50 protein-coding genes and 2 pseudogenes (2 of these 52 cut by a window edge) are annotated in these 57,671 nt (G+C 60.3%); 21 read left to right on the top strand and 31 right to left on the bottom strand.

Annotated elements, in window-relative coordinates; translation table 11 throughout:
* On the bottom strand, window positions 1-348 hold the 5' end (the start) of the coding sequence (locus ACTAQJ_RS05000; RefSeq protein ID WP_498701156.1) for an AraC family transcriptional regulator. It extends 624 nt beyond the left edge of the window; the window shows 348 of its 972 coding nt (coding positions 1-348); the start codon lies at window positions 346-348; the stop codon falls past the left edge of the window.
* A gap of 331 nt (window positions 349-679) precedes the next feature.
* On the opposite strand from ACTAQJ_RS05000, the gene ACTAQJ_RS04995 reads away from it, so the two are divergent.
* The 7 genes from ACTAQJ_RS04995 to ACTAQJ_RS04965 all read left to right on the top strand — a co-directional run bounded on the left by ACTAQJ_RS04995 (window position 680) and on the right by ACTAQJ_RS04965 (window position 8,862).
* Window positions 680-2,023 carry an extracellular solute-binding protein gene (locus tag ACTAQJ_RS04995; RefSeq protein ID WP_498701153.1) on the top strand — a complete coding sequence of 448 codons (1,344 nt, stop codon included), beginning with the start codon at window positions 680-682 and terminating at the stop codon, window positions 2,021-2,023.
* A 1-nt stretch (window position 2,024) separates the two neighbouring features.
* Complete coding sequence (locus ACTAQJ_RS04990; protein WP_431114998.1) at window positions 2,025-2,987, top strand: carbohydrate ABC transporter permease; 963 nt, start codon at window positions 2,025-2,027, stop codon at window positions 2,985-2,987.
* On the top strand, window positions 2,988-3,902 hold the full coding sequence (locus ACTAQJ_RS04985) for a carbohydrate ABC transporter permease (RefSeq protein WP_498701150.1): 915 nt from the start codon (window positions 2,988-2,990) through the stop codon (window positions 3,900-3,902).
* 67 nt (window positions 3,903-3,969) lie between these two features.
* Window positions 3,970-4,737, top strand: a complete 768-nt coding sequence (locus ACTAQJ_RS04980; protein ID WP_498701148.1) for a LacI family DNA-binding transcriptional regulator — start codon at window positions 3,970-3,972, stop codon at window positions 4,735-4,737.
* Window positions 4,716-4,931 (top strand): substrate-binding domain-containing protein, encoded by a 216-nt coding sequence (locus ACTAQJ_RS04975; protein WP_498701146.1) that lies wholly within the window; start codon window positions 4,716-4,718, stop codon window positions 4,929-4,931. The genes ACTAQJ_RS04980 and ACTAQJ_RS04975 overlap by 22 nt, the downstream gene beginning before the upstream one ends.
* Window positions 4,932-4,961: 30 nt before the next feature.
* Entirely contained in the window at window positions 4,962-6,560 is a 1,599-nt protein-coding gene (locus ACTAQJ_RS04970; RefSeq protein WP_498701144.1) for an alpha-N-arabinofuranosidase, read from the top strand.
* A 1-nt stretch (window position 6,561) separates the two neighbouring features.
* Window positions 6,562-8,862, top strand: coding sequence for a beta-L-arabinofuranosidase domain-containing protein (locus ACTAQJ_RS04965; RefSeq protein WP_498701142.1), 2,301 nt, complete (start codon window positions 6,562-6,564; stop codon window positions 8,860-8,862).
* 52 nt (window positions 8,863-8,914) lie between these two features.
* Here ACTAQJ_RS04965 and ACTAQJ_RS04960 read toward each other — a convergent pair whose 3' ends face one another.
* The 13 genes from ACTAQJ_RS04960 to ACTAQJ_RS04900 form a co-directional block, all read right to left on the bottom strand.
* Complete coding sequence (locus ACTAQJ_RS04960) at window positions 8,915-9,940, bottom strand: SDR family NAD(P)-dependent oxidoreductase (RefSeq protein ID WP_498701139.1); 1,026 nt, start codon at window positions 9,938-9,940, stop codon at window positions 8,915-8,917.
* Entirely contained in the window at window positions 9,937-11,793 is a 1,857-nt protein-coding gene (uidA, locus tag ACTAQJ_RS04955; RefSeq protein WP_498701137.1) for a beta-glucuronidase, read from the bottom strand. The genes ACTAQJ_RS04960 and uidA overlap by 4 nt, the downstream gene beginning before the upstream one ends.
* 22 nt (window positions 11,794-11,815) lie before the next feature.
* Entirely contained in the window at window positions 11,816-12,826 is a 1,011-nt protein-coding gene (locus ACTAQJ_RS04950) for a Gfo/Idh/MocA family protein (protein WP_498701135.1), read from the bottom strand.
* Window positions 12,823-13,686, bottom strand: coding sequence for an ATP-binding cassette domain-containing protein (locus tag ACTAQJ_RS04945; protein WP_498701133.1), 864 nt, complete (start codon window positions 13,684-13,686; stop codon window positions 12,823-12,825). Before ACTAQJ_RS04945 ends, ACTAQJ_RS04950 begins: the two co-directional genes overlap by 4 nt.
* Entirely contained in the window at window positions 13,686-15,482 is a 1,797-nt protein-coding gene (locus tag ACTAQJ_RS04940; RefSeq protein WP_498701131.1) for a dipeptide/oligopeptide/nickel ABC transporter permease/ATP-binding protein, read from the bottom strand. The genes ACTAQJ_RS04945 and ACTAQJ_RS04940 overlap by 1 nt, the downstream gene beginning before the upstream one ends.
* Window positions 15,479-16,420: an ABC transporter permease gene (locus tag ACTAQJ_RS04935; RefSeq protein ID WP_442015683.1), complete on the bottom strand. Its 942-nt coding sequence runs from the start codon at window positions 16,418-16,420 to the stop codon at window positions 15,479-15,481. The genes ACTAQJ_RS04940 and ACTAQJ_RS04935 overlap by 4 nt, the downstream gene beginning before the upstream one ends.
* 11 nt (window positions 16,421-16,431) lie before the next feature.
* The gene (locus tag ACTAQJ_RS04930; RefSeq protein WP_498701128.1) at window positions 16,432-17,988 is read right to left on the bottom strand and encodes an ABC transporter substrate-binding protein; all 1,557 of its coding nucleotides are present in this window, start codon (window positions 17,986-17,988) and stop codon (window positions 16,432-16,434) included.
* 280 nt (window positions 17,989-18,268) lie between these two features.
* Window positions 18,269-18,919, bottom strand: coding sequence for a TetR/AcrR family transcriptional regulator (locus ACTAQJ_RS04925; protein WP_442005532.1), 651 nt, complete (start codon window positions 18,917-18,919; stop codon window positions 18,269-18,271).
* 111 nt (window positions 18,920-19,030) lie between these two features.
* Complete coding sequence (locus ACTAQJ_RS04920) at window positions 19,031-20,035, bottom strand: LacI family DNA-binding transcriptional regulator (protein WP_498701126.1); 1,005 nt, start codon at window positions 20,033-20,035, stop codon at window positions 19,031-19,033.
* Window positions 20,036-20,149: 114 nt separating this feature from the next.
* Complete coding sequence (locus ACTAQJ_RS04915) at window positions 20,150-20,968, bottom strand: SDR family NAD(P)-dependent oxidoreductase (protein ID WP_442005530.1); 819 nt, start codon at window positions 20,966-20,968, stop codon at window positions 20,150-20,152.
* Window positions 20,965-22,197 carry a glycoside hydrolase family 1 protein gene (locus tag ACTAQJ_RS04910; protein ID WP_442005529.1) on the bottom strand — a complete coding sequence of 411 codons (1,233 nt, stop codon included), beginning with the start codon at window positions 22,195-22,197 and terminating at the stop codon, window positions 20,965-20,967. Before ACTAQJ_RS04910 ends, ACTAQJ_RS04915 begins: the two co-directional genes overlap by 4 nt.
* 54 nt (window positions 22,198-22,251) lie before the next feature.
* The gene (locus ACTAQJ_RS04905) at window positions 22,252-24,918 is read right to left on the bottom strand and encodes a family 78 glycoside hydrolase catalytic domain (protein ID WP_442005528.1); all 2,667 of its coding nucleotides are present in this window, start codon (window positions 24,916-24,918) and stop codon (window positions 22,252-22,254) included.
* Between the two features lie 29 nt (window positions 24,919-24,947).
* Window positions 24,948-26,300, bottom strand: coding sequence for an MFS transporter (locus ACTAQJ_RS04900; RefSeq protein WP_442005527.1), 1,353 nt, complete (start codon window positions 26,298-26,300; stop codon window positions 24,948-24,950).
* Window positions 26,301-26,485: 185 nt separating this feature from the next.
* Here ACTAQJ_RS04900 and ACTAQJ_RS04895 point away from each other — a divergent pair, with 185 nt between their 5' ends.
* Window positions 26,486-27,112, top strand: coding sequence for a TetR/AcrR family transcriptional regulator (locus ACTAQJ_RS04895; protein WP_442005526.1), 627 nt, complete (start codon window positions 26,486-26,488; stop codon window positions 27,110-27,112).
* A gap of 117 nt (window positions 27,113-27,229) precedes the next feature.
* On the opposite strand, the gene ACTAQJ_RS04890 is transcribed toward ACTAQJ_RS04895, so the two are convergent.
* Complete coding sequence (locus tag ACTAQJ_RS04890; RefSeq protein WP_442005525.1) at window positions 27,230-27,970, bottom strand: glucose 1-dehydrogenase; 741 nt, start codon at window positions 27,968-27,970, stop codon at window positions 27,230-27,232.
* Window positions 27,971-28,467: 497 nt separating this feature from the next.
* Here ACTAQJ_RS04890 and ACTAQJ_RS04885 point away from each other — a divergent pair, with 497 nt between their 5' ends.
* Together ACTAQJ_RS04885 and ACTAQJ_RS04880 are read left to right on the top strand one after the other, a co-directional pair.
* Window positions 28,468-29,853 carry an HAD-IC family P-type ATPase gene (locus tag ACTAQJ_RS04885; protein ID WP_498701123.1) on the top strand — a complete coding sequence of 462 codons (1,386 nt, stop codon included), beginning with the start codon at window positions 28,468-28,470 and terminating at the stop codon, window positions 29,851-29,853.
* A 413-nt stretch (window positions 29,854-30,266) separates the two neighbouring features.
* A complete protein-coding gene (locus ACTAQJ_RS04880) occupies window positions 30,267-31,139 on the top strand; it encodes a cation transporting ATPase C-terminal domain-containing protein (RefSeq protein WP_498701122.1) in 873 nt (290 codons plus the stop codon).
* A gap of 68 nt (window positions 31,140-31,207) precedes the next feature.
* Here ACTAQJ_RS04880 and ACTAQJ_RS04875 read toward each other — a convergent pair.
* From ACTAQJ_RS04875 to ACTAQJ_RS04830, 10 genes and pseudogenes are all read right to left on the bottom strand, one after another.
* Window positions 31,208-31,679, bottom strand: a pseudogene (locus ACTAQJ_RS04875) (pyridoxamine 5'-phosphate oxidase family protein).
* Window positions 31,654-32,187, bottom strand: coding sequence for a hypothetical protein (locus tag ACTAQJ_RS04870; protein WP_442005522.1), 534 nt, complete (start codon window positions 32,185-32,187; stop codon window positions 31,654-31,656). Before ACTAQJ_RS04870 ends, ACTAQJ_RS04875 begins: the two are co-directional and overlap by 26 nt.
* A gap of 167 nt (window positions 32,188-32,354) precedes the next feature.
* On the bottom strand, window positions 32,355-33,233 hold the full coding sequence (locus tag ACTAQJ_RS04865; protein WP_498701119.1) for a polysaccharide deacetylase family protein: 879 nt from the start codon (window positions 33,231-33,233) through the stop codon (window positions 32,355-32,357).
* Window positions 33,230-33,556 carry a DUF4389 domain-containing protein gene (locus ACTAQJ_RS04860; protein ID WP_498701117.1) on the bottom strand — a complete coding sequence of 109 codons (327 nt, stop codon included), beginning with the start codon at window positions 33,554-33,556 and terminating at the stop codon, window positions 33,230-33,232. Before ACTAQJ_RS04860 ends, ACTAQJ_RS04865 begins: the two co-directional genes overlap by 4 nt.
* Window positions 33,557-33,581: 25 nt before the next feature.
* Entirely contained in the window at window positions 33,582-34,070 is a 489-nt protein-coding gene (locus ACTAQJ_RS04855) for a DUF4389 domain-containing protein (protein WP_498701115.1), read from the bottom strand.
* Window positions 34,071-34,685: 615 nt separating this feature from the next.
* A complete protein-coding gene (locus tag ACTAQJ_RS04850; RefSeq protein ID WP_442015670.1) occupies window positions 34,686-35,450 on the bottom strand; it encodes an ABC transporter permease in 765 nt (254 codons plus the stop codon).
* On the bottom strand, window positions 35,447-36,439 hold the full coding sequence (locus ACTAQJ_RS04845; protein ID WP_498701110.1) for an ABC transporter ATP-binding protein: 993 nt from the start codon (window positions 36,437-36,439) through the stop codon (window positions 35,447-35,449). Before ACTAQJ_RS04845 ends, ACTAQJ_RS04850 begins: the two co-directional genes overlap by 4 nt.
* Window position 36,440: 1 nt before the next feature.
* Window positions 36,441-36,887: a universal stress protein gene (locus ACTAQJ_RS04840; protein WP_442005552.1), complete on the bottom strand. Its 447-nt coding sequence runs from the start codon at window positions 36,885-36,887 to the stop codon at window positions 36,441-36,443.
* On the bottom strand, window positions 36,887-37,354 hold the full coding sequence (locus ACTAQJ_RS04835) for a flavodoxin family protein (RefSeq protein ID WP_442005517.1): 468 nt from the start codon (window positions 37,352-37,354) through the stop codon (window positions 36,887-36,889). Before ACTAQJ_RS04835 ends, ACTAQJ_RS04840 begins: the two co-directional genes overlap by 1 nt.
* Complete coding sequence (locus ACTAQJ_RS04830) at window positions 37,351-37,680, bottom strand: DUF3040 domain-containing protein (RefSeq protein ID WP_442005516.1); 330 nt, start codon at window positions 37,678-37,680, stop codon at window positions 37,351-37,353. Before ACTAQJ_RS04830 ends, ACTAQJ_RS04835 begins: the two co-directional genes overlap by 4 nt.
* 127 nt (window positions 37,681-37,807) lie before the next feature.
* Between ACTAQJ_RS04830 and ppsA the strand changes: the two genes are divergently transcribed.
* From ppsA to ACTAQJ_RS04810, 4 genes and pseudogenes are all read left to right on the top strand, one after another.
* Complete coding sequence (gene ppsA / locus ACTAQJ_RS04825; protein ID WP_498702151.1) at window positions 37,808-40,228, top strand: phosphoenolpyruvate synthase; 2,421 nt, start codon at window positions 37,808-37,810, stop codon at window positions 40,226-40,228.
* Entirely contained in the window at window positions 40,225-40,944 is a 720-nt protein-coding gene (locus ACTAQJ_RS04820; protein ID WP_498701104.1) for an HAD family hydrolase, read from the top strand. Before ppsA ends, ACTAQJ_RS04820 begins: the two co-directional genes overlap by 4 nt.
* Window positions 40,945-40,982: 38 nt before the next feature.
* Window positions 40,983-43,058, top strand: a pseudogene (locus tag ACTAQJ_RS04815) (glycoside hydrolase family 65 protein); the annotation flags it as partial.
* Between the two features lie 127 nt (window positions 43,059-43,185).
* Window positions 43,186-43,398, top strand: coding sequence for a glycosyl hydrolase family 65 domain-containing protein (locus ACTAQJ_RS04810; RefSeq protein WP_498701101.1), 213 nt, complete (start codon window positions 43,186-43,188; stop codon window positions 43,396-43,398).
* Between the two features lie 43 nt (window positions 43,399-43,441).
* Here the strand turns inward: ACTAQJ_RS04810 and ACTAQJ_RS04805 are convergent, their stop codons facing one another.
* Together ACTAQJ_RS04805 and ACTAQJ_RS04800 are read right to left on the bottom strand one after the other, a co-directional pair.
* Window positions 43,442-44,443 carry a zinc-dependent alcohol dehydrogenase family protein gene (locus tag ACTAQJ_RS04805; RefSeq protein ID WP_442005514.1) on the bottom strand — a complete coding sequence of 334 codons (1,002 nt, stop codon included), beginning with the start codon at window positions 44,441-44,443 and terminating at the stop codon, window positions 43,442-43,444.
* Between the two features lie 71 nt (window positions 44,444-44,514).
* Complete coding sequence (locus ACTAQJ_RS04800; protein WP_442005513.1) at window positions 44,515-46,920, bottom strand: HAD-IC family P-type ATPase; 2,406 nt, start codon at window positions 46,918-46,920, stop codon at window positions 44,515-44,517.
* A 227-nt stretch (window positions 46,921-47,147) separates the two neighbouring features.
* Between ACTAQJ_RS04800 and ACTAQJ_RS04795 the strand changes: the two genes are divergently transcribed.
* The 4 genes from ACTAQJ_RS04795 to ACTAQJ_RS04780 all read left to right on the top strand — a co-directional run bounded on the left by ACTAQJ_RS04795 (window position 47,148) and on the right by ACTAQJ_RS04780 (window position 50,507).
* The gene (locus ACTAQJ_RS04795) at window positions 47,148-48,461 is read left to right on the top strand and encodes a GAF domain-containing protein (protein ID WP_442005512.1); all 1,314 of its coding nucleotides are present in this window, start codon (window positions 47,148-47,150) and stop codon (window positions 48,459-48,461) included.
* 88 nt (window positions 48,462-48,549) lie between these two features.
* Window positions 48,550-49,020 (top strand): universal stress protein, encoded by a 471-nt coding sequence (locus ACTAQJ_RS04790; RefSeq protein WP_442005511.1) that lies wholly within the window; start codon window positions 48,550-48,552, stop codon window positions 49,018-49,020.
* The gene (locus tag ACTAQJ_RS04785) at window positions 49,017-49,550 is read left to right on the top strand and encodes a flavodoxin family protein (protein ID WP_442005510.1); all 534 of its coding nucleotides are present in this window, start codon (window positions 49,017-49,019) and stop codon (window positions 49,548-49,550) included. Before ACTAQJ_RS04790 ends, ACTAQJ_RS04785 begins: the two co-directional genes overlap by 4 nt.
* A gap of 105 nt (window positions 49,551-49,655) precedes the next feature.
* Window positions 49,656-50,507: a universal stress protein gene (locus tag ACTAQJ_RS04780; RefSeq protein WP_442005509.1), complete on the top strand. Its 852-nt coding sequence runs from the start codon at window positions 49,656-49,658 to the stop codon at window positions 50,505-50,507.
* Between the two features lie 51 nt (window positions 50,508-50,558).
* Here ACTAQJ_RS04780 and ACTAQJ_RS04775 read toward each other — a convergent pair whose 3' ends face one another.
* The 3 genes from ACTAQJ_RS04775 to ACTAQJ_RS04765 form a co-directional block, all read right to left on the bottom strand.
* The gene (locus ACTAQJ_RS04775) at window positions 50,559-51,422 is read right to left on the bottom strand and encodes a universal stress protein (RefSeq protein WP_442005508.1); all 864 of its coding nucleotides are present in this window, start codon (window positions 51,420-51,422) and stop codon (window positions 50,559-50,561) included.
* Between the two features lie 140 nt (window positions 51,423-51,562).
* Entirely contained in the window at window positions 51,563-52,948 is a 1,386-nt protein-coding gene (locus ACTAQJ_RS04770) for an MBL fold metallo-hydrolase RNA specificity domain-containing protein (protein WP_498701098.1), read from the bottom strand.
* Window positions 52,949-53,060: 112 nt separating this feature from the next.
* Window positions 53,061-53,423: an SPW repeat domain-containing protein gene (locus ACTAQJ_RS04765; RefSeq protein ID WP_442005506.1), complete on the bottom strand. Its 363-nt coding sequence runs from the start codon at window positions 53,421-53,423 to the stop codon at window positions 53,061-53,063.
* A 229-nt stretch (window positions 53,424-53,652) separates the two neighbouring features.
* Between ACTAQJ_RS04765 and ACTAQJ_RS04760 the strand changes: the two genes are divergently transcribed.
* A complete protein-coding gene (locus ACTAQJ_RS04760) occupies window positions 53,653-54,351 on the top strand; it encodes a response regulator (RefSeq protein WP_442005505.1) in 699 nt (232 codons plus the stop codon).
* 3 nt (window positions 54,352-54,354) lie between these two features.
* On the opposite strand, the gene ACTAQJ_RS04755 is transcribed toward ACTAQJ_RS04760, so the two are convergent.
* Window positions 54,355-56,061 (bottom strand): GAF domain-containing sensor histidine kinase, encoded by a 1,707-nt coding sequence (locus tag ACTAQJ_RS04755; protein WP_498701094.1) that lies wholly within the window; start codon window positions 56,059-56,061, stop codon window positions 54,355-54,357.
* A gap of 158 nt (window positions 56,062-56,219) precedes the next feature.
* Here ACTAQJ_RS04755 and ACTAQJ_RS04750 point away from each other — a divergent pair, with 158 nt between their 5' ends.
* Window positions 56,220-56,690: a pyridoxamine 5'-phosphate oxidase family protein gene (locus tag ACTAQJ_RS04750; RefSeq protein WP_442015656.1), complete on the top strand. Its 471-nt coding sequence runs from the start codon at window positions 56,220-56,222 to the stop codon at window positions 56,688-56,690.
* Window positions 56,691-56,808: 118 nt separating this feature from the next.
* Window positions 56,809-57,671, top strand: partial view of a zinc-dependent alcohol dehydrogenase family protein gene (locus tag ACTAQJ_RS04745; protein ID WP_498701091.1) — the 5' portion only. 205 nt of this gene lie beyond the right edge of the window; the window shows 863 of its 1,068 coding nt (coding positions 1-863); the start codon lies at window positions 56,809-56,811; the stop codon falls past the right edge of the window.

The raw sequence follows: 57,671 nt of genomic DNA, 5'->3' as shown, positions 1-57,671 counted from the left end.
TACGAGCCTGAAGTTTCGGTACGAGTCCAAGACAATCGTCTGCCCTGACGTCAGAATACGTTCAGCGCCGCCCGAACTTACGGCCAGTCGGCCTTTGAGCACCATGCTGATCAAGATCCATGAGGCGAGCGGTTCAGCATCGACAGATGCCTCCGATCCGTAACTCAGCCTGTGTATGGAAAGAGGGCCTAAGGTGACCTCTTCCTGGACAGCATGGAAGTCCCGGGGCTGGGAAACAGCCAGGATGTGGGGGCAGTATGCGTTACTGAGTGCCTCGCGAGCCTCAGAGGGGTCGTGCGTGTCCAGGACGAGGGGACTACCTCCCGTACCAAGCCCGTGTGTATGCATCTAGGACTCCAAAGTTTTCGATGTGGGTTGATAATCCCGATACGGGCTTGCCGGAGTAGCGCCTGAGGTATATCGAGTTTATTTGATTATCGTCATGGATTCAATATATTTCTTTGACATCGCGGCCGTTTCAGGACGGCCTGGCGGGCGAAGGTCCCAGCCCGTAACAGGAAACGAAGTTGGGAAAAAGTATTGACGCCTCCACACGCTCGTGTAACGATAAACGCATCCTAAAGCACACTTTCTCGTGATGCATCCGGATCTCCCGTTTATCGTTACATGCCTAGGCCTTCCCTTGGCGTGGACGCGTAGCAAGGAAGGTGCGCAGTTTATGAAAATCCAACCCATTAATCGCAGGGGATTCCTCGGTCTCACCGCAGCTGGTGTGGCAGCAGCAGCTCTTAGTGGCTGCAAGGTCAACACCTCGAGCTCGGCAGGTGCCAGTTCTTCAGGCAAGGGGGCCCTGACCATCATGGGCAACGATGGTGAGATCACCAAAGATGTGATCTCCGCTTGGCAGCAGCTCAACGCCGATGCTCCCATCACCTTTATCAAGTACGACGAAACCCGCCTCAACGCTATGCTCGCTGCCGGAACGCCCCCGGACCTGGTCCGCGGCGCCGGTGCCCAGGTGACTCCTTATCTGGCTTCCCGAAAGATTGCGAAACCGCTGGATGACTACCTTTCCGGCAGCTCCCTCATCCACTCGGGCGACCTCGAAGCAATCAACGATGTGTGGAAGTGGGATGGCACCCGGCAGGGCAGCGGCAGCACCTACGGGCTGACCAAGGACTGGAGCCTGGACATGATGTTCTGGTACAACCAGTCCGTTTTCGAGGAAGTAGGTGCCAGGGTTCCTGATAGCGCCAATCCGCTTACCTACGACGAATTGCTGGACGTTGCCAAGAGCATGACCGCAACCTCTGGCGGCAAGTCTTCCCGCTATGGCTTGTTCGCCACTACCCCTGATGTCGCGTTCCTTCAGGGCATGCTCGCCACAACCGGCGTCTCGCTGTTCAGTGAAGATTTGAAGAAGGTGGACTTCAGTTCACCCGAGGCTCAGAAGGCCGTCGGCTGGCTGGCAGATGTGGCGAAAGCCAAAGCTGGCTACACACTCCTGGATCCCAACCCGGACGGCTGGGACTGGCCCCCGTTCAGTTCAGGCCGACAGGCCATGCAGAGCGCCGGATACTGGCTGACCGGCGTTGTGGCCAGCGATAAGAAGGCACCCGATTTTGCCCGAATGGCACCTGCCCCTTTGTTGGGCAAGGAACGGGTAAGTCCCACCACCAGTGCCACGGGCCACTGGATCCCCGCCAAGGCCAAAAATCCAGACGGCGGCTTCGCTTTTCTCGAATGGTTCACTGCCGGACAACCTGCAAAGGATCGTGCGGCAACCGGTGGTGGCCTCCCCGTCATGAAGAACCTTCGTTCCAGCCTTCCTTCCAAGGAGGCCTACCAGAAGACAGCACTTGAAACCCAAACGGCCGAGGACAAATACGCCAAGGTGTTGAGCTTCTCCCCGTACGCCACGGTCACGGCCCTGACAGCTGCAGTTTCGGAGCAGTTCCCCAAGCTGGTCCAGGGATCCCTGACGGCCGGGCAGTTCGCCGATCAGGTCAACACCAAATGCAACGCGCTCCTCGCCGAGGGTGTTTCGCGTATCGGCGGTTGACATGGCTTCGACGTTGAGCGTTGCCCCTCCCGTGAGGCGGGGCAGCCCGTTGACCAAGCGGCGTAGCCGGGCTTTCTACCTCTTCATCTCGCCCTGGCTCATCGGCACAGTCCTGCTGACGATCTTTCCCCTCGCCTACGCCTTGGGTGTGAGCTTGACCGACTGGGACGGCGTGAGCCCGGGGTTTCGCTGGGTAGGTGCGCAGAACTATCTCGATGTGCTGGGTGACCCTGAAACGTGGGCGAGCATGTCGCGGTCTGCAGTGCTGGCCGTTGTTGTAGTGCCTCTGACAGTGGCGGGCAGCCTCGGTCTTGCCATTCTGCTGAACCAGAAGGTGCGCCTGAGGTCATTCTGGCGGACCATGATCTACCTCCCCGCCGTCTTCCCCCCAGTGGCCTCGGCACTGAGTTGGAAACTGGTGTTTGATCGGGATTCCGGCGCTATCAACGCCGTCCGTGCCTGGTTCGGGCAGGACGCCGTGAACTGGATGACAGGGCAGCAAGTGTTCGTGGTCCTGCTCGCCGTGATGCTTTGGGGTATTGGTGCCGGCATGATCATTAACCTCGCCGCACTGCAGGATGTTTCCCCGGAGCTCCTGGAGGCGGCAACGTTGGACGGAGCAGGACCTTGGCGCCGGTTCACGGCAGTGACACTTCCCACCATCTCGCCAGTGCTCCTCTTCCAGACCGTGACTTCGACTATCGGTGTCCTGCAAACTTTCGTTCCCGCCCTTTTGCTTTCCCCGACCACTGGCGCAGCTGCTGTCACGGCGGTTCCCGAAGCCAACAGGATTTTCATGATCGACGTCTATGCGCAGTACTTTGCCTACTCCCGCTACGGTTATGCCTCAGCGATGTTGTGGCTGTTCTTCCTGGCCATCCTGGTGGTAACGGTCTTGTTCTTCCGTGCGAGCCGAAAGACTGTGTTCTATTCCGTGGATCCTTCCAGCGATGGAGGGAAGTAGATGACTCTTAAGGAATTGCAGTCCTCCAAACGGGCGCAACCCCACCCGGTACAGTCATCTGGTCATGAGAGTGGCACGAGAAGCCGATCGGGCATCCGGCGACGCTCGACCATCCTGGTCACGGCCGTTCTCGTGTTCATCACGGCCCTTGTTGCCTTTCCTATGTACTGGGTGCTGGCCACGGCGTTTAAATCACCTGAGCAGTTGTACTCGGGGATCGCCGTACTGTGGCCGCTCCCATCGCACATGGAGAATTTCGTAGAGGCACTAACGAGGATCCCCTTCCTGCCGTACATGCTGAACTCCCTGTTCCTGGCCACGGTCAATGGAGTCCTTACGACGCTGTCTTCGGCATTGGTCGGTTACGGTTTTGCCAGGCTCCGCGGCCCGGGAAAGGGCATTCTTTTCGGAGTGCTCATCGCCATGATGATGATGCCCGGCATCGTGACACTCATTCCCACCTATTTGTTGTTTTCGCAGGTGGGGCTTGTGGGGAATTACTGGCCTTGGGTGATCTGGGGACTGGTGGGATCCCCCTATCTGATCTTCCTCTACCGTCAGTTCTTTGCGGGCCTTCCCAAGGAACTGGAGGAGGCGGCCATCCTGGACGGGTGCGGACAATTCCGCATATTCACCAGGATCTTTCTGCCTATCTCAAAACCGATCGTCGTCACCGCCTTCGTCATGTCATTCCTTGCAGTCTGGGGCGATTTCATAGCCCCCAACCTTCTCCTGGACCAGAGCAACACCACCTTGGCAGTTGCGTTGTCATCCGGGTACGTCAATGAAAGGGGTTTCCCACTAAACAACCTCATAGCCGCAGGATCCATCCTTTACGTGATACCTGTAGTTCTGGTCTTCTTCTTCGTCCAGCAGCGCTACACGCAAAGTTTTAGTTCTGCCGGCATCAAATAGGTTTGTGGAAATGGGGTCTGCAATGGTCACGATGTCTGACGTAGCCCGGCTGGCAGGAGTGTCAACCATGACGGTATCCAACGTCGTGAACGGCCGACGGTCTGTAAATACGGAAATCCGCAAGCGTGTCCTGGAGGCAGTGGACGAGAGCGGTTACGTCATGAACCGTTCCGCAAGGACGTTGCGCACCGGGACCACCGGGGTGATCGGGCTGGCGGTTCCTGCCCTCAGCCACGCCTATTTCGCTGAACTCAGTGGCAGGGTTGTTGCCCAGGCCGCCGAGCTCGGATACCGCGTGGCCGTTGAGCAGACCGGTCTGCACATCGAAGACGAACTCGACGCCGTCGCGATGTCGCGCAATCTGGAATACGACGGCCTGATTCTCTCTGCACTGGTACTGGGGCCGGAGGAAGCCAGCCTTCTGAACCAGTCCATCCCTCTGGTCCTCCTCGGCGAAAAGATATACGGCGATGCCGTTGATCACGTGGTGATGCCAAACGCAGAAGGAGCCAGGACGGCCACCGCACATCTGGTGGAGCAAGGGTGCCAACGCATCGCCTGGGCGAGTAACTACTCACCCGAAACCGAGCTCCACAATGTTGTGCTGGATCGTCTGAAGGGCTACCGCCAAGGCTTGGCGGACGCAGGGCTCAGGGACGACCCCTCCCTGCATGTTCCCATGGATCAACCCAGCATGGAGCATGCCGCCGACGGCATCAAGAAGCTGGTCCACGACGGTATTGAATTCGACGGCGTGGTGGCCGTTACCGATGCGGTCGCCTTCGGGGTGATCCGGGTCTTAAGGACGCCGGCTTGCGGGTTCCGGAGGACGTGAAGGTCATCGGTTTCGACGACGTTCAGCAGGCGGCATTTTCCGTTCCATCCCTCTCTACCATCGCACCGGATCATGACTGGATGGTCCGGTCCTCACTTTCCCTTCTCACCGAGCGGATAAAAGACCGTTCCCCCCGCCCCGGGCGCGAGCTCGTGGCCCCTTTCCGGCTCATCGTCCGGGAATCAACCAGCTGAATCACACATAGACTTTGGAGAATCTTGACAATGGCATCTTCGCCCCGGCTCGTCGTCAATCTGGACATCGCGGGTCCCACCATCAGCCGTCACCTCTACGGCCATTTCGCTGAACATTTGGGCCGTTGCATCTACGGTGGTTTCTGGGTGGGGGAGGACAGCGAAATACCCAACACCCGTGGCATCCGGAATGACGTGGTGGAAGCCCTGCGCGAGTTGCGCATCCCCAATCTTCGGTGGCCGGGCGGTTGCTTCGCCGATGAATACCACTGGCGTGACGGCGTCGGCCCCCGCGAACAGCGCCCCGTGATGGTCAATTCCCATTGGGGGGATGTCGTCGAAGACAACTCGTTCGGCACCCATGAGTTCATGGACCTCTGCGAGATGCTCGGCGCGGACGCATACGTCAACGGCAATGTGGGTTCCGGCACGGTCCAGGAAATGAGCGAATGGATCGAATACCTCACCCGCGCCGACGATTCACCCATGGCCGCATTGAGGCGAGAGAACGGAAGGGACGAGCCTTGGAAGGTCCCCTTCTTCGGTATCGGCAACGAACCTTGGGGCTGCGGTGGCAACTTCCGGGCTGAGGCCTACGCAGACTTGGCCCGGCAGTACAGCACGTATGTCCGTTCCCACAACGGCAACGATGTTTACCGGATAGCAGCCGGCGCCGGCGACGATGACGTGGCATGGACCAAAGCCCTGATGGAAGCGCTTCATGACAAGGGCGGCCCGGGCCGCAAGAGCTCGCCATACCAAGGTATTTCGCTCCACTACTACACGATGTCCGGCCACTGGGACAGCAAAGGCTCCGCCACGGAATTCAGTGAGGAAGAGTACTGGAAGACGGTCAAGGCCGCCCATCACATTGAGACCCTGCTGACGGCGCACTCCACCATGATGGATGTCTACGATCCGCACAAGGCGGTGGGCTTGGTCCTGGACGAGTGGGGTACCTGGTGGGACGTAGAGCCCGGCACCAACCCCGGCTTCCTCTATCAGCAGAACACCATCCGCGACGCCCTCGTGGCAGCAATCCACTTTGACTCCTTTCACCGTCATGCCGACCGTCTCGTCATGGCGAACATCGCCCAAACGGTCAACGTCCTGCAAGCCATGCTGCTCACGGATCCAGAGAGCGGAGCGCTCGTAAAGACGCCCACGTTCCATGTCTTCGCCATGAACGCAGGGCATCAGGACGCCGCCGCGCTGCACACGCACCTTGACTCCGACGGCTTGCACAAGCTGGACGGGGAGCAGGTTCCCACGTTCACTGCCACAGCCAGCACCAAGGATGGCCAAGTGCTCATCTCCATGGCCAACCTGGAACTGGAGGAAGAGAGCGAGGTGGTGTTGGACCTGCGCGGCGGGTCCCTGGAGCAGGTGGAAGCACTGGTCCTTTCCGGCGACAAAGTTTCAGCGTTCAACGCGCCCGCACACCCCGACGCCGTCACGCCGCGATTCCTCGAGGTTGAAGAACGCGAGGGCCAGTTGGTACTCCGGCTTCCAGCCCACTCTTTCGCGACCGTTCGGGGAACACTGTCTGGTCAGGTCCCTGTAGTCACTGCCGCAGCGACGGCGACGTCCAGCCCCGCCACGGGCAGCAAGCCCTGCTTGAATTGTTGAGATGACCATGACTCCTGACTACCGCCCCCTCAGCCAAATTCGGCTCCGCGAGGGGCCCTTCGCCGAAGCCCAGCGTGTGAACCGTGAAGCACTGCTGCGTCTGGATCCTGATCGTCTTCTGGCGCCCTTCCGTCTCGAAGCGGGCCTTCCCGCTACGGCGGAGCTCTACGGCGGCTGGGAATCGACGGGACTCAACGGCCACACGGCAGGGCACGTCCTGTCAGCGCTTGCCCACGCTGCAGCCGGGGACGGTGACCCACGCCTGGAGAAGATGCTTGGAAGCTTGCTGTCCGGACTTCGGGAAGCGCAGCAGGCCTCCGTGACAGGATACTTGGGTGGCGTACCTCAAGGGCGGCAGCTCTGGGACGAGCTCGTTCAGGGAGACATTAGAGCCTCCCCCTTTGAGCTCAATGGGCGCTGGGTTCCCCTGTATAACCTGCACAAGACGCTGGCGGGCTTGGTGGATGTCGCATGGCATGTTCCCTCCGCGGAGGTAGACCAGATCCTGGATGACCTGGCGAGTTGGTGGCTGGAGACCACGGACCGACTGGACCAAGATGCACTCGAGCTCATAATGCAGACCGAGTTCGGCGGACTTACCGAAGCGTTCGCCCGCCTGGCACTTCTCCGGCAGGATGGGCGCTACCTTCAGCTGGCCATGAGGTTCACTCGCGAAGAGCTGATAACCCGGGTGCTCGCTCTGCCGGGTGAAAGAGCGCAGGACTCACTTGCGGGCCTTCACGCCAACACGCAGATCCCCGTGGTGGTGGGCTACGCCGCAATTGCCAGGGCTGCCCGCGAACTGGGGTTGGAAGATGTAGCGACCGCGCGCATAGGGCAAGCTGCCCGAAACTTTTTCGACGACGTCGTTGGGTGGCGCAGCAGCGCGATCGGGGGCAACAGTGTTCGGGAGCACTTCCACCGCAGGGACGACTTCTCCCCAATGTTCCTCGGCCGGGAGGGCCCCGAGAGCTGCAACAGCTACAACATGGTCAAGCTGGCAGCCGAGCTCTATCTCCTGAATGGGGAGAACCGGTACCTGGACTACATCGAGGTCACGCAATGCAGCCATGTGCTATCCACGCAGCACCCTGGGCACGGTGGCCTGGTCTACTTCACTTCCCACCGTCCCGGCCACTACCGGGTGTACTCGCCGGAACAGGACGGCTTCTGGTGCTGCATGGGCTCCGGGTATGAGGCGCACGCAAAGCATGGTGCGCACGTGTACGTCGCCGATGGCGACGAACTCCGTATTACCTGGCTTTTGGCCACGGAACTCAACTGGACGGAGCAGGGCGTCCAGGTCACCATTGATTCGGCCTTACCCTCAGGGAACACGGCCACAGTCCGGGTGAGCGTGGAGGAACCGAAGGAATTTATCCTCGCCATCCGCGTACCGCAATGGGCTCGAAGTGCCAAGGCCACACTGGGCGACGGCCGGAGGATCGAGGAAGACAGGGGCTGGTGGCGATTGCGCCGTGTGTGGGACGGGACAGAGGAGATCCTGCTAAGTCTGGAGCGTGAACTACACGTGGTCCGGGCCGCGGATGATTCTCCGTGGGCCTGGATCAGATACGGACCCACGGTCCTGGCCGAGGAGATTCCCGATGATGGACTGCACTACCGGGCAACGGGGGCCAGGGCCGCCCACATCGCTTCAGGGCCGCTCATGCCACTGGCGGACACGCCTGTTCTCCTTGCCACTGGGCTGGAAACCCACGACGAAGGGGGCGAAGAGCTCTCGGTCCTCGCCTCGGATGGGCAGAGGCTGAGGCTAAGGCCCCTGCACAGGATCCACGATGCCCGCTACAGGCTCTCTTGGCCCATGGCTCATGACGAAATGCAGGTCAGCGAAATCCAGGGGAAGTTGGCGGAGCAAGACAGGGCTTCCACCGCCTTGGAAGCGCGGGTAGTGGACGGGATCACCTTCGGGGAGCAGCAGCCTGAACTCGATCATGAGGTTAACGCTCAGCATGCCGAGCGTGGAATGACAACCAACGGGGCACGCTGGCTGCGCCCCAAAGAGCCGCTCACACTCGTGCTGCGCGACTGGGCGATGATCGGCACGAGCCTACGCATTGAAGGCGTGCCGGGGGAGGACCCGGAGTCGTTCCTCCTCTCCCGCGCAGATAACGGGACGGCGGTAACAGTCACCCAAGGGCCGGACGGCACCAGTGAGATTCAGTTCAATACCAACGGCAGCGCGGAGGCGCGCCTGGTCATTGCTCCTCAGCCGGGTCACACGATGCCAAGGCTAAGGCGCCTGCTGCTCTTGACCGATGCCGCGGACTCCCTGGCCTGAAAAGTTGGGGTCCTCACTGCATCGTCTGCAGTGAGGACCCCAAGGGCACTTCTTACTGGACCGACCACGCACCGTCCGATGGCAGGACAGCACCGGAGATGTTCGTTCCGTCCTCGCTGAGGAGGAACGTGATGGAGGCAGCCAGCTGCGAGGCCACAGCAACAGGAGGGATTATCTGCATGAACGGACCCAACCGGTTCGCGCCGAGCTCCGATCCAAAGGTGGCCTCGATGCCTGTTGCAACCGGGCCCGGGGCGACTGCGTTGACGCGGATTCCCTGAGGCGCGTACATAAAGGCAGTACTGCGGGTCAGTCCGAGAACTGCATGTTTGGAAGCCGTGTACGCCAGCCCCGCAGAGTTGCCACGAAGTGCGGCTTCGGAGGCAACGTTCACGATGGAACCGCGCCCGGCAGCCATCATGATCGGAAGTACGGCGCGGGTCAGGCGGAACATTCCGTCCACGTTGACCGCGAACACCCGGTTCCAGACGTCATCGGCCACCTCGTGCAACGGGGTCATGTCGTCCATGATTCCGGCGACGTTTGCCAAGGCATATACCCGGTCTCCAGCAGCTTCAACAATCCTCAGTATGTCTTCGTCCTTGGTGATGTCCGCCTGCACGGTTATCACGTCAGCCTGCGCATGATCCATGGCCAGTGAGTCAAGCCGGGCAGCTGCGATGTCTACGGCAATCACCCTTCCCCCTTCCCTGGCAATCCTGGAGGCAGTAGCACGGCCGATCCCGGAGCCGGCGCCCGTGACGATGACGGTCTTGCCCAGGAATCTGCCGTCGGTGATGCGTTCCTGCCAAAGGGTGTCGTCGATGTCCTCAGCGTCCGCCTCGGGTTCGATTCCCCCATTTGCTTCCCTTACCAGATGGTCAAGCAGAGACTGCGGGAACTGTCCGCCACCGAGTTCAACGAGCTGTTGCAGGGCAAGGTGATCGATGGGCTTCAGGGCTGATTCGTCCTGTCCGGCCTCGTTAAGCATTCCCCGAAGGAGGGGACCGCCAGCGGGATGGGCGAGCCATTCCCGAATAGGGCGCGAGCCGGTCAGTGCCTTGATGTTGTTGGTCATTTTGCTCCTTCGAGGGCCGGTGCTGTTTTGAGCTCGGTTGTTACGTTTTCGGGAACCTCTGTTTCGTCCACCGCGGGCTTGGGACCGTTGAGACCAGTCCACCGCGCACGCAGGGTGTGGGCTGCTGCTTTTGGTTTTCTATCCCGGCTAAAAACGCCCTTCCGGTTGCCGTCCACACGGTGGATGCCGTTGGACGTTTGGAAGTCGGCGAAGTTCCAGACGTGTTCACCTACAAAGCCGTCAATCCTGTCAAAGACGCGGTGGTTCATGGCGAGGAAGGACTGCTGGTACTCCTCGCTCCAAGGCATGTCCCAGATGGAGTGTTGCCCTGGCATGGTGTCTGCCCCGTATTCGCTCATCATGATGGGTTTGCCGAAGGCCTCCAGCCAGCCGCGGAGGTCACGTTCAAGGTAAACTTCTGCGGTCTGAAGATCCCCGGTGAAGATGTACCAGCCGTAGTAGCGATTAATGCTGAGGACGTCGAAGAGGTCTGCGATTTTGTCGTTCTGGAAGGTGGCAAACATGACTGCCGCGTAGGTCAGGGGACGCGTTGGATCGAGCTCACGGGCGAGCTGGACGAGGGGCTCGAAGAATTCCCGTGCCCCGTCCTCGTTGGAGGCCGGTTCGTTGGCGATACTCCACATGACAACGCTTGGGTGGTTCTTGTCGCGTGAGATGACCTCGCGAAGGTGCTGTGCGTGGGCTGCCTGGGTTTCGTGGTTGAAGGTGTCCGCGGAAAAGGTCGGTTTGGGGCCCACCCCTGTGAGTCCTCCCTGGACCCCCAGGTTCAGTCCGACGGCGGCGGTTTCATCGACGACGACGATGCCGTGGCGGTCCGCGAATTCCAGCACCTCCTCTGCGTAGGGGTAGTGCGAGGTCCTGAACGAGTTGGCACCCACCCAATCCAGCAACTGGAAGTCGTGCACAAGGTAGGCGTTGTCGTGACCTTTACCCCGGACGGCTGTGTCCTCGTGCTTGCCGAAGCCCGTAAAGTAAAAGGGCTCTCCGTTGATGAGGAACTGGGTCCCGCGGACTTCGACAGTCCTCACACCGAACGGCTCCGTGTAGCTGTCAATCACGTCTTCGCCGTCGAGGAGCTCCACCACCAGGTTGTAAAGGTAGGCTGCACCAGGTCGCCACAGCGAGACATCCTCAACACTGAGTGTTCCGTGGCTGTCTTCTGCCGATGAAACTTCCTGGCCTGCAGCATCCAAGACCCGGACACGGACCGACGTTTGGTGATTGGTTTCGACAGAATAATCGACGACGCCGGTGCGGCCAATAACGCCGGTAACAACGGTGATGTCGCTGATGTGGCGTTCTGGTTTGCTGTAGAGCCACACTGACCGCGCCAAGCCAGCGTAGTTGTAGAAGTCATGCAGGTAGGTCTGTTGGCGTCTCCCGTCCTGGCTGACGGTGATACTGCCCGGGGGGATGGTGGCCTTGGTCAGTTCATTGTTCACCCCAACGGTGAGCCTGAATTCAGCTCCCGGTGAGACGTGGTCTGTGATGTCTGCTTCAAAGGGTGTGTAGCCACCGACGTGCTGGGCTACCAAGACGTTGTCAACGTACACCTTGCCCTCGTGCGTGGCTGCGTCCAAACGGAGCAAAACCCTTTCCCCGGACCAGCCTCGGGGTACACGCACGGTCCGCTGGTACCACACCCAGCCCACGTGGTCCCGGATCTTCTGGTCAGCAAAGAGGTCGTTATAACTCGAGGGGACAGGGGCTTCGAGTTTCCCCCCCAAGACGCCTCTCCAAGGCTCGGGAACGTCTGCATCTTCAAGGGCGAAGCGCCAAAGACCGTCCAGGTTGATAAGTTCTCGGGTAATTGTAGGGCGGGGCTTAAGCAATGTATTTTCTCCTGCTTGGCTGTCAATGAGATAACTGGCTGGCGATGGTGTCCAGGGTGCGGAACACGGCAATTGTGTCTTTCGCCGGATGTATTGGGTGATGGATTTCCCCGGCCCGGATTGCTTCGCTGGCGGCCCTGAGCATGGGGACGTAGCCGTTGCCCTCGCGGGTGTGATCGATGGGTTCAGGGGCGAACATTTTTTCCCAGGAACCGGCGTGAATCTGGAGAGTGGTGGATGTCCAGAACATGCCTGGGATGGTGATCCAGCCCTTGGCGCCGTTGATAGCGGCGGAGGGATCGACGAATTCGGTCATTGAACTCGCGCATTGCGCAAACTCGCCCCCCGCGAAGTCAAGGGTGAAATGTTCGGCGAAGTCCAGCCCGTCGGCTCTAAGGCGGCCATGGGCCCTTATGGATGTTGGCTCACCGAAGATTGAGTGGGCCAATGTCACCGGGTAGATCCCTTGATCAAGGAGCGTTCCTCCGCTGCGCGCAAGGTCCCATCTGCTGCCACCATCGGCGATCAGGGGAAAGCCAAATCCCGCGCGGAGGCTGGACGGCTTTCCGATGATTCCGGTGCGGAGCAGCTCGAAAAGGTGTTGAAATGCGGGGTTGAACTTCATCCACATTGCTTCCATGAGGAAGAGTCCTTGGCTTTCGGCCAGCGCAAAGAGGTCTTGCACATCATCGGCGTTCAATGCCATGGGCTTCTCGACAACCACATGTTTACCGGCAAGCAGCGCCTGGCGGGCCATGGCGGCATGCGTAGCAAACGGCGTCGCCAGATACACAACGTCAACGCCAGGGTCCCTGACAAGGGAATCGAAGTCGTCGGTCCACCGGTCCAGGCCGAACTGCTCTGCGAAGCTGGCTGCATTCGCCGGATTCCTGCTGAAGATGATTTCCACGTGGTTTCCGGGCAAGAGCTGCAGATCCGGCACTATGCTCCGGGAGATAGTACCGGCCCCGGCGATAGCCCAGCGCAATGGAGTTTGGGGACGCCGTGTCTCATCCGCGGTTCTATCCGTCATCCCGACACTCCTGCTTGGACATGTTGTTCCCGATGCAGCTCCGCAAGGCGATGGCGATCTGCCCGGCGTTTTTCTTGCTCCACAGGGTCTGCGATGGGCGCCGCGAGCAACAGCTTCTGGGTGTAGGGATGCTCTGGTGTGGAAGTCACACGGTCTGCGGGGCCCGTTTCAACGATGTCCCCTCTGTAGACGACGCTGACGCGGTGGCTGATGTGCCGAACCACGGCCAAATCGTGCGAGACGAATAAGTAGGCAACGCCTGTGCGCCGCTGGATGTCGATGAAAAGGTCCATGACGCGGGCCTGTGTGGAAAGGTCCAACGCCGAGACCGGTTCGTCGCAGACAATGAGTTTGGGTTCCGGCGCTAGCGCCCTGGCTATGGCGACTCGTTGTCGTTGTCCGCCACTGAACTCCCGGGGCAAACGTTCGGCCGCGTCACCGGGCAGGCCGACTTGATCCAATAGCATGCGGACGCGGGTCCGTGCTTCAGTGGCACTTGTTCCCTGGACGATGAGGGGCTCGCTCAGGGTGTCACCGATGGTCAGGGACGGGTTGAGGGAGGTATAGGGGTCCTGGAAGACTACCTGGATGTCTTTGGAGAGGGCACGGCGTTCCTTCGCAGTGGCATGGGTAATGTCAGAACCCCGGAAGGTGATGCGCCCACCACTGGGTTTTACAAGACCCAGGACTGCCCGCCCAATGGTGGTCTTTCCGGATCCGGATTCGCCCACGACGCCGAGCGTCTCACCCTCGGCAATTGTTAGGGAAACCCCGTGCAGGACTTCCACCTCCCGAGACCGGAATCCGTGGCCTTTGAAGGTCACGCGGAGGTCTTTTACGTTCAATAGCGGTGTTGTCATCAGTTCTTTCCCCCGGTGGCCGTCACGACCGGCGTGGGCTGGTCGGTCCGAACGGTGTTCTCGTCGAGGATGGAGCCCAGAAGCATTTGAGTGTATGAATGTTGCGGTTCCCGGAAGAGCTCCAGCGCGGTTCCTGATTCGACAACCCGGCCGTCCTGCATCACGGCAATCCGATCGCAGATATCTGCCACGACTCCAAAGTTGTGCGTTACGAGCAACACAGCCATGTTCAGCTCGGCCTGGAGGTCCCGTATCAGATCCAGGATTTCGGCCTGGACTGTGACGTCAAGCGCCGTCGTGGGTTCGTCGGCGATGAGGAGCTTGGGGCGGCTTGCCACGGCGCCGGCGATGAGGACGCGTTGTGCCATTCCGCCGGAGATCTGGTGCGGGTAGGAATTGAACGTTCGCTGTGGATCCTGGATACCCACACGTGCCAGCAGCGCCATCACTTTCGCCTTTGCCTCCCGGCGTGACATCCGGGCAGAGGCGCGGATGCCTTCGACGAGTTGGGCGCCAACCGTGTAGGAGGGGTCCAAATTCGACATAGGTTCCTGCGGGATGTACGCGATCTCACGTCCTCGCAGGGCGCGTAGCCCTTGCTCCGAAAGGCCGATCAAATGGCGACCATCCAACTGTATAGAGCCTTGTGTGACCACGGCCTCGGGCGGAAGCACACCGAGGATGGCAAAGGCGGTCTGCGTCTTTCCGGAGCCGGATTCACCCACCAGGCCCAGGGTTTCACCGGCTCGCAGGCTGAGGCTGACTCCCTTCACCACTTCCCTCAGCTGGCCTGCTGGAGTGGGGTAAGCGATGGCCAGGTCGTCAACCGAGAGCAGGTCCGCCGCTTGGCCTTGGATGCTGTCCCTAGCGGGGGTAATTGTTCTGGGTGTAATTGCTGCGGGCGCCGAAGCCTTGGATGGTTTCAGCTTTGCTCCCTCAAAGGCGTCCCGGAGGGAATTTCCGAGCAATACAAGGGAAGCAGTAAGCGTGCCGAGCATGACGCTGGGCCAGATGAATTGGGTGGGATCGACATAAAGGTTTGTGAAGCCGTCGGCGATCATTGCACCAAAGCTGGGAACGAGGTTGGACCCAACGCCGAGAAAGGCCAGGCCGGACTGCAGGCTGATCGCCGAACCTATCAGGAACGCTGCGGCGACGATGATGGGCCCACGGACAGCGAACAGCACGTGGCGGCCTAGGATTCTAAGGTTGGACAGTCCGGAGACGCGGGCGGCATCGACGTAGAGTTCGTTCTTCACGCCAAGGACCAGGTTCCTCACGATGCGATAGACCCCGGGGGAGAGCAGCACTCCAAAGATCAGCATGGTTGCCCGGTAGTCGCCCTTGGTCACGGGCATCAGGACGATCAGGAGCAGCAGCCCGGGGAACGTCATGATGAGGCTGAAGACCCACTCTGTCGCGGTTCGGAGCCGTCGGCCGAAGTATCCGCCGATAAGGCCAAAAGTTATTCCGATAGCCAGGGCAACGCTTGCTCCAATCAGGCCTGCGATCAGGCTGGTGCTGATTGAATGGAGGAGCCGGGAAGCGATGTCGCGTCCGTTCTGGTCGGCTCCGAGGGGGTATCCCGGGGTGCCAGGTGTGGCGTTTATCGCATTGAGTTGTGCCTCATTGGGATCGTGCGGGGCGATCCAGGGAGTGAGAAGACCCAGGATGATGATGACCAGTAGCAGGACCGAAGTAATCACTGCCTGAGGGTCGGTGGCGAGTTTCCGTAGCGGAGACTTCCGGGGTGGGGCTGCCAACCCGGAAGTCACGCTGAGTTCTTCGATGCTCAATAGATTCTCGCCTTCGGGTTGAGCCAGCCGTTCACTACGTCTGTGATGAGGTTCACCGTGACAACCAACATGACGCTGAACAAAGTGATGCCCATGATGATGGGGATATCGCCCTGGAGCGAGGCGTTGAATGCGTAAGCGCCAAAGCCAGGAAGCGCGAACACGTTCTCGATGATGAGCGCACCACCGAGCATTTGAATAAATTCAAGGGACAGGACAGTCAGGGCAGGACTTGCAGCATTCCGAAGCGCGTGGCGAAGCACGATCGACCGCGTCGGTACACCACGGGTCCGCAGGGTACGGACGTAGTCTTTCCTGAGCTCCCCGATCATGGTGCCGCGGATCTGTGCAGCCATGCTGGCCACTCCACCAATGACAAGCACAATGACAGGGATAGTGATCGATGCCGCCCACTTTCCAGGATTCTGCGCAAAGGGAGTAAAACCGGTGGCAGGCAGCAACTTCAGATTCACGGCGAACACAGCCACAAGGACTATGGCGATGAGCAACCCGGGGACGACGTAACCTATCAAGGACAAGCCTTGGGAAACCTTATCGGCGAGTCCTCCTCGGGTTGCCGCCCAGACGCCCAGCGCAACGCTGACGAGCACTGTGATGATGAGCGCGGTGACGACCAGCGACAGCGTGACGCCCAGACGCGCAGCAACGGCAGGCGCCACTGGTTGGCTGGTGAAAAGAGAAGTACCGAAATCACCGGTCAGTACCGAGCCGAGCCAGTCCATGTATTGGACGATGGCCGGCCGATCGAAGCCAAGCTGGGTCATCAGTGCTTTCAGGGATTCTGGCGTCGCTGCACTGCCCAGGCGTTCGCGGGCAACAGATTCCAAGGATCCGCTGAGGAGGAAGAAAGTGATGAGGGTGACGAGCAGCGCAAGGACAATGCCTGCACCAAGACGTCGGAGGGCGTAACTGATCATGACCCGCGGCCCTATTTTCCAGATACGCCGAAGTCACGTACGGTCGGCAAAACCACCCCGGTAGGGAGGAAATCAATGCCCGGAGCTGTCGCCCAGAGCGTGCCTACGTAGGCGATCGGCGCGTTCAATGCCTGCTTCACGGTGTATTCGTTGACCTTCTTATACAGAGCATCGCGGGCTGTATCGTCTGGTTCGGTGGCAATGGACTGAAGCAACTTGTCGAATTCAGGGTCCTGCCACTTGAAGGGGTTGAGGAAGGCTTCAGGGGCGTACATGTCGCCCACCTGACGGCCCGCGCTGTTCAGACCGTAGAACCACAGAACCGCCGGATACTTCTTCGAGGCAATTGATGATGCCGTATTCTGCGGAGGCACAGGTTCCCACGTCACCTTCACCCCGATGTCCGAAAGAGCCTGCGTGATCACCGGCTCGAAGGACTGGGAGATCACCGTGCTTGGCATCGTCATGGAGAAACCGTCGGCGTATCCTGCCTCAGCCAATAGCTTGCGTGCCTTCGCCGGATCGAAGCTGTAGGCATCTTCAAGCCCGGGATCGTATGCTCCACTGTTGGGGTCGAACACCTGGACCGTGGGCTTACCCAGTCCATTGAGGAGGGCCTTGACCACCTGTGCCCGGTCAAAGGCCATGTTGATAGCCTGGCGGACCTTTACATTGGCCAGGGCAGGAACGAGTTCTCCCTTCCGGTCGGCCAGGACGAGAACGAGAGCGGCTGTAGCCTGCACCTCCTTGACTGCGAATCCTGCACCTTCGGCCTGCTTGCGCTGCGGGGCCTGAATCAGGGCTGCCTTTACTTCCCCTGCCTGGAGCGCGTTGTACTGGGCCGTCCTGTCCTGGATGACCTTGACCTTCACGGTCTTGAATGGATAGGCCGAGGCGTTCCAGTAGTCATCCCGGCGTTCCATGACGTACTCGGTGCCGTCCACAGTCTTGTCCGAGAGGACGTAGGGTCCGGAGCCAGTTGGGCGGAGTTTGGTGGTGTCGGACGCCAACGTGTCCGCGTCACCAATGACGCCTGTGGCTTGCGCCAGATAGTTCAGCAGCGATGGTTCCGGAGCGGAAAGCTGAATAACTACTGTCGACGCATCGGGGGCGGAAATGGAGGACACCTTGGCGAGCTTGGGCTGTTGCTGGCCCGGTGTCGTCCTGGTCCTCTCCAAGGTTGCGGCTACGTCCTTGGAAGTGACGGCGTCTCCGGAACTGAACTTCAGGTCGCTGCGAAGCTTGAGGGTCAGCGTGCGCAGGTCATCAGAATATTTCCAGCTCTCAGCCGCGTTGGGACGGATCTTGTTGTCCTTGTCCACCATGAGAAGGGTGTCGAAAATTGATGCCCAGATGTAGGACTGCTGTCCTTCAGCGAGCTGGGCCGGGTCCAACGAAGCCGGCTGGGCTTGAACGGCAATGCTGAGTTCCTCGTTGCGTGAGGAATTAGTAGGTTCCGACGCCGGCGCGGAAGAGGAACACGCCGCCGTGGAGAGTAGTGCTGCGACCGCGACGGCGGCTACTGCCGCACGGGTCAGTGATGTGGTTCGGGACAAGACAGGGAACATGTCTTGAGACTCCTTTGTCATTGAGGAAAAGCTTCTGGAGATTTTGGGGGGGCCATTGTTTGGGCCATTTAGTCTGGGGTGACCGATATCACTAGCAAAGCACTAGAAAAGCGAAAAGGCAACCGATTGCCATCATTTTAAAAAAGTTAATGTTGCGCTGAAATCCTGTTGCATTTCGGGTACTCCAACTGACCACCGTGAATTCAGAAATAAGGTGTCCGGAATTCGGGGCGGTCTTGTCTTGCTAAATCCTGCGGTGGAAGTTTGTGGTCTGTTGAGATCAGCTTTGCGACATGAATTCAGTCATTTCTTGTTTGAACTTCATGAGTGGGTAACCGTTAAGGGCAAGGAATGACTGTGATACTGCCGCCGTCAGATCCAGGGAAGGGTCGATAAGCCATTGCATGCGAAGACCGCTCCATGCGGCCATCATTTGGCGGGCAACCCTGTCCGGATCGAGTTTGGGATCAGCAATTCCCTTGGCCTGGCGTCTTTTGACTCCTTCAGTGAACTCAAAAATCACCTGCTCATGGTGGGCCTTCAGGTACGCGTGGGCCGGATGTTCGGGGTTGACTGCCTCTGCGCTTAACGCGAGGAACAGGCGGGTCGTAGCTTGGTCATCCAGGGTCAGGTGAGCCATTGCGGGTGGAGGCCAGTCGGCCTTCCCGCCATCGATAACGTGAAACTCGGCCGTAAGGATGGCGCGATAATCCTCATCGGCCAGCTCCATGGCCGCGACAAGAATGTGGTCGCGCGTCGGGAAATGGTAGAGCATGGCGGTCTCGCTCATCGAGGCCCGCGCTGCCACCTCCGCCGTGGTCAAAGCTCGATGCCCCTTCTCCAGGACGATGTCGAGGGCGGCCCGGGCTACGGCAGACCGGCGCTCAAGTGTTTTTGCGTACCGCTTCCGGGGGGCTGTTGTCGAGTCCATGCACTAACGGTAGTCGAAAATTGAGTGTTACACCATAGGACTCCTGAAATTGAGCTACCTCCAAACGTTGCCAAAGAGAGTTTGGCTGCAAAAAGGGAGCATCACTCAGTTTTATAGGACTCCCTTCCAAGGTCCCGCAGACCCCCGGATGATCAATTCGGTGTCTAAGGGCAGGGTTTGGGGATCTTTTACAGTGCCTGAGAGGGAGGCCAGGCTCAGGCCGGCGGACAACGATCCGCACTGCCCCAGCGGGGATCTGATGCTTGTCAACGACGGCGTGGTGAAGTCTGCGCCGAAAATATCGTCAAAGCCTATGATGCTGAGGGCATCCGGTATAACAACTCCTGCGTTTTGGAGTTCGTGCATCAGGCCAATCGCCAGGAGATCGTTGTGGGTGATGACGGCCGTTGCTCCCGAGGCTTTGACGGCCCGTGCAACCCGCCTGCCTCCGTCAACGGTTGGCGCGGCCGACTCGATGCGGTCGGCTGCGAGATGGCACCACTCGCAGGCGGCCGAGATAGCTTCCCATCGGCGGGCGGACATCCAGGACAGTTCCGGCCCCGCAACGAAGAGGACCTTTTTGTGCCCATTTCCTGCCAGGAAGCGGACTGCCTGGCTAACACCCCTGTCTGGATCAGGGATGACGCAACTAATGCCACTTACCTCTCGGTTTATCACCACTACCTGTGTGGTCTTGGCTAGAAGCTGGATATCCGTGTCATTCATGCGGGGGCTGGTCAAAATCAGCCCGTCCACGGCATTGATAACACGGTTGGCCGAAGCGAGCTCTTTGCTCGCGGACTCGGCTGCATTTACCAGAACCACGGTGTAGTCGCGTTGTGCTGCGACTCTTCCTGCCTCGCGAAGAATGCCAAAGAAGGTTGGATTAGTGACATCGGAAACAATTAGCCCGAGCGTCTTTGTTGACCCTGTCTGCAGTACTTGGGCGGCATGGTTCAATTGAAAATTGAGTTCAAGGGCCGTTGCTTCAATGAAGCGTCTTGTGCGGGCATTGACTCTTTCGGGATTATTGAGTGCCCTGGAAACTGTTGATGGATTAACGCGGGCTTGCCGCGCTACATCGTAGATAGTTGCCTTGGCTGTTCTCGATTGCACTTTTGTCTCTTCGGACGGCAATTTTCACTTCCTTGGACAAGTGCTGCGCCCAGCCAGGCACGTGTGCATCTTGCTGCCGCGCACGTGCCTGGCTGGAGGGTGATCCTGCTGGCGTTAGATGGTCTGGCCTGCGTCGGCCAAGAGCGTGCTGCCGGTCATGATGGTGGACAGGTCGCTTGCGCAGAACAGGACCACGCGTGCGATGTCATCCGGTGTTCCCATCCGACCAATGAGGCTGTTGGTCATGACGTCCATGGCCGCTGTCCCATCTGCGGGGGCGTGCGCAGCAGCGGCGGCCATGTTGCCCTCGGTTGGCACAAAGGTTGGGGCAACGCCGAGCACGCGGATGCCCAGTGGGGCAAACTCGAGGGCCATTTGCTTGGTGATGCCACGGACAGCATGTTTCGATCCGACGTAGGCGGACAAGCCCGGTGCCGTCCCACCGAATCCGGCCGTGGAGACGATGTTGACAATGACCCCGCCGTGATTCCCGTTGGACATGTGGCGTGCGGCTTCGCGGGAGCCATTGAAAACGCCGCGGGTGTTGACGGCAAAGACTTGCTCCCACATGCTGTCAGTCGTCTCCAGGACCGGGACGCTGGGGAAGATGCCCGCGTTGTTGACCCAGATGTCGATACCTCCGAATGACTCCACGGCTTCCAGTGCGCCGAGCCGGACCGATTCGGCGTCGGTGACGTCCATGCCCAGGCCTAGTGTCCGGACAGGGAAGCGGTTCGCGATTTCCGTAGCGGCATCGAGGGCTAGGTCCGCGTTTACGTCCCCGATCAGCACGTCCGCACCGGCTTCTGCCAGGCGGAGTGCAATGGCTTTGCCCAGGCCTTGCGCGCCGCCGGTAACGACGGCCCTGCGTCCGGCCAGGGAAAGCAGGTCCTGGACAGGGGTGAGCGAGGCATCGGCGAATGCGGTGGTCATGCGGAAACCTCGACGTCGAGCTGGTTGCTCTGGGCGACGCGGCCAAGCCAGGCGAGGCTGGGCTTTGGTGTGCGGGCAAAGGTTTCCCTATCGACGGCGATCAGGCCGAACGTAGGTTCCCAGTGCCCCCATTCGAAGTTGTCCAGCAGGGACCAGTGGAGGTAGCCCCGAACGTCAATTCCTTCGGTCATGGTCTGGTCCAAGCCCTGCAGTGCCTCTGTGGTGTAGCGGATCCGCTGCTGGTCATCAGCTGTAGCGATGCCGTTCTCCGTGACCAGCACGGGGATGCCCCCGGTAATCTTCCAGGCGTGGCGCACTGCCATGGCCAATGCGTCGGGCCGGTATGCCGTGCCCACCAGGGTGTTGTCCGGGTGCGGAGGATGGGGGACGAGCCCGTTGGCGTCGACTTGCTGGCTGGAGTAGGCCTGAACGCCGACGAAATCATCGCCACGGCTACCCTCCCAGTAGACGTCTTCTTTGCCGTAGCGGATCTCCAGCAGCTTCTCTTCCCCGCCAGGGGCGGCGGTGAGCGCCCCGGCCGCGATGGTCCATCCCACCTTCGCGTCGGTGTGGGCGCGGATAATCTCCCTGGCAGCGTGGTGGATGGCGGTGAACGTCCTTCCTATTTCCGGATCGGCGTAGGTCAGGAAGTCGCTGTGCGTTTGTTTGGTCTCTTCAGTGCCCTCGACGGTTGGACTTTGCCACTGGCCGCCCTCGGCGAGTTGCATTCGGCGCATTGCTGTCATGATCGCTGCCTGCATGTTGGGCTCGTTCATGGTCGCGACCCACTCCACGCCGTCCAGGATGGTGGTGGTTTCCTTGACGTAGCGCTGGAACTTTTCCGATGCGTCCGGAGCCAACCAGCCGCCGTCGTTCGCGAACCATTGCGGAGTGGTGAAGTGCTGCAAGGTCACCACCGGGGTGACGTTCCGGGCGAAGCAGTGCTCGATCATACGACGGTAATGGGCGAGTTCGGCCTTGGAGAAGGCGCCTGGCGTAGGTTCGATGCGGGACCATTCGAGGCTGAAACGGTACGAGGTCAGGCCTGCGTCGGCAAGAAGGTCGATGTCCTCACGGTACCGGTGGTAACTGTCGCACGCGTCGCCGGAGAGTTCCATGCCCGGCATGGTCAGTTCGCGTGCCCACCAGTCGCTGTTGACGTTGTTGCCTTCGATTTGGTGTCCGGCGGTTGCGGCGCCCCAGAGAAAATTGGCAGGGAAAGTTGTCATGAGTTTCTCATTTCTTGAAAGGTGTGATGCCCTTGCAGGCGGATTGAAGGTGTCTCAGGCGGGACTTGGCACGCTGATGCCGTGCAAAGCCGCGGGCGCTGCGGCGCGGAACCTGCCAGGCCCGGCCGTGTATTCGGATCCGTCGGGAAAGATGATTCGGGCTGTCGTCTCAGCGGGGATGTCGGCGTCGATGCGGAGCTCGTCACTGTCGAGTTGCCAGTAGACGCTGATGGTGCCATTGGGTGTTTCATGGGAGCCCCTGGCCCACGTAACCGACGGTCCGGGTGTGGGGGCAATGACAATGGAGTGCCAGGCCACAGAGCCCTCGGCCTGGCGCAATCCAAGGGTGTGCTCGTGCAGGAACCGGAGCACGGTTGCTTTGCTGTAGTGGTTCAGCGAGTCATGGGCGTCGCCGTTATTGTCGATTCCTTCCCAGGATTCCCAAATGGTGGTGGCGCCCTTGTCCACCATGTATAGCCACGACGGCGCCGTGCGCTGAAGCAGCAATTCATAGGCGACGTCGGCCCTGCCGGCTTCAACGAGGACCGGGAGCAGGTAGCCCGTTGAGAGGAACCCCGTTCCCAGGTGGGTGTCTGCGGAACGGATGAGTTCCACTAGCCGGTCGACGGCACCTTCGCGTGATTGTCCGGGAAGGAGGCCGAAGGCGAGGGCCCGGACGTAGCTTGCCTGGGTGTCGGCGTTGGTTGTTCCGTCGGGACGCAGATATGCTGCACGCCAGGCATCGCGGACAGCATCGGAAACCTCCTCAAACTCTGTCGCCTCCGCGGATCTTCCGAGGACGCGGGCGATCCGAGCGATCGTGGCAGCCGAGCGGTAAAGGTAGGCCGTGCCCACTTCGCCCTTGTCTTCCATGAACCAGGCCATGGGGTTGTCCTGGACGGGGTCGATCAGGCGTCCGTTGGCGTCGCGTTCCTTGGGTTCCGTCCACTCGCCCCAATGGAAAGTGCCATCCCACAGATATTGCTCGTACGGCTCAGGCTCGGGGGATGCCTTTGCCCGTGCGTGATGGCGCGTTGTGCGCGCCATTTCCAGCGCCCACCGGACCCACCGGAGCATCGAATCCCAGTTCTCGGCGAGAACGGCTTCGTCTCCGTAGGCCTCATACAACTCCCAAGGAACAGTGACGATCGCATCTCCCCAGCCGGCAGATCCGGTCATCATGGCGAACTGATCGTCCAAGTTGTTCTTGATGCCGCGGCCGTCAGGGGAGAAGTTCGTAATGCGGCCATCGGCAAGCTGGTCGTCACGCACCGATCTCAACCACTTCCGGCTGAACCCGAGCACATCCCTCAAGCGCGTTGCTGTGGAAATAAACACTTGGTAGTCACCACTCCACGCCAGGCGTTCGCGGGTTGGGCAGTCGGTAGGAACATCCACAGCATTTCCCAGGAAGCTCCACTGTCCGATGCGATGAAGTTGATTCAGGTCCTCGTTACTGCAAGCGAACTCACCCGTGCTGGGGAGGTCGCTGTGCACAATCTGCATGCTGAGCTTTGACGGGTCCAGGCCTGCTCCGTTGCGGCTGATGCGCGCGTACTGGAAACCGTGGACAGTGTGGCGGGGTTCAAAGACTTGGCCAGGCGCGCCCGCGGTTACTTCGTCGCGCTGGGAGAAGATCCTTGCTGGTTCTCCCGGCCGGTGCGAATCCAGGTGTGAGGTTGAGAGGTCGCCATCGCTGTCAACGTGCTCACCGTACTCGATCACCGTGTGCGTTCCTTCCGGCCCCAGATCTTCGAGCCGGATCCATCCGGAGGCGTTCTGGCCGAAGTCCGCAATCCACACGCCGGGCCTTACTTCGTTAACGCTTTTCGCCGCTCGTGCTTCGATGACCCGCACCGGTGGAGCGGGCGACCAGTCAATAGCGGGGGAATCCACCACGTTGAGCTGGACTTTCGACGGCGGTGCGGCCGGGGCGGTAAAGTCCACCGTTTGTCCGTCCATAAGGTCCGCACGTGTTGTGGTTGAGGGTGTGCTGGTCCAGTCGCCATCCGTCACGATGATCTGGTGCGATCCATCGGCACGTTCGATGTGCAGTTCCGCGCGGGCGCCCAGCGTAGTTCCCCAATCGGCGGGATAGTGGAACGCGCCCACCTGCCCCCGGTACCAGCCGTCGGACAGTTCAATGGCCAGCCTGTTGAGTCCGGGGGCCAGCGAGGACGTCACGTCCGAGGCCTGGGCGTAGAGAGTATGGTCGTACGACGTCGACCCGGGGGACAGTTCCGCGGTCCCGGCCCGTTCTCCATTGATCGCCGCGGTGTAGACACCAAGGGCTGTGGCGTAGAGACGGGCCGTCTTGACCTCCGCGTCCATCATGAATTCCGTGGCAAGGACATGGGCGGGCCGCTGGCCGTATGGCTTGTCCTCTTGCTCGACCGGGGAAATCCAGGAAGCCGTCCAGTCGCCGTCGAGAAGACCTGTTTCAAAGGCAGACCACGCCGACCATTCGGCCGTCTCTTCTGCAATCCGTACGCGCCAGGTGACACGCTGCCGGCTGCGGAGTTCCTGCCACGGCCATGAAACGTGAAGGCGGGTGGCCGTCGTCGACGTCGGCTGCGCCACGCCGTCGACCGTTGCCTCCAGCTCGTAAGCCGTCGCCGCAACGTCGGCGGGAATCTTCCACGAGAGCCTCGGAGCGGGGCCGGTGACGGAGAACTGGTCTCCACCGCTGTCCACGATGAGGTCATAAGGCGCTTCGCCCATAGTTTTCTCTTCTTCTGCCGATGCGGGCGTTATCGAATGGACTTGACCTTGAGCGCGATCACGAGCCCACCGATCAGCGCCAGTACCGCGCCCGAGAGGTACAGGAAGGTGTAGTTCTTGTCCGATCCGGTGATGCCGATGGTGATGATCACGGAGGCGACCAGTGGGGCCACGGCGCTTGGGATCTTCTGGGCGAAGGCAACCACCGCCATGTACCGTGCCGTTTCGGTGCGGTTGGGCAGAATCGCGAAGACGATGGCCTGGTCTACCGTCGCGAATACGGCGATGGCAGTCTGCATGAGAATTGCGCCGATGATCAGCTGGGGGAGCGACCATGCGAAGGCTTCAGCCAAGGCTCCACCCACAAAGAGAACTGCGGCAATGACCACAAACAAGCGGCGTCGCTTGAGCTTGTCGGAAAGGAAGCCACCCAGCAGTGCACCGGCCGCAGCAGCCACCACGCCGAGCATTCCAATGGTCGCCACAACGCCGGCCACTTCCCTCACGGGGAGCCCGAGACGCTGGGCGTAGAAGAACGTGCCGAAAGTGGTGTTGAAATACAGGCCCATGAAGAAGACGAAACGGCCCAGCCAGTTCCATGCAAAGTCCGGATATTTACGGATACTGAATCCGTAGCTTGCGATCACCGAACGGAAGGTGACCCGGTTGTCCACGGTAATGTTCTGTGAACTTCCTTCCGGCTTGATGAGCGGGAAGAGTGCCAGGAGGATGGCGCCGATCACGCCCGGGACGACGAACACCAGGAAAGTGTTCGAAGAAACTGCGTAGGCAACACCAATGCCCAGGACGGGAGCAATCTGCGTCATGAGTCCCGTCAGTGCCGAGACGCGGCCGCGCTGGCCTTCCGGCAACTTGTCAGCCATCAGATTCTGGATTGCAGCACCGGAAATGGACCAACCGGACATTCCCAGGACCCACCCCGCACCCACCAGCAGGAGGTTCGGGGCGAGGCCCATGACCACCAACCCAGCCAGGCCGATGCCTGTACCCAGGAAGATGAAAGGAGCCCTGCGGCCGAAGCGGGACCGCGTGCGATCACTCCAGATGCCGATGATGGGGCTGACAACCAGGTAGATGCCCTGCGCTGTCCCTGTGATGAAGCCGAGCATCTGCTCCTGGCCGGGAGCAAGTTCGGTGATCCGAACGGCAATGCCATAGGAGAGGGGCACCATCATTGCGATTGATGCGCCGAAGCTGGCCAACATCAGCCACAGAATGTAGCCCTTGCTCACGGGAGTCTGGGGCTCTTCCGTGAGCTCTGGATGTTCGATGGGGCCGACTGGCAGATGACTGCCCGGCGATGGTTCGGCGGCTGCAATGCCGCCGGCGAGACGTGGAGCCCCGTGCTTATCAGTAGTCACCAATGACTCCTCTATAAAGGTAGTTGGTCGCCTGCGGCATCGCAGGTGATGACTGGACGACGGTGAGGTCGGTACCAGTAAAGGTAACCACGATGGTTACTATTCGTGAATAGTAGTCACAGTGGTTACAATTGACAAGACCCAACGCAAAAAAGAGATTTTCCGTTCGTGAGAGAAGGCTGTTCGTGACTACCACTTCTGAGCAGGAGACCGGGAAGAAAGTCAGCTCCGGTAGGCGTGGCCCGTACGCAACAACGCCGGCTCGTCGCGCGGAGATCGTGCGCGCGGCCTCGGCCAGCTTCGCTGAACACGGCTATGAGCGGGCAAGCCTCAGGGATATCGCCGCACGCGCCAACGTCACTCATGCGGCCCTGCTTCGTCACTTCGCCACCAAGGATGATCTTCTCCTCGCCGCCCTTGCGGAGCGGGATGCCGACGACGCCGAGCTGGCCAAGCGCATTGTGCAATCCAAGGTGCCCCGGGAGTTGGTGTTGAGCAGTGTTCTTAAAGAGGAATTTGCGCGGCCTGATCACATGCGAAATTGGCTGTCCATCACCATCGCAGCTACCAACCCCGAGCATCCCGCGCATGACTTCTTCATCGCTCGCCGTGAGCGAATGCGCGACTACTTCACCAGCAAGCGGCTCGCCACTGCGCAGGACAGTGAGGAACTAACTGCTGACGACAAAGTCACCATGGTGATGGCGATGATCGACGGACTCCGGATTCAATTCCTCCTGGACCCTCATCGGAAAACACTGCACTTGCTGGAGACGCTCATGCGGTTCATCGATACGCCGGAAGAAGCTTAGCTAGTCAGCGGCAGCTCACGCGTTGCTGCGCAGCTCGCGACTTACAGCCCGCAGGCCGGTTTCAAGTGCACGGAGCTCGTCTGCCGAAAGCCCGGCAAGGAGCCGGTGGCCCGGGAGTTATTGACCGCCGCTCACGGTTCCTGCGGTGTCTCCACCATCGATGACGAATTCGGCGCCGGTGACAAAGGATGCCTCGGTTGAGGACAGGAACAAGACGAGATCGGCCACTTCCCCGGGATGACCTATCCTGGCCAGTGCTGTGTGGCTCATGTCTATCGGCATCCCAGCCGTCATGGGTGTGGAAATAACGCCGGGGTGAACAGAATTGACCCGGATGCCATGGCGGCCCAAGTCCAACGCTGCGCTCTTCGTCAACCCCCGAACCCCAAATTTCGAGGCGCTGTATCCGGGAATCCCTTCGTAGCCTCGCAGCCCCGCTATTGATGAAATATTCACGATCGACCCGCCCCGTGCCTCTTTCAGGGCCGGGATTGCCGCTTTGATCCCGTTAAACGTCCCGGTTAGGTTCACCGCCAGCACCGCGTTCCACTGCTCCAGCGTGTAGTCCTCGATCGGGGCGAAGTTCACGATACCGGCGTTGTTCACCACAATGTTCAGGCCACCGAATTCCTCAACAGCAGCCTGCACCGCATTTTGCCAGTCCTGGGGGCTGGTCACGTCCAGGTGAACATACCGCACCCCGGACCCGAGATGAGCGGCGAACTCCGTTCCTTCATCGTCCAGAACATCCCCGATGATGACCTTCGCTCCTTCACCGTGCAGCCGCGTTGCGATTGCAGCCCCGATCCCCCTGGCGCCACCGCTGACAAGGGCTACTTTGTCGATGACTCGTTCCATCTGATGCTCCTTCGGTCTATGGCACTGAACACAGCACTACGCGACGTCACGGCGGTCTCGGGCGGAGTGAGCATTCCGGGTCGGGCGGGGCCCGGTCACGGAACCATGGCCCGAAGAGAGACATGTTTCTTCGATGTGGACGTCCCAGTCCAAGAATGACCCGGAGCAGCAACCGGCAATAGGGCTAAAGGTCACCGATCGGTGGCTCAATTCCAGACCCCAAGCGGCATTTGTTGCCTCATTTGAATATCTCCGGTTGGGTCGGCGGTAAAGGGTGGCGCGACGGAACCCGTTGGGAAAATTGGACTTGGAGAGGGAGCTTACAGAGGTTCGATCGGGGCTGGGGACTAAGCCGGCGGCCTGCTGTTCCCAGGATCCCGACCAAGTGGCAGACTCCAGCTATGACGGCAGTCGCGACCGGGCCTGTGCTGGATTTTCTTCCAGGAGGGCTGGGTCTTTGTCTCTAATACGACCGCTACCAAGGGAACGGACCTGGCATGACCTCTGTTGATGGTCGGGAGAGGAGCTTCCTTCAGCTTCCCATTATGGGCGCGGCCAGATTGGACGCTGATCAAGTCCTGAACCAGCTTGATTCGGGCACGTCAGGATTATCGGATCAGGAATCCGCGTCCCGCCTGGCCATAGTGGGGGCTAACGCTGTCCTGTCACATAAGGCCAACGGTTGGGCCGTGCTTGGGCGTCAGCTCGCCAGCCCAATCCTGATCTTGCTGCTCGTCACAGCATCTGTATCGATGTTCTTGGGGGACGTGACCAACTCGATAGTGATTGGTGCAATCCTGCTGGCCAGCGTTGGTCTGGGCTTCAGTAGTGAATTCCGGGCCGAACGCGCCTCGGAAGCCCTGCACTCACAGATCACGCATCAGGCTTTGGTGCTTCGGGATGGCAGGACCCTTCCAGTGGACGTGACGGACATCGTCCCTGGCGATATCGTGCAGCTGGGACTGGGAACAATCATTCCTGCGGACCTTCGGCTGCTGGAAACGAACAATCTGCTGTGCGATGAGAGCATTCTCACGGGGGAGTCCCTACCGGCGTTGAAAGACCCTTCTCCCGCACCGGATAACGCAGCCCTGGGAGATCTGATGTCGTGCGCCTTCATGGGCACCGTCGTACACTCCGGCAGTGGAACCGGCGTGGTGGTGGCCACCGGGAGCGGCACCGAATTTGGCCGGATCGCCTCCGGACTGGGAGAACGTCAACCGCAGACGGACTTCCAGATCGGGCTTCGACGTTTCTCATTCCTCCTGCTGCAGGTCGCCATCGGCCTGACCACCTTGATTTTCGTAGCCAACCTGCTGCTCCAACGACCGATCATCGAATCACTGCTGTTCTCACTGGCCATCGCCGTCGGTATCACTCCCCAACTTCTCCCGGCTGTTGTCAGCACCAGTTTGGCCACCGGCACACGGCTGCTGGCCAAACGGAAGGTACTCGTCAAACGGCTCGTCTGCATCGAAGACCTGGGCGACATGGACATCCTGGTCACCGACAAGACCGGCACGCTGACAGAAGGAAGGATCAGTTTCACCGACGCCCTTCCAGCAACCTCGCCGATTGCAAAGGATTATCTGCTCACACTGGGGCTGCTGTCCACGGAGTCGGATTACACCACGGCCAAGTATTCAACTGCCGGACAGAACCCACTGGACGCCGCCCTTTGGTCCAGCCCTCAAGCGGCCAAGCTCGACCCTGAACGTTTCAACCGCCTGGACCTGATCAGCTTTGACCACGAACGCCGGCGATACCACCGTGCTGGTCCACGAAAACGCAGGCCGGAGGCTGCTGATCACCAAGGGCGCCCCCGAAGAAGTCCTCACCCTTTGCGGGCCGCCAACACCCGCGGTGCTGGCGACGCTGAATGAACAATTCCAGGAAGGAGCCCGGGTCGTGGCGGTCGCCTACCGTGAGGTCCCCGGACTGGTCGAAGTTACTGAAGCAGACGAACACGACCTCACCTTGGCGGGCTTTCTGATCTTCCTGGACCAGCCCAAAGCCAACGTAAAAACGTCACTGGACCAGCTGGAAGCATTGCAGATCACGGTAAAGATTGCCACTGGCGACAATGCCAAGGTAGCCGAGAAAGTCTGCGCCGACGTCGGCGTGCTCTCCGGGGGCACCCTTACAGGGGCCGACATCGATGGGATGTCGGATACGGAACTCGTCCCCGCAGCCCGCACCGCCTCAATTTTTGCCCGCGTTTCGCCGGAACATAAAGCTCGAATCATCACTGCCCTGCGTCAGAGCGGCGGGCTCCGTGGGGTTCCTGGGAGATGGGGTGAACGACACCCTGGCCCTGCACAAGGCCGACATAGGCATCTCGGTGGATACGGCCACCGACGTCGCCAAGGATGCCGCCGACGTCATCCTGCTCGACAAAGACCTCGGCGTCCTCGCCGATGGCGTCAGGGAGGGCCGCCGGATCTTCGCGAACACCATCAAATACGTCCTGATGGGAACATCAAGTAACTTCGGGAACATGTTCAGCGCCGCGACTGCCTCGGTGGTGTTGAGCTTCCTGCCCATGCTCCCAGGCCAGATCCTGCTCAATAACCTGCTCTATGACGCCGGTCAACTGGCCATTCCCAGCGACAGAGTCGACAACGAACAACTCCGCGCCCCTGCCCACTGGGATATCGCCTTCATCCGACGATTCATGTTCCTCTTCGGTCCCATCAGCTCAATCTTTGACTTCGCCACCTTCGCCCTCATGCTGACAGTGTTCCATGCTGTGCCTGGGGAGTTCCGCGCCGGGTGGTTCATCGAATCAATCGCCACCCAAACCCTGATCATCTTCGTCATCCGGACCCGCAAGGTGCCCTTCCTTCGCAGCAGGCCTTCGGCCGGGCTGGTCGTGGCGTCCTTGACCGTAGTCGCCGTGGGAGTGGCCTTGCCCCTGACAGCGACGGGGCCTTGGCTCGGTTTCGACCCATTACCGTCACCGTTTTTCCTGGCCCTTCTGGGCATGGTGATCGTATATCTGACCATGGTGGAGTTCGCCAAAAAATGGTTCTTCTCCCGGGCCAAGCAACAATCCCCTGCCGCCGCGTTACCCATTCCTCGGCGTCGGGCAACCCATCACATCAGCAGGCGGGCCTCCCGGTTCAGCATCGCCGCAAAACTATCCGGGCCAACGGAGGACATCCCCTGACGTCTGATCACCCCGTCGCTACAGGGCTTCTCGCCACCAGAATCCCCACATCACCCCGCGCCGGATTCCTATTCCAAGCCTGCCCGAGTTGCGTCGTCGAGCGGGGTTTGAAGCGACATTGGAGCGGGAGAGATCAAAGCGCCTGCCGGAGACGGATTGGGGGACTAGCCGGTAGAGGAGGTCCTGGCCCACGCCTTGCCACGGGAAGAGGGCACGTCTGACTTCATCCAAAGCTGGACCGCCCGTACCGGCCTCGCCGGCTGCACCCTTTACTACGACGCTCCAGGCTATGCCGAACTCGGCGCTCACTGAGTCGGCTTCAAGGGCCACGACGGCGTCGTCTTCCATCGCCTGTTGCTTGGTCCCCATTCCGGTTCGAAAGACGATTGTCCGATTGTCCACGGCGAAATTCACCGGAAAGATGTCCGGGTGGCCATCCACGATCACGGAGAGACGCCCAACATTCGTTTCGCCCAGAAGCCTCCAGCAATCGTCGGCTTCGAGTACTTCTGCCTCAGGCACTATGTTCTTGTCGGTCATGCGGCGATCCTACGGCTGCCCGCTTGTGACTAACAGGGCCCAAAGTCCCGCCACGGGATGCGTTTGTTCCGATCGGCCGCGCCGAGCCTTGCCAATCAGTTGTGGGAATGACGCCAAGCAGAAGCATCAGCAGCCCCAACTCCGCGAGGCCGGCACCGAAGTAGACAGCTTGCAACGCGCTGAACGGGATCAGGGACATCTGCACGAAGATCCATACCAGGATGCCATAGGCAGCTGCTGCGGCTGCCATACCGGCCAAAGGATTGCGCCTGAGGAGCAAAACGAAAGCAGCCGTGTGGAGGCCTCCTACAACGAATGCAAGCAAGATTCCAGGCACCAGGTATGTGCTGAAGGGAGACCCCTCCAGGTATTCAGCCGGCAGCTGTATCTCAGGCGGTAGCCCGAGGCGTTCCGGCCCGAGCCAGGATCCAAGCGCCAGGGCAAGGCCACCGGCAATGGAAGTCACGGCTACGAAGCCCAGAACGATCAGAAGCAGCACAAAGGTCATGTCTTCCTCCTAAATGATGGTGCGGAATTCCTGGATGAGTCCGATCACGACACCCAGAATGGCTCCGGTACCGGGGCGCATCCATGGACTAGCCGGCCAACAGCGCATCGAGAGTGGCGAAACCGAATCCGGCGGACCTTGTCCCCTCAATGATGAGCGGCAAAGCGTCAGCATCCAGGGTGCTGCCGTCGTGCAGGATTCGACCCGATATGCATGAGGATTATGCCTCCGGGCTGCAGGCCCCCCAATACCCGTTGGGCGACGGATTCACGGGACATGCCCCCGCTGGTTCCCTTCCATCCGAGAGTGTCCACGCTCCAGCGCACAGGCACATAGCCGAGGCTGTTGACTGTATTGATGGTCCGGGAGTCGTGGTCTCCGAAAGGGAACCGAAAGAACGGCCGGGGGGCACCGCCGGCCGCAACGATGGCCGACTCGGCCCGTCCGATTTCGTCGGCAATCATCAAATCCGTGAGCTGGGTGAAAGCGGGGTGGGTCATTGAATGGTTGCCCAGCCGATGCCCGGCTGCCGCAATCCGGGCCACGCCGTCCGGGTTGGCCGCTGCCCAAGTGCCCGTCAGGAAGAACGTTGCGCTGATTTGCTCCCGGTCGAGCGTGGACAGGATGCTTTGAAGCCCGGCTGCGTTGGCGCCGCCATCGAATGTCAAGGCAATCTTGTTTCCCGCGCCCGGGATCGACGTTAGGTCCTGGCCCAGAAGCGACTCCGGGAAGGGGCGCACAGGTGGCGTGGCAGGTGCGGTATCGGAAGTGCCCGGCACGGATTCAGGGGGAGGAACCAAGGGTGGCTCCGAGGACGGTGGCGCCTCGTGGGAGCTTGCGGCGGAACCCGGTGAGGTGGTCGCGACCGGAGACTCCGACGATGCCCCCTGCGCCGGAGCTTCCGGCGCAGCACCGGGCCGCATGCTGAGCATCAGCGCGAGACCTGCCGCCACCACCAATACGGCGGCCAAGACCACGACGGCGACCATCCGCCGTCGGGCTTTGCCTTGGGACGGCAGGTCCGCCGGGGGACCGTTCCCGGTCACAGGTGGCCGTCCCGTCGGTTTCGACCCGGTGGTTCGACGAAGTCAGGCTCATCCGGGCCTTGGTCCAGCCGGAAGGGCGGGTACTCATCGCGCATGAGGGCTCCATAGGCCAGGACACGATAGACCCATCGGTTGAGACCCATGATGAACGCAAAGAGTGGCTGGGGATACCTACCCGTGAACAGAAGAATTACCAGTGCAATAAGCACGAGAAGGGCAAGCAGCGACAATCCTCCGCCGCGGTCGCCCACCACACCGGCGGGTCCATCATTCGTGCGCCATGCCCACGTCGCTGTGCCAGTGATGGCCCCGACAATGAGCAAATGCGGTATAAGCAGGAACCAGGATTTAATCGAGCACCAATCCGCGGGAAAGGCGCGGCGGATAGTCGATGTCCAGGTCGGCAGGATAGTTGGTGCGTCCAAGCGTGAAGGGCGGGTACTGATCCGTGCCCCCGGCGGCGTAGACGTAGAAGGCCACGCGCCAGTTCCATCGCAGGACGCCCACGTTGAAGTGGAAGAGTGACTGCGGGTAATAGCCCGTGAAGAGAATGGCAAACCAGGCGACAACCGTGGTCACCGCGAAAGCAAACCAAAGGAAGAACAACACGAAGAAATGCGGAATCGCAAGGAACCATTTGACCAGCCACATCCAACGTGTCAGGGCAGGATCAAGATGGCCCCCCAAGCGAACCGGATGGCCCATGATGCCCGCCGGTTCCTGCCGTTGTTCGCCAACGAGGGGCGCCTGAAGGACTGCCGGAGCAGTTGCGCCGCCGTGCCTGCCGAGTCCGATTGCGCCGGCCACCAACAGCGGGACTCCGAGGACGAGAGCCAAGGTGCCGGAGAGAAGCAGGCCAAGTGGCAGCAGGCTTAATAAGCTCTGATCGAAAGCCCGCCTGGAGGTCGGCCGAAACGCCATCACGTGCGTCGGCATTCATGACAACCACGGTCCAGTTGCCCGCGGATATGTTCCAGGTGAGTTCCTGTTGTCCTGGACCGGAAGCGGAGGCCACCCATAAGGGTTGGCCAGCGGGTAGGGCAGGTGTTGAGGACCCGGGGATGTCCCGATAGACCGGGCGGAAGGGCTGGAACTTCACTTCCTGCAGTTCTGTGTGGTGGACTCCCTTCAGATACGCATCAACATCACCCTGGGGCGCAATGCCGATGAAGACGCTCCCATCAGGATCCGCAGACGTAGCCCGGAGCCTCAGGGTGCCAACGTCGAACGGGAGTCTCTCGGCAGTGCCCTCGCCGATGGCATCCAGTCGAGGCGAGACCAATGCATAGGATGCAACGGTGTAGCGCTCCGTACGGGATGTGAAGTAACCTTCATCGCCCTGGCCTGAGGCCAGCAACGCTGCCGCTGCCCCTCCGGCTGTAAGCGCGAATCCAAAGATTGACAGTGTGATCCCTACGACGAGCATCACGATTGAGGCTGGCTTCGTCATGGCTACAGTTCTTTCCGTTTGAAGAGGAACGCGGCCAACGCGACAGCGGCTATTGCGGCAACAAGCCCGGTGATCGCTGGCCATGCCGGCGACATGTGTGCTTGATTCGCCGCCATCGCGGCAGCAATGGCGGGAACGCCAGCCGGAGAATAGCTCGCCAACGGATCCCACGCTCCGCCCGCCGCCAACAGGGCGTACAGGCCAAGTCCGGCCCCGGCAGCCCCTGCAGTGGCCGGAATCAGAACTGAGAAGAGTTCCATGAAGGCGAGGACAAGGAGTGCGAAAAGGAGCAGCAGGAGCGCCGGAGCCCAGAGCTGGCCAGCGGGTGCGGCGCCAAAGACCAGCTGCGTCATGAACCATGTTGCCAGGGTGCCCACCACAAACGCGATGCTGACAAAGAGCCCGTGGACGGTTGCTTTGGCCATGATGAACGTGCTTCGACGCACGGGCTTGGTGAGTACGAAAGCTGCAGTGCCCTCGCGGACCTCGGTGGAGACCATTCCGCCGTACATAATGATGATCGCGAACAGGATGATCTGGGAGAGGTTCTTGATCCATTGCCCGTACGCGTCGGCAAAAGTTGCCGGCGGCAGCGTGACCGACCCCTTGGTCCCGGCGGTAAGGGATCCCAGGAGTTCAGGAGTGATCCGTGCCAGCGGCGGGCCGATGACAGCAAAGAAGATCACCATGGCCGGAAGCACCCAGATGCGCCAGGTGTGGATTATTTCCTGGGCTTCCTTCCAAGCGAGGACTGGAAAGGTCTTCACGGCTCCGGTTCTCCAATGAGTTCGAGGAAGACGTCTTCCAAGCTGATCTCGGCGCTTTCCAAGCGAACCAATCCCGTGCCTTGTTCGCTGACCATGGTGGGGATCTCGTGTTGGGCAGCAGCCACATCCGACACCCGCGTCAGGATCTCCCCCCGCTGGCCAGGATGTACCGATATGGTCCAGGCCCTGCCCGCAATGGCATGGGCGAGCCTCTCGGCTCCCGTGCTGACCTCCACTGCGATGGTTTGTTGTCCATGGCTGGCCCGGAGCTCATCCATCGAGGATTGTGAGAGGATTCTTCCCTTATTGAGGATGGCCACTGAGTCACAAACGCGCTCTACATCGCTGAGGATATGCGTTGAGAAAAACACGGTGGTCCCACCTCGCAGTCCTCCGATGAAATCCAGGAGGTCCCTTCGGCCCCCGGGATCCAGTGCACTGGTGGGTTCGTCCAGCAAGAGCAGTTTGGGTGAATTGATGAGGGCCTGTGCCACACCCAGGCGTTGACGCATTCCCCGGGAGTACTTCCCGATTGCCTGGTTGTTTCCAGCCAACCCCATGAAGCCCAACAACTCCTGGACCCGTTCGTCCAGGATTCCGCCCTTAAGCCCACACAACCTGCCTGCAAGTTGAAGAGTTTGGGAAGCCGTCATCCAGTCGTAGAACGCCGGAACGTCAGGGAGGTAACCAACCTCGCGACGGACCTCGGGGGCTTCCGCACCAACATCCATGCCCAGTATCTGCAAGCCACCGGATGAAGCACGGGAGAGGCCGGTCATGATGCGGAGCAGGGTGGTCTTTCCTGCACCGTTGGGTCCCAGGAAACCGAAGATCGACCCTGCGGGCACGCTCAAGTTGACGGCGTCGAGCGCTTTTTTGCGCCCGAATGTTTTGCTCAGGCCTGTGCACTCGATCACTGCACCTGGGCTGGCTGTAGCCGGAACCGTTGGCTCATGGGCTGGAAGCCGCATCTTCTGGTCCGGTTGCATCTCAGGGAGCGGTTTCGGGGGAATGGACGACGACGACGGGGCAGTGGGCGTGCGCCACGACTGCGGAACTCACAGAACCCAGAAGGAGGCCACCAAAGCCACCATGTCCACGGCGGCCGACGACGACGAGTGCTGCATGCTTGCTGCCCTCCACCAAGGCAGCCCGTGCCGAGCCTTGGACAAGTCGGGTGCTGAGGTTCTTTGGCAGGTGGGCCCCGAATGCCTCCTCAAGGGCATCCTTTACGTGCTGCTCTGCATCATGGGCGAAGCCATCGATGCCCATCGCCAGGTATCCCTCGTATCCGAGCGGCAGCTCCCAACAGCCCCATGCCTCCAACGGCGCGTTGAGGGCCATCGCAAGATGTTGGCCCTGGCGCAACGCCTCCACTGACGCCTTGGACCCATCGACGCCAACGATGATCTTGCTGGGGTCCAAGCGACCGGCCATCATGCACTCCTCTTGGTTGCACGGGTATTCATCAGCGTTAGCAGCTCCCCGCCCCAATTCCTTGCCCGCTCAGGCTCGCCGGCCAGAAGGGGACCTTCCGTGCCCTTGACATAGAAAGGCATGGGTTGGCTGACGAGTGTTGCACCCGCGTTTCTGAGTTGCCGGGAGATCTTTTTCGCTGCATCGCCATGAATGAACAGCTTGACTCTGGTGTCAAAGGCAGCTGCCAGGACTCCCGAAAGTCCCTGCATGCCAACAGCTGCCAGACCTTCCATGATCTTCGGCGTTGGCCGCCAGCCGTTGATGGGGCTTCCCACCACCAACAGGTCGCCAGCCGAGACATCCCCACGCCGGAACTGCGCGATCGGCACTGTCCTGGCCTTGGCCGTTCCCAAGCCGGAGGCGACAGCCTCCGCGATTTCCTTTGTGTTTCCGAAAGCGGAGTCGTAAACAATAACTGCCTTCACGGTGTTTCCTTGTCGTTTTCGTGGTGGAGCCTGGCGGCCTGGGTCTTCCGCCGGGCGGGATGGGCATCCATGAAGAGAGTTGCCCAGTAGGTGCCGCCGCCCATCACCATGAAGCCCGTTATGCCGAGCACTGGTTCCCCCACCGCGACCCCGGCCAGCAGCAAACCGAGTCCCGCAAGGCCAACAAGGGCTCCGCGGAAGGCATGCTTCCACCGGATTCGTCCAAGATTTTCCAAGCTCATGAGGGCGGCCAGCTTCGGATCCTCTTCTTCGAGGCCCCGAGCGATCTTGTCCAGTTCCAGCTTCTCAAAGTTGGAGAGTTCCATGGTTTTGCCTCCTGCTCTCCTGTCCAGCATGGGCCGCCTGCACGTGGCGAAACAGGGCCAAAAGTCACAGCGGGGCAGGGGACCAAAGACCCTCCTCATGCAGTGGCTGGGCGTGCAGAATCAAGGCATGTATTCAGCACGTGAAGCTTCGTTGAACAGCGCCCACGTCTTGTGGTTTGAAGATTCAGGTATCCAGGACATCCCCTCCGTGGGCGGCAAGAATGCCTCTCTCGGTGAGCTGACGAGGTCCCTGCGGTCCGCGGGCGTGAAGGTACCTGACGGATTTGCCACAACGGCTGACGCATATCGGCAATTCCTTTCCGCGAACGCCCTGGAATCGGTGATCAGCCTCTCCTTGGATGATTACCATTCCGGACGCTCATCGTTGCGACAAGCTGGAAGCGCCATCAGGGAATCATTCCTGTCCGCGGAATTCCCGGCGGACTTCGCCCGCAGCGTGCAGGAGAGCTACAGCATGCTGTGTCAACGCGCTGGCCAGGATCAGCTCGCGGTGGCCGTACGGAGCAGCGCAACGGCAGAGGATCTACCGGATGCGAGCTTTGCAGGCCAGCAGGAAACCTACCTCAACATTTCAGGAGAGCGAGGAGTCCTTCAAGCCTGCAGGCAGTGCTACGCCTCCCTGTTCACGGATCGAGCCATCAGCTATCGGGAGATCAAAGGTTTTGGGCACCTCGATGTGGCGCTGTCCGTTGGTGTGCAGCGCATGGTCCGCTCCGATGTCGGGGCCTCAGGGGTCATGTTTTCCATTGATACAGAGTCCGGTTTTCCACGGAGCGTCCTTATCAGTGCGGCCTGGGGGCTGGGCGAGACGGTCGTTCAAGGAACCATCAACCCTGATAAGTACCAAGTGTTCAAGCCCCTGCTGGGCGATCCGACGCTTGTCCCGGTCATCCAGCGGGAGGTCGGAGCCAAGGAATGGAAGATGGTTTACAGCCAAGGTGGCACTGCCCGGACGCAGATGATGGACACGAGCGATCAGGAACGGCGGTCGCTGGTCCTGACGGATCCGGAGGTACTGAAGTTGGCTCGATGGGCTGTAGCGGTGGAAGAGCACTACGGGCGTCCCATGGATATGGAATGGGCAAAGGACGGGGTCACCGGCGAGCTGTTCATGGTTCAGGCACGCCCGGAAACCGTCCAGGCACAACTGTCTGCATCAACATTCCGAATGCACCACCTGCGGCACCCAGGCAGGATACTGGCAACCGGTGCGGCGGTAGGGGAGTCGATCACCCAAGGCCCTGTGTGCGTCATCCGGGATGCGGGGGACATTGAATCGTTTGTGGAAGGCTCGATTCTGGTCACACAGATGACCGACCCCGATTGGGTTCCTGTCATGAAACGGGCGGCCGGCATTGTTACGGATCACGGTGGCCCCACCAGCCACGCTGCCATCGTCAGCAGGGAGCTCGGTGTCCCCGCAGTCGTTGGAACCGGGAACGCAACGGGACTCCTCAAGCCTGGCGCGCAAGTCACGGTGTCATGCGCTGAAGGTGAGCAAGGCCGGGTATATGAGGGAAAGCTGGAGTTCGACGTCGAAGAAGTGGATGTGGGAACTCTTCCGTCCACCCGGACCGATGTCATGATCAACGTCGCCAGCCCCTCCGCCGCGTTTCGATGGTGGCGGCTGCCGGCAGCTGGCGTGGGCTTGGCCAGAATGGAATTCATCATCAATAACTTGATCCGGGTTCACCCGATGGCCCTGGTTCACCCTGAACGGGTCACCGATGCCGCCGAGGCGAGGTCCATACGTGAGCTGACGGTCAATTATGAGAGTCCTGAGGAATATTTCGTCTCTGTTCTGGCTACGGGAATTGCGAAAATTGCAGCGCCGTTCCATCCCAAGCCTGTGGTAGTTCGGCTTAGTGATTTCAAGAGCAACGAGTACGCCCATCTCATGGGAGGAAAATTCTTCGAGCATCCCGAAGAAAACCCAATGCTGGGCTTCCGTGGTGCAGCCAGGTACTACAGCAAAGAGTACAAGGAGGGTTTCGAACTGGAACTCCGGGCCCTGAAGCGCGTCCGGGAAGTTATTGGCTTTACAAATGTCATCGTTATGGTTCCGTTCTGCCGCACGGTCCATGAAAGGGAAACGGTTTTGGCTGTCATGGCGGCCCACGGACTGGTGCGCGGCAATAACGGGCTGAAGATTTACATGATGTGCGAGGTGCCGTCGAACGTAGTCCTGGCAGAGCAGTTTGCGCGGAGGTTTGACGGCTTCTCCATCGGATCAAACGACCTCACTCAACTGGTTCTGGGCGTGGACCGTGATTCGGAACAGTTGGCCGGCCTCTTTGATGAACGGGATCCTGCCGTGACGACGATGATTTCACAAGTCATCAAGGAGGCCCATGCTGCAGGAATCAAGATCGGATTGTGTGGTCAAGGGCCCAGCAACCACCCCGACTTCGCCGGATTCCTGGTCCGTGAAGGTATTGATTCAATCTCATTGAACCCGGACACTTTCCTCCGCACTTTGCCAATGATATTGTCCGCCGAACAGCGGCCGGCCCAGGCCGGGAGATGAAGGGATCACCCACCGCTGCTGCGGCCAAACCCCCTTATGACGGCGTCATTTTTGATCTGGACGGGGTAGTGACCATTACTGCCACGGTCCATCAAAGGGCTTGGAAAGATGCCTACGATGCGATCATCCATGATGCCCGTTTTCCGGCAGATGCCGATCACCGGGCCTTCACACCGAACGACTACTTCACGTTGTTGGACGGCAAGCCCCGGGAACAAGGTTTGACGGATCTGTTGGCGTCCCGGGGTGTTCGCATCCCGCCGGGACTACCAAGCGACCCCACAGGTGAGTGGACCGCATTCGGGTTGGGTGCGCTGAAGAACAAGGCCTATCAGGCGCGGCTGAGGGACGACGGTGTGCAAACCTATCCCGGAACAGTACAGTTCCTGGCGAATTTGAAGGCAGCAGGAGTTCCAGTGGCGCTCGTGACCTCGAGCCGCAATGCAACTCCAATACTCGCAGCGGCAGGCATGGCAGATACCTTTGCCGTCGTCCTGGACGGCACGACAGCCACGACCCTCGGTCTACCCGGGAAGCCATCGCCAGATGTGTTCCTTGAGGCAGCGCGCCGATTGAAGGTCCTGCCAAAGCGTGCGGTGGTCATCAAGACTCAGTCGCGGGGGTGCAGTCGGCTCATCGGGGCGGGTTTGGGCTGGTGGTGGGGATCGACCGTCGGGGGACCCGGAACGAACTCGAAGCCGCCGGCGCGAACGTAGTGCTCAACGACGTCAGCGAACTTGATCTTGGGCTTGTCATGGGTGACCCCTGGAAGCTGATTTTTGAAGGAACGGATCCGGACCACGAAGGACATCGTGAGGCACTCACAACACTCGGAAATGGCTACATGGGCGTCCGAGGCGCCGTAACCGAAATCCATAGGACGACGCGATATCCGGGACTGTATCTGGCTGGAGTGTTCAACCGTGTCTCCGTGGGCATTGGCCAAGAGACCGTACTCGAAGAACATATGGTCAACGGTCCTGATTGCCTCCCGATGGATCTGCGGCTGGAGGGTAACGCGTGGTGGTCCCGCGAGGGGCTGCAGATTGTTCATGAACGACTAACACTTCATATGGATAAGGCGGTTCTCAAACGGAGGCTTGTTCTGGAGTCCCCGGACGGACGACGCTTGGAAGTCAGGGAGACGCGATTCGTCTCCACGGCAGACCCCCATCTGCTCGCCATAAAGACCCGCATTAGGCCGCTGGGTTGGAGCGGCTTGATCGGAGTCCGGGTGGGCGTCAACGTCGGCATACGCAACGCAAACATTCCCGAGCCACCTTTGACAGGTCGGAAACATTTAGTGGACCGGACTACATCCGACGGCGGTGGCCGCGGTCCAGGCACTACCTTGATGGTGGAAGCGGAAACCAGCCAAAGCCAGATCCGGCTGGCCGTTGGACTAAGCGTTGAGGTCGCAGGTACCAATGGGACCCCCGGGAGCAAAGGGGCGTTCCACTTTCGGACTTTTGAAACCCATTGTGCCGATGGAGCCGCGGTGACGGTTACGAGGATTGTGGCCGTCGCCACATCACGGGATCGGCCTATTTCATCGGCCGGTACTGCGGCCGCCGCAAGCCTGGAACGCGCCGGCTGTGATTTCGATAAGCTCCTGCGGGCGCACCAGTCTGCGTGGCAGCGGATCGTAAGTCCATTCCTGGTCCATTTGGACGCACCAGCACAGGTACAGCTTGTCTTGAACCTTCACTTGTTCCACGTTCTACAGACATTGACGTTGCATACCACTGAACTTGATGTTGGCGTACCTGCACGGGGGCTGCATGGCGAAGGCTACCGTGGTCACGTCTTTTGGGACGAGTTGTTCGTACTTCCCGTTCTCACCTCCAGGACACCTGCAGTGGCGCGGGCCTTGCTGGACTACCGATGGAGGCGGCTCCCCGCGGCACAGCAGGCTGCGGCTCAACATGGCATGCCCGGTGCCAGGTTTCCATGGCAAAGCGGGAGTGACGGGACGGAAGAAACCCCGCGGTCGCTATATAACGCACGTTCGGGACGTTGGGTGGCGGACCACTCGCACCTGCAAATGCACGTAGGGCTGGCTGTGGCTTTCAACGCGTGGCAGTACTTTGAAGCGACCAATGACGTGGCGTGGCTTTCTCAGAAGGGGGCAGAGCTTGTGGTGGAAGTTGCCCGTTATTTTGCCGCCGTCGCTGAGTACGACCCCGGTGACCATCGCTACCACATACGGGGCGTAGTGGGGCCGGACGAATATCACACATGGTTGCATGGACACGGAAACCCCGGCCTAGATGACAACGCGTATACGAACGTGATGGCTGCGTGGGTATGGGGCTGTGCAGCCGGGATTCCCGAAACTTTCTCGGGCCATGAATTGGCCGACCTCCTGGAACGCCTTGGCATCACCGAACAGGAAGTTATCCGGTGGGGCCGTCTGTCCCGTGCCGTGTTTGTGCCAATCACCGAGGATGGAATCATCAGCCAATTTGCCGGTTATGACCAATTGCAAGAACTGGACTGGGACAAGTACCGCCAACAGTACGAGAACATTGAGCGGCTGGACCTCATCCTCGAGGCAGAGGGCGATGACGTCAATAGGTACAAGCTGGCCAAACAGGCAGACGTCCTTATGCTGCCCTACCTCTTGGGACGCCAGGGGCTTATTTCGTTTCTGAGACGCCTTGGATACGACTTGCAGCAGGAACAGTTGGATCGAACGATCGAGTACTACTTGGCCCGAACGGCCCACGGATCCACATTGAGCAGGGTCGCGCACGCTTCAGTATTGGCAGCCTTGGACCCGGAGCGGGCATGGGACAGCTTTCGGGAAGCCCTTGACGCCGACCTTGATGACACCCAGCACGGCACCACAAAGGCGGGAATACACCTTGGAGCGATGGCGGGCACAATAGACGTCGTCCAAAGAAGCTTCGCGGGGCTACGGCTGGACCGGGAGGGGGTTGTCGTTCACACCGAACATGCCCCACGGCCTTCGATCGGTTTCCTTCCACGTGACTTATCGGGGACACCTGATGGACATCCAGCTGAAAGATGGACGCATCCGAATATCCTCGGCCGCCGGCGACGCCCCGCCCGTCCGGGTCACAGTCCATGACCAGACCGTAATGCTCGCCTGTGGGCATAGTCGAAGCTTCCGGCTGGAATCGACGAGCCGCAGCGAACAGCCTTAAAGGCTTGGGCATCCTGGCGAGCTGCGGCGATGGCCGTTACCCATCAGCTGATTTTCAACACGGCGGCTCCGGTAATCCGGTCATTGGCCAAATCGTCCAAGGCCTGGTCTGCACGCGAGAAGTCGTATGAGGTTGTGGTCGGCTTTAACGCCATGTCCGCGGCAAGGGCCAGGAGTTCCACCCCGTCCGCGCGTGTGTTGGCGGTTACGCTTCGGAGTTGGCGCTCGTAGAAGAGGTCATCGGAGTAGTTGAGTGAGGGAATGTCGGTGAGGTGTATGCCGGCGATTGCCAGGGTCCCTCCTCGGTTCAACGACCTCAATGCGGTGGGCACCAGCTCTCCTACTGGTGCAAAGAGAATGGCTGAATCGAGCTTGACCGGAGGCTCGTCTGAGGCGCCGCCCACGTACGCGGCGCCTAAGGACCGGGCGAGCGCCTGTGCTTCTGTTGAACGTGTCATGACGTAGATGGAGGCGCCCTGATGCATCGCAATCTGCGCCGTGAGGTGGGCGGAACCCCCAAAGCCGTAGATGCCCAGGCGCCCTCCTGGCGGCAGGGCAGCTCGCTTCAACGCGCGGTAACCGATAATTCCCGAGCACAGAAGCGGGGCGGCCTGTTCATCGGTGAAGCCGGACGGAATAGCATAGACAAAGTCCTCGTGGGCCGTCATCATCTCCGCGAACCCGCCGTCACGGTCCCATCCAGTAAACGTTGGCGCCACGCAGAGGTTCTCGTTGCCGCGGAGGCAGAAGGTACACGTTCCACAGGTGCCGCCGAGCCATGGAACACCAACCCGGTCTCCGGGCGCGAACCTGCTTTCAGTGGACCCGGTTTCGAGGACTGTTCCGACGGCTTCGTGGCCCGGCACTACATTGGCATTGCGGGGCGGTAAATCACCTTCAGCCAGGTGAAGGTCCGTTCGGCACACACCGCAAACACTTATACGGATCAGCAATTCCCCGGCCTGTGGTTGGGGGTCTTTCCGTTTCCCCTGCACCAGGGGACGGTTTGCTATCGGTCCTGGATCTGCTACCCACCATGCATGCATTGCCAGCTTCCTTTCGTAGTCCTACGCCTGGAGGTTTGCATGCTTTCAGCGCCGTAAACCAGAGCCGAAGGTCATGGTCCTTCGCCATGTGGCCTGGGAGGAGGACTCCTCCGGAGTCGACCGGCAATCTCGACGGCGGTGCTGGACGCCACCGCGACTACGAAAGTCGCCAGGAAGAGGTCTCCTGGGGGCCATTCAAGTCGGAAGAACCCACTCAAGGGCGGGAAGGTGAATACGATGACAGTGCCCAGATACATTGCGGCTATAACGGCCGCCTTCCGTAGGTTGAGGGGTCGCGCGATGACCGCCAGGATCCAGGATCCTATGAGCGCCAAGGCCATCGATGAGGCGGATCGCGCCTGGTCCACGCTGAAATGGCCCGTAGCTTGGACGTAGAAATTGAGCGCGGTGATCCCGACGGCGATGGCCACGCCTGCCGGTATTGAGAAGGCTAATGACCGCCGCAGGAATCCGCGCGTATAGTCGTGCCTATTGGGCAGGAGTGCCAGGAAAAAGGCAGGCAGCCCGATGGTGAGGCCATCGATGGCAGACAGCTGGCGTGGAAGGAATGGGAAAGGGAGCAGGAGTGCTCCGCATAGTAGCGAGATCACAAGTGCGTAGGCTGTCTTGCTGAGAAACAGCATGGAGACACGCTCCATATTGTTGATCACTCTCCGCCCCTCGGCCACGACGGCAGGAAGCCGGCTGAATCTGCCATCAAGCAGGACGATGCGTGCCACGGCTTTGGTTGCGGGAGCAGCGGAGTCCATGGCTATGCCGAGATCGGCCACCTTGAGCGCCAATGTGTCATTGACTCCATCTCCGGTCATGGCAACCGTGTGACCGCGACGTTGCAGTGCAAGCACCAGCTCCCTCTTTTGTTCCGGTGAGACGCGTCCGAACACTGAATGCGCGTCCACCAGATCCTGCAAGGCTGCCGGGTCCCCAGTCAATTTACTGGCGTCGATAGCATCCGGGTTTTCCAGACCCAACTTCCGGGCCAGAAGACCAACGGTTCTGGGGTCATCTCCGGAAAGAATTTTTATGGTGACGTCTTGCTCCCGGAAGTAGGCCAAAGTGCGCGGCGCATCCCACCGGATACTTTCCCGCAGTGTCAGCACCAGGACAGGCTCGCAGTCACCGGGCAAGGCACTTTCAGTCGCTTCGGTACATTGGCTCGAGCGGGACATTCCCATGGTGCGAACCCCCGACAAGACCAACTCCCCGGCCCGTTGCCGCGCGAGCCTGCAGTCAGGCGATTCGCCGGCAAATACAACTTCCGGTGCGCCGAGAATCCAGGTACTGGAATCGCCTTGGAGATTGGGCAGGGTCACCGAGCTCCATTTGCGCGTAGAGTCGAACGGCACTGAAGAGAGAGGGGTCAGTTGCACTTTGAGGGGAAAGGCGTCTCCGATGGACAGGGATGTGGCGTTGGCAGGCTGGTTGGCCCCGAACCAAGCCAAAGCCTGTCGCCAGCCGTCCTGGACTTCACCTCGAAGCTGGTGAACGGCGTCGAAGGCCATTCGTCCGTCTGTTAGCGTTCCTGTCTTGTCCAAGCACAGGACGTCGACCCGGGCCAACACTTCTACAGCTGCAAGCTCCTGGACCAGGACCTTCTGGCCCGCGAGGCGGACGGCGCCTACGGCGAAAGCCACGCTGGTCATGAGTACCAGTCCCAGGGGAATCATGGCGATTGTACTTGCCACAGTCGAAACAGCGCTCTGTGCCCAAGCTCCAGAGGCCAGTGCGGCCTCCCATCCCCCTTGTTGGAGCAGCTGTGAATTCAACACCAGCAACGTCACCGGCAGGACAACCCAGGCGAGAACCCGCAGCACCCGATTGATACCTGTGCGTATTTCTGAACTGACGAGCGAAAACCGCTTGGCGTCGGCGGCCAGCCGGTTGGCAAAGGTCTCATGGCCAACCCTGAATACCCGGGTATGGCAGGAGCCGGTGAAGACCAGGGACCCGGCCAACAGCACATCCCCCCGGTGTTTGGTGACAGGTGCCGATTCACCTGTCAGTAGTGACTCGTCGACTTCAAGCGAACCCGGTCCAACAATATGGGCGTCTGCTGGGACTTGATCACCTGCACTAAGCAGAAGTAAGTCATCCAGCACCACGTCATGTGCGGGGATTTCCTGAACATTTCCCTCCCGCACCACTCTGGCCATTGCTCCGTGGACGATGGTTAAGCGGTCGAGGGATCGTTTGGCGCGGTATTCCTGAACCACGCCAATGAGGGCGTTTCCTATGGCTGCCAGCCCGAAGAGCGCGTCCCTCCACTGCCCAAGGAACAGCAGCAAACTGAAACCCGCCACTACGATGCCATTGAACAGCGTGAGTACATTGGCACGGACTATGGCCAACAGGCTACGGCTGGGAGGTGTCGACAAATCGTTCACGAGACCGTCCCGGACCCGCTGGGAGACTTCCTCTTCGGAAAGGCCCGCCATCGGGATGTTGGGTGTGATCATCGTCGCCGACCTTTACCGCCTGTGCTAACGGCTCTCATGGAAGTATGTTTCGCCATGCTGGTATCACCTTTGTCATCGTCCCAGTCTCCTGACGGCAGGTGTAGGGTCGAAGGTCATGTCTCCCAAGACGTGTTCGGGCCCTTGACCCCTGATCTGTACCCGTATGCCGACGACTCACCTAGACTCGGGAGAGGCAGGCCATTAGTGGCGCAGGGAGGTAAAGGCCTATGGGCGCGGATCACCCTTGGCGCTCCCCACTGAAGGGGCGCGTTGAAACACTCCTCCGTGAGTTCGTGCAGCGTGCGGATGAGATGATCCATGCACAGGAACAAATGAACGGGTTGCTCTCAGCGGTAATTTCCATTGCCGAGGACCTCAGCCTGGAAGTTGTCCTGGACCGCGTCGTCCGGTCGGCCTGCGAGTTGGTGGACGCCAAATACGGAGCTCTTGGCGTCATTGGAGAGGATAAGCAGCTAAGCCACTTCATTACGGTCGGCATGGATGGGGACGCCATTGGATCCATCGGCGATCTTCCCACCGGGCATGGTGTCCTGGGACACCTGATCCGCGAACCCGAACCACTCCGTCTTCACGACCTCACCGCTCACCCAATGGCTGTGGGCTTCCCGGCAAGCCATCCTCCCATGAAGTCGTTTCTCGGAGTACCAATCCGTGTCCGCGATATTGTTTTTGGCAACCTGTACCTCACCGAGAAGAGGGACGGGAAGGACTTCAGCCAAGATGATCAGGAGCTTGCCATCGCACTGGCGGCAGCAGCCGGCGTCGCCATCCAAAACGCCCGCCTGTTCGACGAAAGCAATCGCCGGCAGCGATGGTTGGAAGCGGGCATGGAGCTTGGCAGCCGCCTCATTGCAAGCAAGCCCGACGACGACTCCGGCAACCTGGATCTTGTCGCGGAGGCGGCCGTCCGTGCTTCCGACTCAATCCTGGGTGTCGTTGCCATACCAACGCCCGGAGGAGAGGTCCGTTGTAGATCGGCGGTCGGAGTGCAGGGCTTGAACACGGGCCAGCAATTGCCGGGCTCCGAGGTAGTAGCATCAGTGCTTGCCACTGGCGACTCCCGCCTCGTGCAGGATGCTTCACAAGTTCTCGGTCCCGAGGTGTCGGAGAAGCTGGGCACTGTGTTGGTAGCGGCCCTGGGCCACAGGGGGAGGGGAAACGGAGTTCTGCTGATGGCCCGGGCCGTTGGCGGCGCGGCCTATACCCGTTCTGATCTGGAATCCAGTGCATTGTTTGGCAGCAGGATCGGCCTTGCACTGGATCTCGCGGAAGTAAGCGCCCTTCGTGAGCAGGCCTTGTTGCTCTCGGACAGGGAGCGCATAGCCCGCGACCTTCATGACCTCGTCATTCAGCGTATATTTGCAGCCGGCTTGGGAATGCAGAACTTGAAGCGATTCCTGGTGGACCCCGCAGCCGTTGAGCGGATGATGCATGTCACGTCGGAATTGGATGACACCATCCGCACTCTCAGAAAGACAATCGAAGACCTCCGTTCCGAAGAATCCCCGCCCACGCAATAAGCATCTCCGTGACTTTGGACCCTGTCCGAGGACGCCCTGCAGCGCCATTGTGGAGGGATCGAACGTTTCATTCGGCAGGAGAACAGTCATGGACAAAGCCGGCTCAACAGGAGAAATCATCGTCGGAGTTGACGGCTCCGATGCGTCCATAGCTGCACTCCAAGAAGCCCAACTGTTGGCGACGCCGTTGGGCGTTGACGTGGTTGCCACGGCTTTCTGGGACTATCCCCCCGTCTACGAGGGCTATGTGGTGATGGGCATTACCGGTTTTGAGGAAGCCGCCGGGCGAATCCTGAAGCAGTCCGTGGAAATGGCCTTCGGCCCGACCCAGCCCGACAACGTCCATTCGCGGCTTGTTCAGGGTCATCCCAGACAAGGACTGATCGAAGCTAGCCGGAAGGCAGACATGATCGTTGTGGGGCGACGTGGACACGGTGGTTTTGGAGGGTTGCTGCTGGGATCAGTCACCTCAGCGTGCGTAGCTCATGCCCACTGCCCGGTTCTCGTGGTCCACGTACCTGAGGACCACTCGAACGAAGCCACTGAAGGGCGACCATGATGGACATCTTGGTGGTCTACGAAACAATGTACGGAACTACCCGCAGGGTAGCTGAAGCAATTGCCAGCGGCTTTGATGGCGAGCCCGGGGCCAGAGCGGTCTCCGTTTCCGATGTAGTCGCCGATGACCTGGGTAATTGTGCCTTGCTGATCGTCGGTGGACCTACCCATGCTCACGGAATGAGCAGACCCGCAACACGACACTCCGCAGCAAACGTCGCTGCCGCGACCGGTTCCCTTGGCCACGATATCGATGCGAACGTCGGCATACGTGAGTGGCTGGCCCAGCTCCGACCTGCCATCCCGGGCCAAAAAGCCGCAGCATTCGACACCCGCAACCACGGTCCGGCATTCCTCACCGGCAGAGCATCCAAACACATCACCTCCGGGTTACGAAAAGCCGGCTTCGAGCTCATTGCAGAACCGGAGAGCTTCGAAGTCAGCCAGGAACCTTCGATAAGCGAAGACGAGCTCCACCGCGCCGCAAAGTGGGGCCAAGCTCTGGCCAGGTTAATTGACGCCGGAAGATAGGGAGTTTGAGATGACCTTGCCCAGCATGACCGGCTGGACAGGCTGGAATGTGTTCCTGGCTTGACGGTTACCAAAGGGCAGTCCAAGGCTTGGAAAGAAGGAACAATGAAAGAGAGCGAGCGGATCGTCGTCGGATTTGACGGGTCTCCCGAGGCCGTTACGGCAGTTCAGTGGGCGACCCGGCAAGCCGAGCTGAGAAGCTGCGCGCTGCAATTAGTGCATTGTTCCCTTTGGCCGGCCATAACACACAACATGGAACCCGTGCCGGGTGTAGCTGACAGCGGCCTGCGACACGCCGCTGAATCAATAGTTGCCGAGGGGGTCGCGTGCGCCCGTCAGGCTTCTGAGTCGGTGGAAATCACGAAGAGCCTGGTGTACGGCTGGCCGGCCGAGAACCTTCGCAAGTTGGCGGGAGGCGCCTCCATGCTGGTTGTGGGAAGTCGGGGGATAGGAGGCTTTATGGGCCTGCTCGTGGGATCCGTGAGCCTGGAGTTGGCCGCCACTGCAGCGTGTCCCGTGGCTGTTGTTCGGTCCACCGACCACCCGGATGGACCCGTCGTCGTTGGCATAGATCGGGAAGGCTGGGAGGCTTCGCTTCACTATGCCGCTTCTCATGCTTCCTATGCGGGCACATCGCTTCGGATTGTGCATGTCCGAAAGAGACACGAAGCCCACGCTGAAGCAAGTGACGTTGGTCCCCTGGAAATATTGCATTCGGCAGTACGTACCGTGCGCAACACCTCGCCCGAACTCGAGCTTGAAGACCTCCTGCTCACGGGGACCTCCGTTGCCGGAACGCTCCTTAGTGCAGCGAAAGATGCCCAGTTAATCGTTGTGGGAACTATGGGGCAGGGTCTTGTCCGCGGCAGTATTGGCTCAACGGCGCATGCCGTTCTCCATCATGCTTCCTGTCCTGTCGTGGTGGTAAGGCCCCCACTGGAAGCGAGGGAGCAGTAATGAGCAGCAGGCCCGGGGAGCCATTGGGTTCCAGGACCTGCTGCTCGCTACTTACTCGGAATGCTTGACTGGCTGGATCCTGGTGATGATTGTTGGGCACGGCAGTTTGGTGAGGACTGCGTGGGCCGTAGATCCCATCAGTAGACGTTTGAAGCCGCCACGGCCCCTGCTGCCGACGACCAACAGGCGGGCTGTTGCGGCGGCATTTACCAGCGCCTCGCCAGGACGCATGTGGGTCTCCAAGTTCTGGTGCACAACAAGATCCGGATATTTATCCGCCAAGCCCGCGACCGTTTCCGCAAGAACCACCCGTTCCTCCTCGGTCACGAGTTCAAAGAAATTGCCGTGGGGCACTCCCCGATCCACCCATGGATCCGGTGTCCGGAAAGCGTGCAGCACGGTTAGCTCCTGCCCTTCACGGTCTGCCTCTGCGGCAGCGAATGCCACGGCCTGAGTGGATTCTTCGGAACCATCAACTCCGACCAGAACGCCGTGTCGACTGGTCATATCATGTTCACCGATCACCGCTACGGGGCACTTCGCCACGGCAGCAACCTGTAGCGCACGATCCGCGAGCGATCCGCCGGCCCAACTGTGGCCGGAACCAATAACCACCATCGATGCGGTTTTTGACCGCTTGCGCAGGGCGTACCCGGCTCCTCCCGAGACGAGATCCGTGCTGATTTTGACCGTTGGCTCGACTTTTTCGGCCCGGTCTTTGGCAGTAACAAGGAATTTTTCACCGGACTCCCGGATCCACTCGTTATAGCCGATGGCATCGTAGGCCCAACGATCATCCACAGCGTGTACCAGGAGCACAGGCAATTTAAGGGCAGCGGCCCTTTGCACGGCCCATCGGGTCGCAGCCTCACTACTGGGCGAATCGCTGACACCGACGACAATTGCTTCCTTCATGACTGCTCCAGTTCTTGTTCGATGATTCCCCGGAAAATCCTTTGCCGGGTCTTGTCAGTCCAGCTTCTGCCGGCTCTTTTCAAAGGGTTAGGGTCGGAAGTCCCGCGGAACGCGGCCGCGGCAGACTGGTGTGCCTTTTGCTAATCGGGGGCATTCACCATGATGGTTTCCAGGTACTCGGGAACTCGTGCTTTCCAGCCCAGTTCACGTTTGATGCGCAGACGGAGTGCATCGGAGGCCTCAGGCTCTCCATGCGTGATGTAGGTCATTCGTGGCGTCCGCGGTGCTGAACGCATCCAACGGATAATTCCGTCGGCGTCGGGGTGGGCGCTGAAACCTTCCAATTGAACAACCTCCGCGCGGATCAGTACATCCTGTCCATAAACCCTGAGTTGCCGGGACCCCGCGGCAAGGGCGGCTCCGCGGGTACCTCCTGCCTGGTAACCGCTGAGAACCACAGCATTATGTGGATCGCGGCCATAGGCGGCCAGATGATGAAGTATCCGCCCTCCCGTGAGCATTCCGCTGGCCGAGATGATGATCATTGGCCCGCCACGGAGATTGAGGAGTTTCGAGTCATCGACGCTCCTGGTCATAATGGCGAGCTCGTACATGCTCTTGAATTCCTCCGGACCCAGGCGATGTTCCTGCGGATGTTGCTGGTAAATATAGGACGCGTCAATGGCCATGGGACTGTTCAAATACACCGGTATGTCCGGAATCAGCCCTTTCCGGCGGAGACGCGCAAGCTGGAGCATCAGCGTCTCGGCACGCCCCACGGCAAACGCCGCAATCAAGACGACACCGCCGCGCTTTGCTACACGGTTAACAACTTCGGCCAGTTCAATGTCAGAACCCGCCGCCGGGTGGGTCCGGTTCCCGTAGGTAGACTCTGTCACCAGGACATCAGTGGATTCAAGATCCCGGGGCGGGTACATGAATGGATCATCGGTCCTGCCCAGGTCACCTGTGAAATGGACGGAATGCTCTCCGAGTCGTACATGGATCTGGGCAGCACCAAGGATGTGCCCGGCGGGAACGAATGTCGCATCAAAGGCGTGACCCAGCTCGACGGGTGCGTCAAAGTCCACAGGGCGGACGCTATTTAGCGATCTCACCGCATCGGCGGCCGTGTAGATGGGCAAGGCGGGCACATGGATGGAAGAGCCAGTATGTTCGGCATACCGGGCCTCTTCCTCTTGCAGGTGGCCGGAGTCCGGCAGCAAGAGTTTGCACAGTTGATTGGTGCCGTGAGTGGTGTATACGGGGCCGCGGTAACCGTCCCGGACGAGAGCCGGGACGTACCCACTGTGATCCAAGTGGGCGTGTGTCAAGAGCACGGCATCTATGGAGCCCGGGGAAACTGGAAATGGCCTCCGGTTGCGCTCGCGGAGACGTTTATAGCCTTGGAACAGGCCGCAGTCCACGAGGACGCGCGTCCCGTTGAACTCCAGAAGGTAGCGGGACCCTGTGACAGTATCGGTTGCTCCAAGGAAGCGGAGTGAAGCGACGTTCCTGGTTTGCATTATGCCCTAACCACTCAAGTCGACGGCGCCTGCCCTGGGAATTGGCCGCAGAGCAGACCTTGGCGGCATCTGGCGCCGTAAGGTAGTCCGGCGCCAGATGCAGGTTTGGTACCTAAGGGGCCGGCACCGCGTGGTGGTGCCGGTACTCTTCCGTACTGGGCTTGATCGCCAACGCGGTGACGATCAAAGCGGCAGCACCCGGAATCCATGCGCTCCACGCAGCGCCAGTCGCTGATGTGAAGCCACCCACCCAAGGGGCCAACAAGAGAGCCACTGCGATGATCGCTTGTGCCCATTCGGCGGCCGGCATTCCCGGCAACGCCAGATTGACGACTCCGGCTATGACAAGCAACGCGCCTAAGGTGACCATGATGGCCGTGGATGATCCTGTCTGTGTGGTCCAGAGGACTGACAGGGCCGCGTAGGCGCCCGCCGCGACTACTGTCCAATCCTGCCATCGTGTCCATTTCTTCATCGGAATTTTGCTCCTTTATTGTCTGGAGACACCCGCGGGGCCTGATGCTGGGCGGTTACATCTCCCGTTCTCCCAGCGTCCGTTTAATCTCCTCGTCCCAATAGGGCCTAAAGTCACGCGCGGGGATGGGTCCTTGTGCCCTTGTGGCGCAGACATGCAGTCGGCAAGAATTTGGCATCGATGAAATGTCGGCAAGCGCGGTTGCCGCTTCCGCCGGAGAGGGAATGTCATGAATCACCAGGATGTCCCAGGCCTTGCCAGGGTGGGTTCGCCAGAAAGTCCTGTTCGCGTGTTCATTCTTGATGACCACGAATTGGTTCGCCGCGGGTTGCAGGAGCTTTTGGAAAGCGAAGGGTTTCAGGTGGTGGGCATGTCGGGATCTGCTGAGGAAGCGACGCGCCGTATCCCGGCATTGCGCCCCGACGTCTCAGTCCTGGATGCACGGCTGCCTGACGGTACGGGCATCGAAGTCTGCCGCGACGTTAGATCCATTGATCCTCGCCTGAATTGCCTGATTCTGACCAGCTATGACGATGAAATGGCTCTGCGAGGTGCAGTCCTGGCAGGAGCCGCGGGATACATCCTCAAGGAAATCGGCGGTTCAGACCTACTGGGTGCGCTGCGCAGGGCGGCGCGCGGCGAGTCGCTCTTCGATGATTCCGTGAAGGCGCGGATTATCCAAGGACTCACTGAACCGAAGAGGCTCGATCCGCGCGTAGCCGCCCTGACTCCCCAGGAGCGGCGCGTGCTGGAATACGTCGGCCAGGGGATGACCAATCGCCAGATTGGCGAGGAGATGCTGTTGGCGGAAAAGACGGTGAAGAACTATGTCTCGTCCCTCTTGGCGAAACTTGGGTTCGAGCGACGGACCCAAGCCGCAGTTTTCATGGCCCACGTACCCGAGGAGGACGCTGGCTCCGTTCGCTGACGCTCAGGGCAGCGGAACGGACCAAGCCTGCGAAGTACCCTTGCCAGGCGTGCTGGTGACGCTGAATGACCCGTTGAGTTCTGCAGCCCTCCGGGCCATGTTCGCCAACCCATTACCGGATCCCACAGCCGTGAAACCACAGCCATCGTCTGTGAGCTCCGTGCTTAGCGTGCCATGAGCCACCCGAACTGACACGGAGATGGTGTTCGCATCGGAATGGCGGACAGCGTTACTGAGGCTCTCCGAGATTACCGCCAGGAGGTGCCCGATCGTGACATCGTCTTCTACGGAATCAACGGGGCCGATCAAGGTCAGATGCGGGGTGTATGCCAACGATTTTGCCCCGGCTTGAATCGTTTGGAAGATCCGACTGCTCAGGAGTTCGTGGTCGTGGGTACTTGTCCGCAGGGAGTAGATGGTGTTTCTGAGGTCGCGGATACTGGTATCGAGTTCCTCCGTTATGGCGTCGATCCGTTCAAGGGCTGAGCCGCCGGCGGTGTAGCGCCGCAGGCTCTGGATGCTCAGTCCCGCCGCAAAGAGGCGTTGGATGACGAGGTCGTGAAGGTCCCGCGCAATCCTGTCCCGGTCAGTGAAAACCACCAGCTGCTCCCGGAACCGATGTATCCGGTCCAGTGCCAAAGCCAGGGCTACATGTGAACCGAAGACCGGAGCCATATCAACAACGGTGGTGGAAAAGGACCCGGTGCCGGGTTTTCGAGCAAGAACCAGCAGCCCTTGATGAGTTCCTTGGGCACTGAGGTTTACGACAAGCAGTTCTCCCGGGCACTCATCGGCCGGATCGCCAAGGAGGTGCCAAGGATCCTCGCCTTTGATTGCTCCTTTGAGGGTGACGTCAAGGAAATCCGTGGAATCCAACGATAAAACGCGACTCTTCAGGGCCGCGCCCTTCCCGCCCGCTACCCCCTCCACGGTGTAGTCCTGGACGTGTTCAGCCGAAGGCTTCAGAACCACGGCAAGGTGGCATCCTGACTCCCGAAGGGCCGTGTCTGCAATGAGGTCAAGTGCGGCACTTTCTGGCTGTCCCTCCTCCAGCATCAGCCCCGTAATTTCCATACATGCTTCAAGCCATGACGTCCGGTGCCCCGCATCCTCGTAGAGCCGGGCGTTTTCGATCGCGACGGCGGCGGCTGCCGCCAATGCCACCGCGACATCCTCATCTTCCGGGGTGAAGTCCTCGCCGCCGTCCTTCTCTGTCAGGTACAGGTTGCCGAACACGACGTCCCGGATGCGGATTGGAACACCGAGGAAAGACTTCATCGGCGGGTGGTGCTGCGGGAAGCCGTAGGCCATCGGGTGTTCACGGAGGTCGTGGAGCCTTAAAGGTGAAGGCTCGGTAATGAGCAGTCCCAGAACCCCGTGTCCTGTGGGCAGAGGACCAATCCGGCTCGCCAAATCATCGTCGATGCCCACTGTGATGAAATGGCTGAGCGCGTTGTCCTCACCGATGACACCCAAGGCACCATAACGTGCCTGCAGGAGCTTGCATGCGGAAGTAACCACCCGCTCCAGCACGGCTTCAAGGCTGAGGTCTTCTGCAACGGCCACCACGGCTTCGAGCAGGCCCCGGGTCCTTTCCTGGGCTTGCAGTAACTCGCCTGCCCTGGACGTGAAGTCCATCATCAGGTCCTCCAGCTGGACCGCTGGAGCACCCGTTTGGTGTTCGCGTGGGACTTTGGGAGAGTCTGTCATTGCCGCCTTTCGGCGCCTGCCACCAGCCTGGTGCACGGCGTTACTGCTTGGCACTTTCGGTGTCAGCCTACTCCGGGCCCGTACGGCTAGCGATAGCCGTAGCCAGAAGGGGTCTTTGGGCCCTGTCGCAGCAACCGAGGCAGGCTTAGGATCCTCGCATGAGGAACGAACCATCAGCACCCGAGGCCGAGCACCTGGACACCAAGCAATGTTGGGAGCAGCTCCGCGGCGTATCCGTGGGCCGTCTGGCAGTGTGGATGGGCGACCATCCCGATATCTTCCCCATCAACTACAAAGTTGACCACGGCACCTTGGTCTTCCGGACCGGCGAAGGAACGAAACTCCATGCTGCACTCGGGGCAACGCCCGTTGCCTTGGAAGCTGATGGAGTGGATACCGGCTCTGGAGTTGCATGGAGCGTGGTGGTGAAGGGCACGGCTGCAAGCATCCAGTTGACGCAGGAAGTACTGGACACCGTGGGATTGCTGCTTTTCCCCTGGCAAGCCGGGCGGAAGGACCACTTTGTACGGATTATTCCCACGACCATGACCGGGAGGCGTTTCAAGGTGACACCACCATTGACTTGGTGGAGCCCTTTGGACGATGCCACCCGTGCGGGTTTGGAATGACCGCGCCGTTCAGCGGCAGCCAGGACCAACGGCCCTAACGACGCCCGCATGGCCGTCCTGGTGGAGGGACGTCAGTACATTTTCCTGCTCCAAGGCTCCTACAGGAATGGACCACACCATGAAGGCACTCGTTTATGAAGGACCAGGATCCACGTCCTGGAAAGACGTTCCTGATCCACGCATCACCCACCCTACGGATGCGATTGTCCGCATTGACACGACCACCATCTGCGGGACGGACCTGCACATCCTCAAGGGAGACGTCCCGGCGGTACAGCCAGGACGGATCCTCGGGCATGAAGGCGTCGGTACCGTCACCGAGATAGGCACCTCGGTTAGTGGCCTGCGCGTTGGTGACCGGGTCATCATCTCGTGCATCAAGTCCTGCGGCCATTGCAGCAACTGCAGGAAGGGCTTGTTTTCCCATTGCCTTGGAGAAGAGGGCCAGGTGGGGACGGGGTGGATCTTCGGTCACCTCATCGACGGGACCCAAGCGGAATTCGTTCGCGTCCCGTACGCGGACAACTCGCTCCACAAGCTCCCACCCGGGGTAAGCGATGATCAGGCCGTTATGCTCTCCGATATCCTTCCCACAGCCTTCGAAATCGGTGTCCGCGATGGTCGCGTGGCCCCCGGTGACGTCATTGCCGTAGTTGGCGCCGGGCCCATCGGCTTGGCAGTGATGGCGACGGCAGGGCTTTATGGAGCCGCGACCATTATTGCCATTGACCCCAACGAGAGCCGCCTGGCCCGGGCGGCGGGATTTGGTGCGACGCACACCGTGAACCCGGGGAACCCCGAATGGATCAGTGAGGTCCTTGCCCTCACTGATGGTGCCGGGGTTGATGTTGCCCTGGAAGCCGTCGGGCTCCCGGAGACATTTGAGATGGCATTGCGCTTGGTGCGGCCAGGGGGAAATGTTGCAAACATTGGCGTTCACGGGAAGCCCGTCGAACTTCCGCTCCAAGATCTTTGGATCCG

The organism is Arthrobacter sp. alpha11c (assembly GCF_054149985.1).
The sequence above is the reverse complement of the archived record's forward strand: the minus strand, read 5'-3'. Positions and strand labels throughout refer to the sequence as shown.

What these genes read in the sequence shown, in the direction of transcription:
- ACTAQJ_RS04995 (WP_498701153.1), top strand. Translation starts at nt 680, where the DNA reads ATGAAAATCCAACCCATTAATCGCAGGGGATTCCTCGGTCTCACCGCA.
- ACTAQJ_RS04990 (WP_431114998.1), top strand. Translation starts at nt 2,025, where the DNA reads ATGGCTTCGACGTTGAGCGTTGCCCCTCCCGTGAGGCGGGGCAGCCCG.
- ACTAQJ_RS04985 (WP_498701150.1), top strand. Translation starts at nt 2,988, where the DNA reads ATGACTCTTAAGGAATTGCAGTCCTCCAAACGGGCGCAACCCCACCCG.
- ACTAQJ_RS04980 (WP_498701148.1), top strand. Translation starts at nt 3,970, where the DNA reads ATGACGGTATCCAACGTCGTGAACGGCCGACGGTCTGTAAATACGGAA.
- ACTAQJ_RS04970 (WP_498701144.1), top strand. Translation starts at nt 4,962, where the DNA reads ATGGCATCTTCGCCCCGGCTCGTCGTCAATCTGGACATCGCGGGTCCC.
- ACTAQJ_RS04965 (WP_498701142.1), top strand. Translation starts at nt 6,562, where the DNA reads ATGACCATGACTCCTGACTACCGCCCCCTCAGCCAAATTCGGCTCCGC.
- ACTAQJ_RS04960 (WP_498701139.1), bottom strand. Translation starts at nt 9,940, where the DNA reads ATGACCAACAACATCAAGGCACTGACCGGCTCGCGCCCTATTCGGGAA.
- ACTAQJ_RS04950 (WP_498701135.1), bottom strand. Translation starts at nt 12,826, where the DNA reads ATGACGGATAGAACCGCGGATGAGACACGGCGTCCCCAAACTCCATTG.
- ACTAQJ_RS04945 (WP_498701133.1), bottom strand. Translation starts at nt 13,686, where the DNA reads ATGACAACACCGCTATTGAACGTAAAAGACCTCCGCGTGACCTTCAAA.
- ACTAQJ_RS04935 (WP_442015683.1), bottom strand. Translation starts at nt 16,420, where the DNA reads ATGATCAGTTACGCCCTCCGACGTCTTGGTGCAGGCATTGTCCTTGCG.
- ACTAQJ_RS04930 (WP_498701128.1), bottom strand. Translation starts at nt 17,988, where the DNA reads ATGTTCCCTGTCTTGTCCCGAACCACATCACTGACCCGTGCGGCAGTA.
- ACTAQJ_RS04925 (WP_442005532.1), bottom strand. Translation starts at nt 18,919, where the DNA reads ATGGACTCGACAACAGCCCCCCGGAAGCGGTACGCAAAAACACTTGAG.
- ACTAQJ_RS04915 (WP_442005530.1), bottom strand. Translation starts at nt 20,968, where the DNA reads ATGACCACCGCATTCGCCGATGCCTCGCTCACCCCTGTCCAGGACCTG.
- ACTAQJ_RS04910 (WP_442005529.1), bottom strand. Translation starts at nt 22,197, where the DNA reads ATGACAACTTTCCCTGCCAATTTTCTCTGGGGCGCCGCAACCGCCGGA.
- ACTAQJ_RS04905 (WP_442005528.1), bottom strand. Translation starts at nt 24,918, where the DNA reads ATGGGCGAAGCGCCTTATGACCTCATCGTGGACAGCGGTGGAGACCAG.
- ACTAQJ_RS04890 (WP_442005525.1), bottom strand. Translation starts at nt 27,970, where the DNA reads ATGGAACGAGTCATCGACAAAGTAGCCCTTGTCAGCGGTGGCGCCAGG.
- ACTAQJ_RS04885 (WP_498701123.1), top strand. Translation starts at nt 28,468, where the DNA reads ATGACCTCTGTTGATGGTCGGGAGAGGAGCTTCCTTCAGCTTCCCATT.
- ACTAQJ_RS04870 (WP_442005522.1), bottom strand. Translation starts at nt 32,187, where the DNA reads ATGACCTTTGTGCTGCTTCTGATCGTTCTGGGCTTCGTAGCCGTGACT.
- ACTAQJ_RS04845 (WP_498701110.1), bottom strand. Translation starts at nt 36,439, where the DNA reads ATGCAACCGGACCAGAAGATGCGGCTTCCAGCCCATGAGCCAACGGTT.
- ACTAQJ_RS04840 (WP_442005552.1), bottom strand. Translation starts at nt 36,887, where the DNA reads ATGGCCGGTCGCTTGGACCCCAGCAAGATCATCGTTGGCGTCGATGGG.
- ACTAQJ_RS04830 (WP_442005516.1), bottom strand. Translation starts at nt 37,680, where the DNA reads ATGGAACTCTCCAACTTTGAGAAGCTGGAACTGGACAAGATCGCTCGG.
- ppsA (WP_498702151.1), top strand. Translation starts at nt 37,808, where the DNA reads ATGTATTCAGCACGTGAAGCTTCGTTGAACAGCGCCCACGTCTTGTGG.
- ACTAQJ_RS04820 (WP_498701104.1), top strand. Translation starts at nt 40,225, where the DNA reads ATGAAGGGATCACCCACCGCTGCTGCGGCCAAACCCCCTTATGACGGC.
- ACTAQJ_RS04810 (WP_498701101.1), top strand. Translation starts at nt 43,186, where the DNA reads ATGCCCCACGGCCTTCGATCGGTTTCCTTCCACGTGACTTATCGGGGA.
- ACTAQJ_RS04805 (WP_442005514.1), bottom strand. Translation starts at nt 44,443, where the DNA reads ATGCATGCATGGTGGGTAGCAGATCCAGGACCGATAGCAAACCGTCCC.
- ACTAQJ_RS04800 (WP_442005513.1), bottom strand. Translation starts at nt 46,920, where the DNA reads ATGATCACACCCAACATCCCGATGGCGGGCCTTTCCGAAGAGGAAGTC.
- ACTAQJ_RS04795 (WP_442005512.1), top strand. Translation starts at nt 47,148, where the DNA reads ATGGGCGCGGATCACCCTTGGCGCTCCCCACTGAAGGGGCGCGTTGAA.
- ACTAQJ_RS04790 (WP_442005511.1), top strand. Translation starts at nt 48,550, where the DNA reads ATGGACAAAGCCGGCTCAACAGGAGAAATCATCGTCGGAGTTGACGGC.
- ACTAQJ_RS04785 (WP_442005510.1), top strand. Translation starts at nt 49,017, where the DNA reads ATGATGGACATCTTGGTGGTCTACGAAACAATGTACGGAACTACCCGC.
- ACTAQJ_RS04780 (WP_442005509.1), top strand. Translation starts at nt 49,656, where the DNA reads ATGAAAGAGAGCGAGCGGATCGTCGTCGGATTTGACGGGTCTCCCGAG.
- ACTAQJ_RS04775 (WP_442005508.1), bottom strand. Translation starts at nt 51,422, where the DNA reads ATGAAGGAAGCAATTGTCGTCGGTGTCAGCGATTCGCCCAGTAGTGAG.
- ACTAQJ_RS04770 (WP_498701098.1), bottom strand. Translation starts at nt 52,948, where the DNA reads ATGCAAACCAGGAACGTCGCTTCACTCCGCTTCCTTGGAGCAACCGAT.
- ACTAQJ_RS04765 (WP_442005506.1), bottom strand. Translation starts at nt 53,423, where the DNA reads ATGAAGAAATGGACACGATGGCAGGATTGGACAGTAGTCGCGGCGGGC.
- ACTAQJ_RS04760 (WP_442005505.1), top strand. Translation starts at nt 53,653, where the DNA reads ATGAATCACCAGGATGTCCCAGGCCTTGCCAGGGTGGGTTCGCCAGAA.
- ACTAQJ_RS04755 (WP_498701094.1), bottom strand. Translation starts at nt 56,061, where the DNA reads ATGACAGACTCTCCCAAAGTCCCACGCGAACACCAAACGGGTGCTCCA.
- ACTAQJ_RS04750 (WP_442015656.1), top strand. Translation starts at nt 56,220, where the DNA reads ATGAGGAACGAACCATCAGCACCCGAGGCCGAGCACCTGGACACCAAG.